Origin of the sequence: Corynebacterium ulceribovis DSM 45146 (assembly GCF_000372445.1) — a bacterium.
GTDB lineage: Bacteria > Actinomycetota > Actinomycetes > Mycobacteriales > Mycobacteriaceae > Corynebacterium > Corynebacterium ulceribovis.
Window position 1 is genome coordinate 460,174 of the sequence record NZ_AQUY01000002.1, and the last position, 57,671, is coordinate 517,844.

General features: G+C 59.5%; 45 protein-coding genes and 1 CRISPR repeat array (2 of these 46 only partly in view). Of the genes, 34 read left to right on the forward strand and 11 right to left on the reverse strand.

What is annotated here, in order from left to right; translation table 11 throughout:
* The 15 genes from A3EC_RS11800 to ileS all read left to right on the forward strand — a co-directional run.
* A protein-coding gene (locus A3EC_RS11800; protein WP_018024611.1) for a UDP-N-acetylmuramoyl-L-alanyl-D-glutamate--2,6-diaminopimelate ligase crosses the window boundary here: on the forward strand, positions 1 to 1,106 show its 3' portion. Its footprint begins 502 nt before the window's first position; 1,106 of the gene's 1,608 nt are visible here — the last part of the coding sequence; the start codon falls outside the window, past its left edge; it ends in the stop codon at positions 1,104 to 1,106.
* Complete coding sequence (locus A3EC_RS0107750; protein WP_018024612.1) at positions 1,103 to 2,599, forward strand: UDP-N-acetylmuramoyl-tripeptide--D-alanyl-D-alanine ligase; 1,497 nt, start codon at positions 1,103 to 1,105, stop codon at positions 2,597 to 2,599. Before A3EC_RS11800 ends, A3EC_RS0107750 begins: the two co-directional genes overlap by 4 nt.
* 2 nt (positions 2,600 to 2,601) lie before the next feature.
* Positions 2,602 to 3,708, forward strand: a complete 1,107-nt coding sequence (gene mraY, locus A3EC_RS0107755; protein ID WP_018024613.1) for a phospho-N-acetylmuramoyl-pentapeptide-transferase — start codon at positions 2,602 to 2,604, stop codon at positions 3,706 to 3,708.
* Positions 3,708 to 5,129: a UDP-N-acetylmuramoyl-L-alanine--D-glutamate ligase gene (gene murD / locus A3EC_RS0107760; RefSeq protein ID WP_018024614.1), complete on the forward strand. Its 1,422-nt coding sequence runs from the start codon at positions 3,708 to 3,710 to the stop codon at positions 5,127 to 5,129. The genes mraY and murD overlap by 1 nt, the downstream gene beginning before the upstream one ends.
* Before the next feature lie 2 nt (positions 5,130 to 5,131).
* Complete coding sequence (locus A3EC_RS11805; protein ID WP_018024615.1) at positions 5,132 to 6,679, forward strand: peptidoglycan glycosyltransferase FtsW; 1,548 nt, start codon at positions 5,132 to 5,134, stop codon at positions 6,677 to 6,679.
* Complete coding sequence (gene murG / locus A3EC_RS0107770) at positions 6,676 to 7,791, forward strand: undecaprenyldiphospho-muramoylpentapeptide beta-N-acetylglucosaminyltransferase (RefSeq protein ID WP_018024616.1); 1,116 nt, start codon at positions 6,676 to 6,678, stop codon at positions 7,789 to 7,791. The genes A3EC_RS11805 and murG overlap by 4 nt, the downstream gene beginning before the upstream one ends.
* Positions 7,788 to 9,242, forward strand: a complete 1,455-nt coding sequence (murC, locus tag A3EC_RS0107775) for a UDP-N-acetylmuramate--L-alanine ligase (protein WP_018024617.1) — start codon at positions 7,788 to 7,790, stop codon at positions 9,240 to 9,242. The genes murG and murC overlap by 4 nt, the downstream gene beginning before the upstream one ends.
* Positions 9,243 to 9,255: 13 nt before the next feature.
* On the forward strand, positions 9,256 to 9,912 hold the full coding sequence (locus A3EC_RS0107780; protein ID WP_018024618.1) for a cell division protein FtsQ/DivIB: 657 nt from the start codon (positions 9,256 to 9,258) through the stop codon (positions 9,910 to 9,912).
* 146 nt (positions 9,913 to 10,058) lie between these two features.
* Entirely contained in the window at positions 10,059 to 11,369 is a 1,311-nt protein-coding gene (gene ftsZ / locus A3EC_RS0107785) for a cell division protein FtsZ (RefSeq protein ID WP_018024619.1), read from the forward strand.
* A 20-nt stretch (positions 11,370 to 11,389) separates the two neighbouring features.
* Positions 11,390 to 12,091 (forward strand): peptidoglycan editing factor PgeF, encoded by a 702-nt coding sequence (pgeF, locus tag A3EC_RS0107790; RefSeq protein ID WP_018024620.1) that lies wholly within the window; start codon positions 11,390 to 11,392, stop codon positions 12,089 to 12,091.
* A 93-nt stretch (positions 12,092 to 12,184) separates the two neighbouring features.
* Complete coding sequence (locus A3EC_RS0107795) at positions 12,185 to 12,739, forward strand: cell division protein SepF (RefSeq protein WP_018024621.1); 555 nt, start codon at positions 12,185 to 12,187, stop codon at positions 12,737 to 12,739.
* 53 nt (positions 12,740 to 12,792) lie between these two features.
* A complete protein-coding gene (locus A3EC_RS0107800; protein ID WP_018024622.1) occupies positions 12,793 to 13,092 on the forward strand; it encodes a YggT family protein in 300 nt (99 codons plus the stop codon).
* A 478-nt stretch (positions 13,093 to 13,570) separates the two neighbouring features.
* On the forward strand, positions 13,571 to 14,581 hold the full coding sequence (locus A3EC_RS0107805) for a DivIVA domain-containing protein (protein ID WP_018024623.1): 1,011 nt from the start codon (positions 13,571 to 13,573) through the stop codon (positions 14,579 to 14,581).
* A 109-nt stretch (positions 14,582 to 14,690) separates the two neighbouring features.
* Entirely contained in the window at positions 14,691 to 14,846 is a 156-nt protein-coding gene (locus tag A3EC_RS13055; RefSeq protein ID WP_018024624.1) for a hypothetical protein, read from the forward strand.
* Positions 14,847 to 15,174: 328 nt separating this feature from the next.
* A complete protein-coding gene (ileS, locus tag A3EC_RS0107815; protein WP_018024625.1) occupies positions 15,175 to 18,372 on the forward strand; it encodes an isoleucine--tRNA ligase in 3,198 nt (1,065 codons plus the stop codon).
* A 143-nt stretch (positions 18,373 to 18,515) separates the two neighbouring features.
* On the opposite strand, the gene A3EC_RS0107820 is transcribed toward ileS, so the two are convergent.
* The 7 genes from A3EC_RS0107820 to A3EC_RS0107850 form a co-directional block, all read right to left on the reverse strand.
* Positions 18,516 to 20,207 carry an HNH endonuclease signature motif containing protein gene (locus A3EC_RS0107820; protein WP_026162314.1) on the reverse strand — a complete coding sequence of 564 codons (1,692 nt, stop codon included), beginning with the start codon at positions 20,205 to 20,207 and terminating at the stop codon, positions 18,516 to 18,518.
* 421 nt (positions 20,208 to 20,628) lie between these two features.
* Complete coding sequence (locus A3EC_RS0107825) at positions 20,629 to 22,269, reverse strand: NAD(P)(+) transhydrogenase (Re/Si-specific) subunit beta (RefSeq protein WP_018024627.1); 1,641 nt, start codon at positions 22,267 to 22,269, stop codon at positions 20,629 to 20,631.
* 3 nt (positions 22,270 to 22,272) lie between these two features.
* On the reverse strand, positions 22,273 to 23,889 hold the full coding sequence (locus tag A3EC_RS0107830; RefSeq protein WP_018024628.1) for a Re/Si-specific NAD(P)(+) transhydrogenase subunit alpha: 1,617 nt from the start codon (positions 23,887 to 23,889) through the stop codon (positions 22,273 to 22,275).
* Positions 23,890 to 24,151: 262 nt separating this feature from the next.
* Positions 24,152 to 25,351, reverse strand: coding sequence for an RtcB family protein (locus A3EC_RS0107835; RefSeq protein ID WP_051061050.1), 1,200 nt, complete (start codon positions 25,349 to 25,351; stop codon positions 24,152 to 24,154).
* Between the two features lie 160 nt (positions 25,352 to 25,511).
* Positions 25,512 to 25,676 carry a hypothetical protein gene (locus A3EC_RS12950; protein WP_018024630.1) on the reverse strand — a complete coding sequence of 55 codons (165 nt, stop codon included), beginning with the start codon at positions 25,674 to 25,676 and terminating at the stop codon, positions 25,512 to 25,514.
* A 100-nt stretch (positions 25,677 to 25,776) separates the two neighbouring features.
* Entirely contained in the window at positions 25,777 to 26,685 is a 909-nt protein-coding gene (locus A3EC_RS12955; RefSeq protein ID WP_018024631.1) for an excalibur calcium-binding domain-containing protein, read from the reverse strand.
* A 569-nt stretch (positions 26,686 to 27,254) separates the two neighbouring features.
* Positions 27,255 to 27,785, reverse strand: coding sequence for an SMI1/KNR4 family protein (locus A3EC_RS0107850; protein WP_018024632.1), 531 nt, complete (start codon positions 27,783 to 27,785; stop codon positions 27,255 to 27,257).
* A gap of 388 nt (positions 27,786 to 28,173) precedes the next feature.
* Here A3EC_RS0107850 and A3EC_RS0107860 point away from each other — a divergent pair, with 388 nt between their 5' ends.
* The 10 genes from A3EC_RS0107860 to A3EC_RS0107900 all read left to right on the forward strand — a co-directional run bounded on the left by A3EC_RS0107860 (position 28,174) and on the right by A3EC_RS0107900 (position 46,006).
* The gene (locus A3EC_RS0107860; protein WP_018024634.1) at positions 28,174 to 28,545 is read left to right on the forward strand and encodes a PH domain-containing protein; all 372 of its coding nucleotides are present in this window, start codon (positions 28,174 to 28,176) and stop codon (positions 28,543 to 28,545) included.
* A gap of 200 nt (positions 28,546 to 28,745) precedes the next feature.
* Positions 28,746 to 31,559: a CRISPR-associated helicase/endonuclease Cas3 gene (locus tag A3EC_RS0107865; RefSeq protein WP_026162316.1), complete on the forward strand. Its 2,814-nt coding sequence runs from the start codon at positions 28,746 to 28,748 to the stop codon at positions 31,557 to 31,559.
* A 232-nt stretch (positions 31,560 to 31,791) separates the two neighbouring features.
* Positions 31,792 to 33,492, forward strand: coding sequence for a type I-E CRISPR-associated protein Cse1/CasA (gene casA / locus A3EC_RS0107870; protein ID WP_026162317.1), 1,701 nt, complete (start codon positions 31,792 to 31,794; stop codon positions 33,490 to 33,492).
* Positions 33,489 to 34,169: a type I-E CRISPR-associated protein Cse2/CasB gene (gene casB, locus A3EC_RS0107875; RefSeq protein WP_018024637.1), complete on the forward strand. Its 681-nt coding sequence runs from the start codon at positions 33,489 to 33,491 to the stop codon at positions 34,167 to 34,169. Before casA ends, casB begins: the two co-directional genes overlap by 4 nt.
* A 14-nt stretch (positions 34,170 to 34,183) precedes the next feature.
* Positions 34,184 to 35,368, forward strand: a complete 1,185-nt coding sequence (gene cas7e, locus A3EC_RS0107880; RefSeq protein WP_018024638.1) for a type I-E CRISPR-associated protein Cas7/Cse4/CasC — start codon at positions 34,184 to 34,186, stop codon at positions 35,366 to 35,368.
* Positions 35,369 to 35,371: 3 nt separating this feature from the next.
* On the forward strand, positions 35,372 to 36,079 hold the full coding sequence (gene cas5e, locus A3EC_RS0107885; protein WP_018024639.1) for a type I-E CRISPR-associated protein Cas5/CasD: 708 nt from the start codon (positions 35,372 to 35,374) through the stop codon (positions 36,077 to 36,079).
* Complete coding sequence (cas6e, locus tag A3EC_RS0107890; RefSeq protein WP_026162319.1) at positions 36,076 to 36,744, forward strand: type I-E CRISPR-associated protein Cas6/Cse3/CasE; 669 nt, start codon at positions 36,076 to 36,078, stop codon at positions 36,742 to 36,744. The genes cas5e and cas6e overlap by 4 nt, the downstream gene beginning before the upstream one ends.
* Positions 36,745 to 36,797: 53 nt before the next feature.
* Positions 36,798 to 37,688: a type I-E CRISPR-associated endonuclease Cas1e gene (gene cas1e / locus A3EC_RS0107895; RefSeq protein WP_425386773.1), complete on the forward strand. Its 891-nt coding sequence runs from the start codon at positions 36,798 to 36,800 to the stop codon at positions 37,686 to 37,688.
* Complete coding sequence (cas2e, locus tag A3EC_RS12510) at positions 37,688 to 38,035, forward strand: type I-E CRISPR-associated endoribonuclease Cas2e (RefSeq protein WP_051061028.1); 348 nt, start codon at positions 37,688 to 37,690, stop codon at positions 38,033 to 38,035. Before cas1e ends, cas2e begins: the two co-directional genes overlap by 1 nt.
* A gap of 175 nt (positions 38,036 to 38,210) precedes the next feature.
* Positions 38,211 to 44,295: direct repeats of the CRISPR family, unit length 28 nt; unit sequence GTGTTCCCCGCGCAGGCGGGGATGAGCC.
* 286 nt (positions 44,296 to 44,581) lie between these two features.
* Positions 44,582 to 46,006: a DNA polymerase IV gene (locus tag A3EC_RS0107900; RefSeq protein ID WP_018024644.1), complete on the forward strand. Its 1,425-nt coding sequence runs from the start codon at positions 44,582 to 44,584 to the stop codon at positions 46,004 to 46,006.
* A 10-nt stretch (positions 46,007 to 46,016) separates the two neighbouring features.
* Here A3EC_RS0107900 and A3EC_RS0107905 read toward each other — a convergent pair whose 3' ends face one another.
* The gene (locus A3EC_RS0107905; protein ID WP_018024645.1) at positions 46,017 to 46,982 is read right to left on the reverse strand and encodes an asparaginase; all 966 of its coding nucleotides are present in this window, start codon (positions 46,980 to 46,982) and stop codon (positions 46,017 to 46,019) included.
* A gap of 78 nt (positions 46,983 to 47,060) precedes the next feature.
* Between A3EC_RS0107905 and A3EC_RS0107910 the strand changes: the two genes are divergently transcribed.
* Entirely contained in the window at positions 47,061 to 47,669 is a 609-nt protein-coding gene (locus A3EC_RS0107910) for a WKL family lipoprotein (RefSeq protein ID WP_018024646.1), read from the forward strand.
* Between the two features lie 16 nt (positions 47,670 to 47,685).
* On the opposite strand, the gene A3EC_RS12515 is transcribed toward A3EC_RS0107910, so the two are convergent.
* Entirely contained in the window at positions 47,686 to 48,579 is an 894-nt protein-coding gene (locus tag A3EC_RS12515; protein ID WP_018024647.1) for a DUF6263 family protein, read from the reverse strand.
* A gap of 63 nt (positions 48,580 to 48,642) precedes the next feature.
* Here A3EC_RS12515 and lspA point away from each other — a divergent pair, with 63 nt between their 5' ends.
* The 4 genes from lspA to rarD are packed head-to-tail and all read left to right on the forward strand — an operon-like array spanning position 48,643 to position 51,691.
* A complete protein-coding gene (gene lspA, locus A3EC_RS0107920) occupies positions 48,643 to 49,182 on the forward strand; it encodes a signal peptidase II (protein ID WP_040428277.1) in 540 nt (179 codons plus the stop codon).
* Positions 49,175 to 50,104 carry an RluA family pseudouridine synthase gene (locus A3EC_RS0107925; protein WP_026162322.1) on the forward strand — a complete coding sequence of 310 codons (930 nt, stop codon included), beginning with the start codon at positions 49,175 to 49,177 and terminating at the stop codon, positions 50,102 to 50,104. Before lspA ends, A3EC_RS0107925 begins: the two co-directional genes overlap by 8 nt.
* Positions 50,105 to 50,140: 36 nt before the next feature.
* Entirely contained in the window at positions 50,141 to 50,794 is a 654-nt protein-coding gene (locus A3EC_RS0107930; protein WP_018024650.1) for a hypothetical protein, read from the forward strand.
* Between the two features lie 18 nt (positions 50,795 to 50,812).
* On the forward strand, positions 50,813 to 51,691 hold the full coding sequence (gene rarD, locus A3EC_RS0107935) for an EamA family transporter RarD (protein WP_018024651.1): 879 nt from the start codon (positions 50,813 to 50,815) through the stop codon (positions 51,689 to 51,691).
* On the opposite strand, the gene A3EC_RS0107940 is transcribed toward rarD, so the two are convergent.
* Both A3EC_RS0107940 and A3EC_RS0107945 read right to left on the reverse strand, forming a co-directional pair.
* Positions 51,664 to 53,028 carry a D-arabinono-1,4-lactone oxidase gene (locus A3EC_RS0107940; protein ID WP_018024652.1) on the reverse strand — a complete coding sequence of 455 codons (1,365 nt, stop codon included), beginning with the start codon at positions 53,026 to 53,028 and terminating at the stop codon, positions 51,664 to 51,666. The genes rarD and A3EC_RS0107940 overlap by 28 nt on opposite strands.
* Positions 53,025 to 54,266 (reverse strand): alanine racemase, encoded by a 1,242-nt coding sequence (locus A3EC_RS0107945; protein WP_018024653.1) that lies wholly within the window; start codon positions 54,264 to 54,266, stop codon positions 53,025 to 53,027. The genes A3EC_RS0107940 and A3EC_RS0107945 overlap by 4 nt, the downstream gene beginning before the upstream one ends.
* A gap of 256 nt (positions 54,267 to 54,522) precedes the next feature.
* Here A3EC_RS0107945 and A3EC_RS0107950 point away from each other — a divergent pair, with 256 nt between their 5' ends.
* The 4 genes from A3EC_RS0107950 to A3EC_RS0107965 form a co-directional block, all read left to right on the forward strand.
* Entirely contained in the window at positions 54,523 to 55,596 is a 1,074-nt protein-coding gene (locus A3EC_RS0107950) for a TRAP transporter substrate-binding protein (RefSeq protein WP_018024654.1), read from the forward strand.
* The gene (locus A3EC_RS0107955; RefSeq protein ID WP_018024655.1) at positions 55,596 to 56,207 is read left to right on the forward strand and encodes a TRAP transporter small permease; all 612 of its coding nucleotides are present in this window, start codon (positions 55,596 to 55,598) and stop codon (positions 56,205 to 56,207) included. The genes A3EC_RS0107950 and A3EC_RS0107955 overlap by 1 nt, the downstream gene beginning before the upstream one ends.
* Positions 56,207 to 57,493 (forward strand): TRAP transporter large permease, encoded by a 1,287-nt coding sequence (locus tag A3EC_RS0107960; protein WP_018024656.1) that lies wholly within the window; start codon positions 56,207 to 56,209, stop codon positions 57,491 to 57,493. The genes A3EC_RS0107955 and A3EC_RS0107960 overlap by 1 nt, the downstream gene beginning before the upstream one ends.
* A gap of 64 nt (positions 57,494 to 57,557) precedes the next feature.
* Positions 57,558 to 57,671 carry the beginning of a crotonase/enoyl-CoA hydratase family protein gene (locus A3EC_RS0107965; RefSeq protein WP_018024657.1) on the forward strand. Its footprint extends 696 nt past the window's final position, so only the first 114 of its 810 coding nucleotides appear in the window; the start codon lies at positions 57,558 to 57,560; the stop codon falls past the right edge of the window.

The window sequence follows — 57,671 nt, forward strand, 5'->3', positions numbered from 1 at the left end:
CCCCAGACCTGCACCGACTGCTCGCCACGATGCGGGACCGCGGAGTCACCCATGTAGTGATGGAAGTGTCCTCACACGCGCTCGAGCTGCACCGCGTCGGAGGTGTTGCCTTCGACACCGCGGTCTTTTTGAACCTGTCGCAGGACCACCTGGATTTCCACCCGACAATGGAAGAGTACTTCCACGCGAAAACTAAACTTTTCCAGGCCATCAACGGCGCGGCCGCCCCAACTCCGGTGATTTGCATCAATGATGACTGGGGTCGCCGCTTGGCCGACATGCTCACCGTCGCTGGGCGCACCCCAGTCACCGTTGCCACCGAGGCCACTGCAGGTGCAGCGACGTGGGAGCTTATTGACGACAGTGTTGCCGACGATGGTGTGCAACATGCCACTGCGAAGGGACCAGACGGCAGCACCAGTTTCGATGTGGGCCTGCCAGGTCGCTACAACATTGCCAACGAATTAGTGGCCATTGCGGCGCTGCACACAGTCGGGGTGACCGGCACTGCGGTTCTCGAAGCGATGGCGAAAGTCCAGGTGCCGGGTCGCATGGAGCGGATCGACGGTGGTCAGGATTTCCTAGCCGTGGTCGACTACGCCCATAAACCAGCGGCGATTGGCGCAGCACTGACGACGCTACGGGCCCAAACCAACGGCCGCGTCGCCATTGTGATGGGCGCCGGCGGCGACCGAGACGCCACCAAACGCGCCCCAATGGGCGCCGAATCCGCGCAAGTCGCGGACCTCGTGGTGGTCACTGATGACAATCCCCGCTCGGAAGAGCCAGCGGCGATCCGTGAGCAAGTATTCGCGGGAGCAACCGAGGCCGCGAAGCAACGGGAACCGCAGCCAGAAGTGGTCAATATCGGCGACCGCGCGGAAGCCATTAACTACGCCATTGCATGGGCTCGCAATGGCGATACCGTTTTGGTTGCCGGGAAGGGGCACGAAACCGGTCAGCAAGTTGGTGACACGCTGCACCATTTCGATGACCGGGAAGAAGTTGCCCGCGCCATTTCCCAACGCTCAGCTCAGCGCTCAGCCCAGCGCAGCACCACTCACAATGACCACTCCGCCAGCCCCCAGGAAGGTTCCGCTCAATGATTACGATGACCGCAGGTGAGATAGCTGCGCTGGTAGGCGGCGAACTCCACCACATTGACCCCGACACTCCGATTGAAGGACCCGTCGAATTCGACTCCCGTAATGTCACCCGCGGCAGTATTTTTGCCGCATTGCCGGGCGCCCGAGTCGATGGCCATGATTTTGCTGCCGGTGCGGTGGCCGATGGCGCCGCACTCGTGCTCGCGGCGCGGGATATTGGGGTCCCTGCTGTCGTCATTAAGCCCCTTGGCAAACAGGACTCCAATGCTGAGGCCTTTGCCCACGACCCTGATGGGGCCGGTGCTGCGGTATTGGCTGCGATGGGGAAGTTGGCCCGCGCGACCGTTGATACTTTGGCGGAACGCACTGGGCTGCAGGTTGTTGGTGTGACCGGGTCGGCGGGTAAAACTTCGACGAAGGACCTGATTGCGTCGGTACTGCAGGGCGACGGGCCGACCGTTGCGCCGCCGGGCAGCTTCAACAATGAGCTTGGGCACCCGTACACCGCACTGCGGGTAGGGCAGGACACCAAATACTTGGTCGCAGAAATGTCGGCCCGCGGTATTGGCCATATTGCGCACCTCGCGGAGATCGCGCCACCGAAAATCGGTGTCGTGCTCAACGTTGGATCCGCGCACCTAGGCGAATTCGGATCGCGGGAGAATATTGCACAGGCGAAAGGCGAGCTGGTGGAAGCGCTACCAGCCGACGGCACCGCCATCCTCAATGCCGATGATGACTTGGTCTCCGCGATGGATAAGCGGACTGCGGCACCGGTACTGAAATATTCCACTGCCGCACATGCCGCCGCCAACCCGCAGGTGCAGATTTACGCCACCGACATTCAGCTTGATGAAGTCGCGCGTGCCTCGTTTACGTTGAACCTACCTGGGGCGACCCCGCAATCAGTGCGACTGCAGATTTTTGGCCTGCATCAAGTCTCCAATGCGCTGGCTGCCGCAGCTGTCGGCCATGCGGTCGGGTTGTCGGCGCAGCACATTGCGCAGGCGCTATCCGCTCACACAGCGGCGTCGGCGAATCGGATGGATGTGCGCACCCGCGCCGATGGGGTCACCATTATTAATGACTCCTACAACGCCAACCCGGAATCCATGCGGGCAGGCATCGCAGCGCTGGCGTACACCGTCTCCGCGCGACCAGATGCCAACTCGTGGGCAGTGCTAGGGCAGATGGGCGAACTCGGCGATGACGCGATTGGCGAACATGAAGCCCTCGCCGAGGTCCTAGACTCGCGCCACATCTCCCATCTGGTGGTTGTTGGCGACGGTCCAGCGCGGAGCGCCCTCGCGAAAGCTGCGCAGAAGCGCGGTATAAATACTGTGTCTGTAGCCGACACTGACGCCGCGATTTCCGTGGTGTCCCGCGGCGCCCGACCAGGCGATGTCGTGCTGGTCAAAGCGTCTTACGCGGACCGGCTGTGGCGCGTGGCCGAAGGATTGTTGGCAGGCAGTGAACTAAAGGAGAATAAGTAGCGATGACGCAGATCATCATCAGCGGTGTGGTGGCATTCCTGGTTTCGGTGTTTCTCACCCCAGTGCTGATTAAGAAATTCTCCGACGGCGGAATCGGCCAGGAGATCCGCGAAGATGGCCCTGCCAGCCACTTCGTCAAACGCGGCACCCCAACCATGGGCGGCATCGCAATCATCATTGGTTTGTTGGCCGGTTACATCGCCGCGACCGGCATCGGTTTTGCCACCACCGGCTACGGCCCATCGGCCTCCGGCCTGCTAGTTCTCGGCCTGACGCTGGCCATGGGTGCCATTGGCTTTGCCGACGACTCCATTAAAGTCTTCAAAAGCCGCAACTTGGGTCTGAACAAAACCCAGAAGCTGGTGCTGCAGTTCGTCGCCGCGATTGCCTTCGGCCTGCTGGCGCTGCTGTTTAAAGACGACATGGGGTACACCCCAGCGTCGACGCACCTGTCCTTCATCCGCGACCTGGACACCGTCAACATTGCGATTGGCCCAACCATCGTTGGTGTCGTCATCTTCTTGGCGTTCATCTACATTCTGGTCGCCGCTTGGACCAACGCGGTGAACCTCACCGACGGCCTTGATGGTTTGGCGGCCGGCACCATGTCGATTCTGCTGGGCGCCTACACGTTGATTACTTGGTGGCAGTTCCGCAATAGCTGCTCCTCGGACATCATCGGCGGCTGCTACGCCGTCCGCGACCCGTTCGACTTGGCGCTCATCACTGCCGCAGCCCTCGGCGGTTGCCTCGGTTTCCTGTGGTGGAATGCGCACCCAGCAAAGATTTTTATGGGCGATACCGGTTCGCTGGCACTCGGTGGCCTCGTCGCAGGTGTGTCGGTGATGTCCCGCACGGAGCTGCTCATGGTCATTATCGGTGGCATTTTCGTGGTGGAAGCCGCGTCCGTGGTCATTCAGGTGATTGTGTTTAAGTCCACCGGTAAGCGTTTCTTCAAGATGGCGCCAATCCACCACCACTTCGAACATTCCGGCTGGGCGGAAACCACCGTTGTTGTGCGTTTCTGCTTGATTGCCCTGGGCCTAGCCATGCTCGGCGTGTCCATTTTCTACGGTGAGTGGCTGTCCGTCACTGGGGAGGGGGTCTAATGTCCAGCCTCGAACTACTGCGTTCCGGCCCCGTTTTGATTGCGGGTGCCGGTGTATCCGGTGCCGGTTCCGCTGCGATGGTGCGCCAGCTTGGTGCCACCGACCTGTACATCGCGGATGATAACGCCGACCGCGGCCAAGCCGTTGCTGCGGCCAATAACGCCACGTGGTTGACCACCGAGCAGGCGATTGATTTTCTGCCGCAGATCAACTTGGTGGTGACCTCCCCGGGTTGGGCGCCGCACACACCATTGCTCGCGGCGGCCACCGAGGCTGGCATCAGCGTGATTGGTGATGTGCAGGTTGCTTGGGAAGGCGATCAAGCCGGCCGTTTCGGCGAGCCGCGCACCTGGGTCGTCATCACCGGCACAAACGGCAAAACCACCACGACCGCCATGACCACCGCGATGCTCCTTGCCGACGGTCAGGCCGCCCAGTCAGTTGGCAATATTGGTATCGCTTTGCAGGATGCATTGTCGGCACCGGAGCGTATTGACGTTTTGGTCGCCGAATTGTCGAGTTTTCAGCTGCACTGGGCGCCAGAGCTGCGGCCACAGGCCGGTGCGCTGCTGAATCTGGCGGAGGACCATCTGGACTGGCATGGTTCGATGGAAAACTATGCCGTAGATAAAGCTCGCGCATTGACCGGCGAAATCGCTGTTGTTGGTATCGACGATGCTGTCGTCAAAAAGCAATTGGCCCAGGTCTACCCACAACAATCCGCAGTACCGGCCCGCCTGGTCCCCTTTACGTTGGGGGAGCCGGAGGCCGGGGAGTTCGGTGTGCGCGATGGCATGCTGGTGGATAACTGCTTCGGTGACAATGTGGCGTTGGCACCGGCAACCGGGATTTCTCCGGCAGGTCCGGCTGGTGTGCTTGATGCCTTAGCGGCGGCGGCGCTGGCTCGGTCGCAGGGGGCCTCGGCGGAAGCGATTGCTACGGCGCTGCGGGAGTTTACGGTGCAGCCGCACCGCGGACAGGTCGTCCACGAGGCTGGTCAAGTCAAATGGGTTGACGATTCGAAGGCGACAAACCCGCACGCCGCTGATGCCGCCCTGCGCGGCCACGATTCAGTGGTGTGGGTTGCCGGTGGTCAGCTCAAAGGCGCTGCCGTCGATGAGCTAATTACGCAGCATAAGCATCGGATGCGTGCGGCGATTGTGCTTGGTGCGGACCGGCAGCTACTGGCGGATGCATTTGCACGCAGCGCACCAGACATTCCGCTGACCGTGCTGGATAACACCGACCCTGACACCGTGATGAGTGATGTAGCGGCCGCTGCAGTAGCGGTCGCACAGCCCGGCGACGTGGTGCTACTGGCACCAGCCGCCGCAAGTTTAGATATGTTCTCCGGGATGGCCGCGCGCGGAGACCGCTTCGCCGAAGCTGCCGTCGCCGCGACACCGGGCCAGAAAGGCTAACCATGACCACCGCCAAGACAGCGAAACCAACGTTCGGGCAGCGGCTCGGGGACGTCCTGTCGCGGCCACTGACTGACTACATTGGCATCCTGGCCGTCACCGGTGCGCTGACCGTCATCGGCATGCTGATGGTGCTGTCCAGCTCGATGGCAATGTCGGTGCAGGAAAACAACTCGGTGTGGGCGATTGCGCTGCGCCAATTCATGATGGTTTTCGCCGGGCTGGTCGCCATGTGGATTATGATGCGCATCCGGCCAGCACATCTGCGCCGCCTTGGCGTACCCATGATGGCCGTTGCCATTATTTTGCTGGTTTTGGTGCTGATTCCGGGTCTGGGTACGGGTCTGGAGCAGATGGGTTCGCAGTCCTGGCTGGTCCTGGGGCCGCTGACACTACAGCCGTCTGAGGTTGCGAAGTTCACGCTCGGTGTGTGGGGCTCAGCTTTCCTGGCAAAGCGCCTGCGAGAAGCGCGCGATGTGATCAGCCTCTTCGGTACTTTTATCATCGTTATTGCGCTGGTGCTGGTCTTGGTGCTGCTGGAGCGCGACCTCGGCATGATGGCATCGCTGGCGGTCGTTGTTGTGGCGCTGAGCTGGTTCGGCGGTATGCCACGCTGGATTGTCACCCTCGGCTCGGTCGTACTGGCGTTGGCACTGGTCGTTTTCACCGCGACCGTCGGTTTCCGTTCCACCCGTATTTCGGTGTATTTGGAAGGTCTGCGCGGCAACTTCTTGGACACCCAGGGTGCGGCGTACCAGTCGTACCAGGGGTACCTTTCGCTTGCTGACGGAGGCATCAATGGCGTCGGGTTAGGGCAGTCAAGGGCCAAGTGGTTCTACCTGCCGGAAGCGAAAAATGACTTCGTATTCGCCATCGTCGGCGAAGAGCTCGGCTTCATCGGCGCCATGATGGTGGTGCTGCTGTTCCTGATGCTCGGCTTTTTCGGTATGCGCATTGCAATGCGGTCGAAGGACCCGTTCCTGCGGCTACTCGCTGCGACTACCACCACCGGTATTGTCGTGCAGGCCTTTGTGAACATGGGCTATGTCGTTGGTTTGCTGCCGGTGACCGGTCTGCAGCTGCCACTGATTTCCGCCGGCGGTACTTCGGTGATTATTACCTTGGCATCGATGGGATTGCTGGCGAGCTGCGCCCGCCATGAACCAGAAGCAATCTCGGCAATGCAGGAAAATGGGCGGCCAGCATTCGACCGCTGGTTGATGCTGCCGGAGCCAACCAATGCGCTCAGTACGAGCGCGGAGCGGGCCGACAAGCCGAAGCGGGCATCAGGCCAGCAGCGCTTCGGGGAACCAGTTACTGCTCGGTCGAGTGCGCAGCGGCGTGCCCGCGGCGCAATGCCACCGGCGGCCGGTCGAGCGGGTGGCCGCAGCACCGGTGGCCACAGTACTGGCGGCCACGCTAGTAGTCGCAGCACAGGTGGGGCAGCCCGCCGCGGAACTGAGCGCAGCGCCTATCGTGGTGAACAGCGCTACTCGCCGTCGCCTCGCCGCGGCGAGTACAACCCATCTGAACGCAGGAGGAACCGATGACCGCAACGCCCGTCCAACCAATTTCCGTGGTGGTGGCCGGAGGCGGCACCGCCGGACACATTGAACCGGCGATGGCGGTGGCTGATGCCCTGCGCGCCAAAGACGACCGCAGCCGCATCACCGCGTTGGGAACCGCGCGAGGATTAGAATCTGACCTCATCCCCGCCCGCGGCTATGAACTGCAGCTGATTAACCCAGTGCCTGTGCCGCGAAAGCTGAATGCGGATCTGTTCAAACTGCCATTCCGGGTGCTCAAAGCGGTGCAGCAGACGAAGAAAGTTTTGGACGATTCCCAGGCTGATGTCCTCATCGGTTTCGGCGGCTATGTCTCCGCACCGGCATATATCGCTGCGAAACTAGCCAAGCGCAAGCCAAAAATTTTCGTGCATGAAGCTAATGCCCGCGCAGGCCTTGCGAACAAGCTAGGTACCTGGCTGGGAGGCACAGCCCTGGCGGCGGTGCCTGGCTCCGGCCTGAAAGCTGATGTGGTCGGTATCCCCGTGCGCCGAACCATCACGGAGATGTCCCGCTCGGAGCTGCGCGCGGAGGCCCGCGAGTATTTCGGTTTGCCAGCTGATGGACCAGTGCTGCTGGTCAGTGGTGGATCGCAGGGCGCGCAGTCGCTGAATAATGCGGTGTTGGGCGCGCAGGATGCGTTGTCGGATGCGGGCATTGCGGTGCTGCATGGCTATGGCAAGAAAAATGAAGTGACGGTCACTCAGCGGCCAGGCGGCGCGCCGTATGTGGCGCTGCCATATATTGACCGGATGGATTTGGCGTATGCCGCTGCGGACCTGATGGTGTGCCGCGCTGGCGCTATGACGGTGGCGGAGGTGTCGGCGACTGGGCTGCCGGCGGTGTATGTGCCGCTGCCGCATGGCAATGGGGAACAGGAACTAAATGCCCGCCCAGTGGTTGATGCCGGTGGCGGTATTATTGTGAAAGATTCCGATTTGACCCCAGAGCGGCTGGCCGAGGTGGTCATTCCGTTTGTCACCAACTCCGAAGCGCTTGCGGAGTCCTCTCGGGCTGCGGCGCTTGTTGGCCACCGCGGTGCCGCGGATCATATCGCTGAACTCATCTTTTCTGCTGCCGAAGGAGCTGCCCAATGACCGCTGCAAACGCACATCGCCCATTGGATCCGCGCCTAGAACGCGTCCACATGATTGGTATTGGCGGCTCCGGCATGTCCGGTGTTGCCCGCATTTTGCTCGACCGCGGCGCCGAAGTCACCGGCTCCGACGTCAAAGAATCCCGCGCCGTGATTGGGCTGCGGGCGGTTGGCGCGAAGATTAATGTCGGCCACGCCGGTGAGAACCTGGACCTTGGTTCGGCGGCACCGACCTGCGTCGTGGTGTCTTTCGCGGCGATTCCGCAGGACAACCCAGAGCTGATGCGCGCCCACGCCGAAGGCATTCCGGTGCTGCGCCGCTCTGATGTGCTGGCGTTGCTCATGGCGGGCTACCAGCAAGTCCTCGTTGCTGGCACCCACGGCAAAACCTCCACCACGTCGATGACGGTTGCAGCGATCCAATCCGCACGGTTGGACCCAAGCTTCGCGGTTGGCGGCTTGATCTCCAGAGCCGGTGTCAACGCGCACCACGGCAGCGGGAATGTGTTCATTGCCGAGGCCGATGAATCGGACGCGTCGCTGTTGGGTTACGCCCCCAACGTTGCCGTATTGACGAATGTCGAGCCCGATCACCTGGATTTCTTCGGCACCTCCGAGAAGTACTTCGCAGTATTCAACGAATTCGCTGACCTGCTGCCAGATGATGGTGTGCTGATTGTCTGCTTGGAAGATGCTGGGGCTGCGTCGGTTGGCCTCTACGCCCAGTCGAAGGGCACCACAGTGTGGGGCTACGGCGGGGCAGAGGCTGCCGCCAAGTTCCCGGAAATCCCGTTGGTAGGTGAGCTGCACCAGTGGCGGGCGAACAAAGTCGGCGCGGAAGTGGACGTCACGGTCAACGGCCAGTCGGCGCAGTTCCAGCTACAACAGCCTGGCCGCCACATGGCACTGAATGCACTCGCGGCAATTTTGGCGGGTGTGGCCGTTGACGCTGACTTAAACAAGCTCGCTGCTGGGCTGTCGGACTTTACCGGAGTGCGCCGCCGCTTCGAGTACTACGGCACCGTGGCCAACGGGAACTTTGCGGGGGTGCGGGTCTATGATGACTACGCCCACCACCCAACTGAAGTGCAGGCCGTGCTCAATGCAGCGAAGGAAAAAGTGGCGCAAGAAGGTACCGGTGACGTCATCGCGGTATTCCAGCCACACCTGTATTCGCGGACTAAAGCTTTTGCCAATGAGTTTGCGCAGGCCCTGTCGATTGCGGATTCGGTTGTCGTGTTGGACGTGTACGGTGCCCGAGAAGAACCAATGACTGGGGTCACGGGTGAGTTGATTGCCCAAAACGTCACTAAGCCCTGCCGTTATGAACCGGATTTCTTCCAGGTACCTGCCCGCGTTCGGGAGGTTGCCCACCCGCATGATGTTGTCCTGACAATTGGTGCCGGTACCGTCACTATGCTGGCGGGCGAAATCTTGGACGCGCTGAGTTAGCTGAGCGAGTCGGATGAAGAAACGCAACATCACCATCGCAGCGGGTATCGCCCTGCTGTTGGCGATTATCGCCGCAGCGGTGCTGTACTTTGTGCCCGTGCTGAAAGTGAAGACCATTGCTGTCGACGGCATGGGCTACACCCAGCAAGCTGAGGTTGACGCTGTGCTGGCCGACCTGAATGACACGAATTTGCTGCGCGTGGATACTGCGGCGGCAGCGAATAGACTCGTTGAACTGCCGTGGGTGGCGCGGGCGGCCGTGGACCGGGAACTGCCGAGCACCGTGGCGGTGACACTGGAAGAACACCAACCGCGAATGTTTTACCGGAACAAAGGCGAAAGCTATCTGGTGAACGAAGAGGGGGAAGTGTTCCTGGTTGGTCCGCCGCCAAAAGGTACCGCTGAGCTGGCTGCTAAAGACCCGAAGCCGGAGACGGTGAAAGCGGCGCTGGACGTTATCAATGCACTTAATGACCCACTGCGTAAACTGGTGAAGAAGGTGGAAGCGAAAGGGCCGCGGGAGATCGTGCTGCAGCTCAATGATGGGCGGAGTGTGAACTTTGGTTCCACCGACAACCTGCATGACAAAGTGCTGGCAATGGAAACGGTGCTCAAGCGCGAGGGGAAGCACTGGGATGTGTCGAACCCGTACTTGCCTGCGGTGAAATAGCTTCACAAGGGGGTAACACTGCACCTCAAGGGCAGCTTTAGGGTTGCGACACGCACCCGCCGCTTGCCCCTAAAACGCCGGAACATCTAAGACAATAGACCCATCTCCGAAGAAGAAACTTACTGCGAAAGGCGAGCAACAAACTCATGACCTCACCAAACAACTACCTCGCCGTCATCAAGGTCGTCGGTGTCGGCGGTGGCGGCGTTAACGCGGTCAACCGCATGATTGAAGAAGGCCTCAAAGGCGTCGAGTTCATTGCTGTGAACACCGACTCGCAGGCCCTGATGTTCTCCGAAGCAGACATCAAACTGGACATCGGCCGCGAAGCAACCCGTGGCCTTGGTGCCGGTGCCAACCCAGAAGTGGGCCGCACCTCCGCCGAAGAACACAAGGAAGAACTAGAAGAGACGCTCCGCGGCGCCGACATGGTCTTTGTTACCGCAGGTGAGGGCGGTGGCACCGGTACCGGCGCAGCTCCCGTGGTTGCAGCTATTGCCCGCAAACTCGGCGCACTGACCGTCGGCGTCGTCACCAAACCATTCTCCTTCGAAGGCCGCCGTCGCACCCGCCAAGCACAGGAAGGCATCGCGGAACTGCGCGAAGCCTGTGACACCTTGATCACCATTCCAAATGACCGTCTGCTGCAGATCGGTGAAATGGACACCTCCATGATCGACGCCTTCCGCATGGCCGACGAGGTGCTCTTCAACGGTGTGCAGGGTATTACCGACCTGATTACCACCCCAGGTGTGATTAACGTTGACTTCGCCGACGTTCGCTCGGTGATGGCTGGCGCCGGCTCCGCCATGATGGGTATTGGCTCCTCCCGCGGCGAAAACCGTGCAGTTAAGGCCGCCGAAGCAGCCGTGAACTCCCCACTGCTGGAATCGTCCATGCAGGGTGCGAAGGCAGTGCTGCTGTCCTTTGCCGGCGGCTCCGACATGACCCTGATGGAAGTCAACCAGGCAGCGTCGCTGGTGGCGGAACAGTCCGACGAAGACGCCAACATCATTTTCGGTAACATCGTCGACGACAACTTGGGCGACGAAATCCGCGTCACCGTCATTGCCACCGGCTTTGACGCTAACCAGCCGAACACCGGTGCTACGAAGCCAGCCGCACCAGCGGAACCATCCCTGCCAGGTGGCGACAACCTCGGCGCAGGCGCAGCTGCCGGTGCTGCAGGCGTTGGTGGGGCAGCGGAACCAGCCGCACGCCCAGCAACCGAAGCACCACGCACCTCCTTCCAGCAGCGCACCGCCGCAAACCCAACCCCAGAACCACGCACCGACCGTGGCATGGAACGCGGCATGGATCGTGGCGCTGGTCGACACCGCGTCGGCGGCCGCTCCGGTGGACTGTTCACTTCCGGTGAGCAGACCTTCGCCCCACGCCAGTCGCAGCAAACCCCACCAGAAGAGGACGACCTGGACATCCCAGACTTCCTCCGCTAACCCGCAACCCGAGGAACCTGATGCCTGCCCAGCACCTGTTCACGCAGCGGCACGGCGGACACTCCCTGAGCCCCTATGATTCGCTGAATCTAGGGGCTCATGTTGGTGATAACCCCGACGCCGTCACCGCGAACCGCCAAGAACTCGCGAGCCGAATCGGCCTGCCCCTTGACGACCTCATCTTCATGGAGCAAACCCACTCCGCCAACGTCGCCATCGTCGACCGCGCCACCGCCAGCCCAGTGCCAAACATCGACGCGTTGGTCACCGCCGACTTCGGTTGCGGATTAGTGGTTTTGGTTGCCGACTGCACGCCAATTGTGCTTATTGACGACACCCACCACGTGATCGCGGTGGCCCATGCCGGTCGCGTTGGCGCAGAAGCAGGCATCTTGCCAGCAACCGTCAGCGCAATGCAGCAACTCGGCGCGACAGCCCAAACCACGAGCATGCATTTGGGGCCAGCTGCGTCGGGGAGCCGATACGAATTACCCGAAGAAATGGCCCGCAACGTCAATAAGCAACTACCTGGAAGCCTCTGCCGAACCCTGCAGGGCACCTGGGGCATTGACGTGCGCGCCGGCCTAGTGCGACAAGCCGAAGCCCTGGGTATCCAGGACATTTCCGTTGACCCGCGGTGCACCATTGCGTCGGAGGACCTGTTCTCCTACCGGCGGGCGCAAGGGGCAACCGGACGGCAAGCCGGTGTGGTGTGGCAGTGACAAAAACTTCAAATAAGGCGTGTCGGAACCCCAGAAGCGGACGAAAAACCAGTACGTTTAAGTGAGTAACAACCCAGGGAAGGAACGCAAACCATGGCAGGTTTTCTAGAGCGCACGAAGGACTTCTTCGGACTGACGCCAATTGACGACTTCGAAGACGAGTACTTCGACGGTTACGACCGTGAATACGACCGCGGTGGCCGTGACCACGACGTTCGTGACGCGCGTGACATGCATGACGCCTACGAAACGCAGCACGCACCACGCCGCTACGCACGCCCAGCCGTCGACGAGCACGACGACTACTACGAGCGTCGCGACGAGCGCCGTGCCCCACGCCTAGTCGAACCAGCCGCACCATCGGTGCCAGCAGTTGCAGAACCGCTGTACATCCCAGAAGAAATTACCCTGGTAGCCACCGAATACGGTGACGCCGTGCAGATTGGTGACGCAGTTAAGCGCGGTGACGTGGTGCTATTCGACGTATCGAATATGTCGACCGCCGAAGCAAAGCGCATCATCGACTTTGCTGCGGGCTTGGCATACGCATTCGACGGCCACTTCAAGCGCCGCTCCGGACGCGTATTTGAAATCGCCAAGATGGAATCCTTCAAGACCTACACCGCTGGTCAGCGCCAGTCCGTCTAACTGCGGGCAGAGCGCTGGTAGGACCGGCGCGCCTGCTGCGCTAACCTTTAACCGTGGCTTCTTTTTTCGCTATCCTCTACTTCCTGGTCAGACTCTATGTGCTGCTGCTACTGGTGCGCATCGTCATGGAAATGATCCAGAGCTTCGGCCGCCGACCGCGGCCAGGCCGGATTTACTCCATCGTCGGGGAATTCGTATTCCGACTGACCGACCCGCCAGTACGCGCCCTGCGCAAACTGATTCCGCCGCTGCAACTAGGCGGGATTGCACTGGACCTATCGGTCATCGTGCTGTTCCTGATTCTGGCGGTGCTACAAATTGTGCTGCGACTGCAAGTTGCAGCGTTTAGCTAAACGACGCGCGCGGCAGACCTGATTCACACCAACCTTCCCGGTGTGGGTCAGGTCTTTTTGTATTTGGTGAGTCGCAGGAGGGGAAAGGGGGCAAAATGGCGGCAAAATGGCGGAGAAAATGCCAAAAAGTGCTGAAACACGCGGACTGACCACGGAATTCATGAGGGAGTCCGTGGTATCCTCGAGTTCGAGCTGAGCTTCAGACTTGCGTAAATGAGACGCAAATGGTGTTTGGCCGTTTGGCAATTGAACATAGATACAACAATTCGGACCGGTCGGTTTTGTGAATTTTGTGGACGAATGGTGCGTTTAAGTGGCATTCGTGACTAGAGTTACTAAACTGGCTTTGAGAGTAAACAATTTACAGTTCGAAACAATGTGGTTGACTGACCGAACTTTTGGTTCTGGATGTTCCAATTGAAGTTGGTGAGTTGATTGCAGGGCTCGCGCCCGCACTACTTATGAAGGGGAACCAACCATGCCGCTGACTCCTGCGGATGTGCACAACGTCGCTTTTGGCAAGCCGCCAATCGGCAAGCGTGGCTACAACGAGGACGAGGTCGACCAGTTCTTGGACCTCGTTGAGGACACCCTCGAGGACATGGTCCGCGAACGCGATGACCTAGTCGCCCAGCTCGAAGACAACGGTGGTGGCGCAGCTACCGGTGCCGGTGTCGACGAAGCTGCAGTACGTGCAGAAGTTGAACAGCAAGTTCGAGGCGAATACGAACAGCGCCTGGCAGACGCCGACGCGCGAGCACAGCAAGCAGAACAGAACGCCCAGGCAGCCCAGGGTGGCGCAACAGCTGAAAGCGAAGTTGTCTCCCAGCTGCAGCAGAAGCTGGCCGAAGCAGAGCGCCGCGCTCACGAAGCAGAACAGCGCGCGGCAGCAGCAGAACGTCAATTGGCAGAACGCCCAGCCGGCGAACAGACCCCAGTGGCAGCCGCAGCCGCACCATCGAACGCCGACGCTGCCACCCAGGCAGCACGCGTCCTGACCCTGGCACAGGAAACCGCTGACCGTCTGACCGCAGACGCACGCAGCGAATCCGAACAGATGATGAGCGAAGCACGCGCCGCCGCCGAAGAGCAGCTGCGTTCGGCAAACGAAGAATCCACCTCCACCGTGGAAAACGCACGCCGCGAAGCCGAAGCAACCATGAACAACGCCCGCAACCAGGCCGAGTCCATGCTCGCCGACGCCAAGCAGAAGTCCGAATCGATGCTGGCACAGGCAACCAACGAAGCCGAAGACAAGCGCAACCGGGCAAACGAAGAAGCAACTGCCATGAAGGCCAACGCCGAACAGCAGTACTCCGAAATCATGTCCAGCCTGCGCGACCAGTCCCAGGCCGGCGAAGCACGGATCGAAAAGCTCAAGACCTACGAGCGTGAATACCGCACCCGCCTGAAGACCTTCCTGGAATCCCAGCTGGACGAACTGTCCAACCGCGGTTCCGCAGCACCAGCAGAAACCGACGACCAGTAGTCGCATACTAGTCGCACACCTGCTGACAAGAACCCGCCAACCAGCACCGGTCGGTGGGTTTTTGCGTTAGTGTTTGCAGGCCACGACGATGTCGCATTAAATTGAACACATGCTTCTCTTCGCACTCATTTTGGCCCTGGTGGGGTTCTTCCTGCTCACCGTGGCCCTCTGGCTCGGCCAGATTCTCTGGGCCTGGGTCTGCATCGTTGTTGCGCTGATAGGCATCGTGCTGCTGATTATCGACGCGGTGCGGCGCCGCAAGTAGCGGTCGGCGGTAGCAGACGCCAGTAGCGGCCGTAAGAAGCAAGCACCCGAAAATAGAACCAGCGTCACACAAGCGCTATACTGCATACCCAGATGCACCGATCCGGCAATCACCGGGGAGCATCCCGGAAGAACAGAAGACTACCCACGTCGACTCAGTAGAACCGGGCGGAGAGAACACGACACGTTCCAACGAAGCGGGTTCAGCAATGTTCAGCAATGCCGAACCAAGCGGGGTGGTACCGCGCACCTTCAGCCCACGCTGAAGACTGCGTCCCTGTGGCCCAAAGTCCAAACGGATAGTCCACACGAAAGAGGAACCCCGGCAAATGGCTACCCCAGCAGGTGGCGCGTACCCACGCGTAGACATCACCGACGGCGTATACAAGACCAACAGCTTCCCGAAAATGGAAGAACAGGTCCTAGACTTCTGGAAGAAAGACGACACCTTCGCCGCCTCCGTTATCCAACGCGACGGCGCCGACGAATACGTCTTCTACGACGGCCCACCATTCGCCAACGGCCTCCCACACTACGGACACCTGCTCACCGGCTACGTCAAAGACATTGTCCCGCGCTACCAGACGATGAAGGGCAAGCAAGTTAGCCGCGTCTTCGGCTGGGACTGCCACGGCTTGCCGGCAGAACTCGAAGCTGAAAAGCAGCTGGGCATCAAGAACAAAGCCCAGATTGAAGGCATGGGTATCGCACAGTTCAACGACTACTGCGCTACCTCGGTGCTGGAATACACCCAGGAATGGGAAGACTACGTGACCCGTCAGGCACGTTGGGTCGACTTTAAAAATGGCTACAAGACCATGGACCAGCCATTCATGGAATCGGTCATTTGGGCGTTTAAGGAACTGTGGAACAAAGGCCTGGTCTACAAGGGTTTCCGCGTCCTGCCATACTCCTGGGCGGAGAACACGCCACTGTCTAACCAGGAAACTCACCTGGATGACGCCTACAAAATGCGTCAAGACCCAGCGCTGACCGTCACCTTCCCAATCGTAGACGTTGACGGTGCGGACGCCGCCGCCTGGGACCTGCTCGGCGCCAAACTCCTGGCATGGACCACCACACCATGGACCCTTCCATCTAACCTGGCGCTGGCCGTCCATCCAGAGGTCACCTACGTCGAGGTACGTGTGGGCGATAGCGGCGTGGAAGAATTCCGCGGTGAACGTGTGCTGTTGGCGAAGGACCTGATGGGTGCCTACGCCAAGGAGCTTGGTGACGATGCCTCCGTGCTCAACGAGTACCCAGGCTCTGCGCTCGTCGGTCTGAAGTACCAGCCAATTTTCGACTACTTCGCTGACCAGCCAAACGCTTTCCGTGTTCTGGCAGCTGACTACGTCACCGTTGAAGATGGCACCGGTATCGTCCACCAGGCACCTGCTTTCGGTGAAGACGACATGTGGGTCTGTAAGGAAAACGGTATCGAGCTGGTCATCCCAGTGGACATGGACGGCAAGTTCACCTCTGAGGTGCCGGACTACCAAGGCCAGCTGGTGTTTGATGCGAACAAGAACATCATCCGTGACCTGAAGGCAGCCGGCCGTGTGGTGCGCCACGAAACCATCGAGCACTCTTACCCACACTCCTGGCGCTCCGGCGAACCACTGATCTACATGGCACTGCCATCGTGGTTCGTGGAAGTGACGAAGTTCCGTGACCGGATGGTCGAACTGAACCACAACGAAGTGAAGTGGACTCCGGAGCACATCCGCGACGGCCAGTTCGGCAAGTGGCTCGAAAATGCCCGTGACTGGAACATCTCCCGTACCCGTTACTGGGGCTCACCAATCCCAGTGTGGGAGTCCGACGACCCTGCTTACCCACGCACCGATGTGTACGGCAGCCTGGACGAACTGGAACGTGACTTTGGTGTGCGGCCAGCCTCCTTGCACCGCCCAGACATTGATGAATTGGTTCGACCAAACCCAGATGACCCAACCGGCAAGTCCATGATGCGCCGCGTACCAGAAGTCTTTGACTGCTGGTTCGAATCCGGGTCGATGCAGTTCGCGCAGAAGCACTACCCATTCGAGAACAAGGAATGGTTCGACACCCACGCGCCTGCTGACTTCATCGTGGAATACTCCGGCCAGACCCGCGGCTGGTTCTACACCATGCACGTGCTGGCTACCGCACTGTTTGACCGCCCTGCGTACAAGGAAGTCGTTGCCCACGGCATTGTGCTGGGTGAGGACGGCCAGAAGATGTCGAAGTCGAAGCGGAACTACCCGAATGTCAATGAGGTGTTCGACCGCGACGGCTCCGACGCTATGCGCTGGTTCCTCATGGCATCGCCAATCCTGCGCGGCGGCAACCTGGCCGTCACTGAGCAGGGCATCCGCGACGGTGTCCGCCAGGCACTGCTGCCACTGTGGAACGCATGGTCTTTCATGCAGCTCTACGCCTCCCGGCCTGCGCAATGGTCGGTGGACTCGGACAACGTGCTCGACCGCTACATCCTGTCCGCACTGTCCCGCCTCGTCGATGACCTGACCGCCAAGCTGGACAACATGGACATCTCCGGCGCCTGCAACGACGTGCGCCTGTTCACCGACACGCTGACTAACTGGTACATCCGCCGGTCCCGTGACCGGTTCTGGGCCGGCGAAGACGAACACCCGGAAGCCTTCAACACGCTGTACACCGTGTTGGAAGTGCTGACCCGTCTGACTGCACCACTGCTGCCAATGGTTTCCGAAGTGATTTGGACTGGTCTGACCGGTGGCCGCTCTGTTCACCTCGCTGACTGGCCAAACTCTGCTGACCTGCCACACGACGACCACCTCGTCGACACAATGGACCTGGTGCGTGACGTGTGCTCGGCCTCCTCGCGGGTGCGTAAGTCTTCGCAGCTGCGTAACCGCCTCCCACTGCCAGCAGTGACCGTCGCCGTGCCGAACGCCACCGACCTGGCGGCCTTCTCGGACATCATCAAGGATGAAGTCAACGTGAAGGAAGTCGTCCTGACCGACGACGTTGACGCAGCTGGCACGTTCGAAGTTGTCGTTAACGCACGCGCAGCCGGCCCACGCCTGGGCAAGGACGTTCAGCGCGTCATTAAGGCTGTGAAGTCCGGAAACTATGAAGTCGTGGATGGGGCAGTGGTTGCCGATGGCATCACTTTGCAGGAAGGCGAATTCAGCCGCCGCCTCGTTGCCACCGACCCGGACTCCACCGCGGAAATCGACCACGTGGATGGCCTTGTGGTACTGGACCGCGAAGTGACCGATGAACTGGAATCTGAAGGTTGGGCCGCCGACATTATCCGTGGCCTGCAGGATGCCCGTAAGGCTTCTGGCTTTGAGGTGTCCGACCGCATTTCCGTGGAACTGGCAGTACCGGCCGACAAGCTGGAGTGGGCAGAACGCCACCAGGACTACATTGCTGGTGAAGTGTTGGCGACGTCCTTTGTGCTTATTGACGCTGCAGTTGCCGCTGAAGAACCACGCGACGAAGTCCGTGAAGTCGTTGCAGGTGTGACTGCCGCACTGGAAAAGGCTGAGGCGTAAGCAATAGCGAAGCGTCAGCGAAGGAGCGAAAGCGCCTTCCTGAAACGAGGCACGAATAGCAGGCACCCTGAACTGTGGGGTGCCTGCTTTTGTGTTTGGAAATGGGATGCAAGGCGTAAGGAACGGGAAGTGGCGCCGGTTAGTTAGTGGTCCGGCGGCTCGGGTGGGCCTGGTGGATCTGGCGGTTCGGGTGGGCCAGCGTCTGGGGATGGGACATACCCTGGGGCTTGCCTGCTCGTTGGCCCATCATTGAATCGTGGTGGTTGCGGGTTGCCATTTCCGTCAATACGCACACTTCCGGAACGGAAGTTGGTTTTTTCGGTGCGGTCGCACATGTGACTTCGGTTGCGGGCCTGCCTGGAGTCGTCGTTTTGGCGGTGGTGGGTTCGGCAGAGGGGAACGAGGTTCGCCAGGTCGGTGGTTCCACCGTCGTGGTAGGGCTCGATGTGGTGGATTTCGCAGTTCGCAATCGGCTCGGAACAACCCGGATGTTGGCAGCCGCCGTCGAGAATCTGGAGCGCGATGCGTTGCGCCCACCCGGCGATGCGGTGCCCGGAAAACAGTGACATATCGATCGGGGCGAGGCCGTCGCGTGTATCGATCAGGCTGAGCAGCAGATTGTCAGTCAAACCAAGGCTGACCAGCTGCGCCATATTGAGGGTCGTGCCGACGTTGGTGTGAAACTTGCGCTGCCACGATGCCTGCTTCCGCGCTTCCGTGTCCGCGAAATCGGACGCGTTAGCGACAATAACCAGGCTTGCGAGTCCGCCGCGGCTGTTGTTTCCGGATTGGGCGTGGGCGGCCGCGTTTTTGAGGATTTCCCGCAGCGCGTCCGCGTTTCGCTGTTCAAAGGTGCGTTTATCTGCTTCGACCCCGCCGACCACACCATGGCCAAGTTTGCTGTACTGACCAAACAGCTGCAGCGCCAGTGTCGCTGACACACCGTCAAGCGTGCCGCGGATGTTCACGCAGCCATCGGCGTCAGGTTTGCTGAGAAACAGCTTTCGGCGGCGCTGGTCTGCGTGCCGGTCCTTCGGTTTGCGCACGGTGTCATTGGAACGGGCCACCAGCTCGCGCACCAGCAGTTTGATTTCATGCGCGCTGAGGTTGTCCAGTTCAGCGTAGACCTTCTCCTTGATATCTTCAGCGGTCATGGTGCCGCCGGGCAGAAGCTTCCGCAGCTCCGCCATAATGTCGGCGCGGATCGGGATGGTGAGGTCGCCATTTGCGGTCGCCGACTGGGCTGCCCGGGCATTCTGGGCGCGTTTGCGTTGCTGTTCGGCGCGGTGAGCTGCTTCGGCGGCGCGCTCTTCCTCTGTCAGCGGGGCAGTGGCGGCTTCTTCCGCGGCGCTGTCTGGGCTCAGCGATTCGGCGGAACCATCCGGTTCAATGTCCCCATCGAGTTCCGCAGCACGAACCCGGTCAGTGGCTTCCCGCCGAGAAATCCCCAGGTGGTCCATAAGGAAACTAATGGTGTTGCGCGTACCCGCAGCCTCAATTCCGCGCGGGGTCAGCAGCGTACCAGTGACATGCAGGTCGATGAGGCCACGCTGAGCGGCAATAGTCTCGAACTGTTGTGCTATCTCAATAAGTTGCCAAAATGGTAGCTCCTGCTGTTGCGATCCCTCACTGCTGGTGTCGGTGAGTGAAGATATCAGCCCATCGAATGCAACGGACAGTGCTTCTAGGTGCGCAAAAGCAGGATGCCTGAAACATGCCTGGTTGCTAGCGTTATCCCCACTCTCGACAACGCTAAGCTGAGAAGGGTTATGCGCAGGCTGCGCGCTGACATTATCCGTCATGGCGTCGCCAATCCGTGGCCGTGGCATCGACATGTTTCCTCCCCTCAGCTAACTTCCCCCGTTTTCGCTTGCGTGTTTGACTGTAGTGCATCGACCGGACGGCTGTTGGGGTAGATGGCACGCCTGTTCGAATGTGTTGGCTATAGGGTGTTTGTGGGAGGGTAAACCCGCAGGTAGAGAGTGGGTATAGAAAATTGTGTTGGTAACTGTTAGAACATTGCTTGTTGATGGATAGGGCCGTACTTCTGGTTAGAAGTGCTCCGAATTCCGGATTCACTAACAAAAGCAAGCAGCGAGGCGCGTTCGCTAAAACGCAACCTCGCTGCAAACTTGCTTGGATAGTTCGGAAAATGATGCGCGGGAAGTGGCAAACACGCGGGGAAGTGCCGCTTCGGCGGCGTCGACTTTCGCCGACCCAGCCGCCGCCAGCAGCTCGCCATGAGCGAGCCCACCGTTAGCGCAGTTCTGCCGGTTCTTTCACACGCGGACCTCCGGTCTTCGACTTCGAAGCGGCACCGGCACCGGCACCCGCCCCCGAAGCACCAGCGCCACCGCCGGACCGCGCCGCGCCCGAAGCCCCAGCCCCAGCCGTCCCAGCGCCAGCCCCAGCCGTCCCAGCGCCAGCACCTACGCCAGCAGCTTTCAGGTCAGCTGTAATGGCTTCGACGGAGGTCTTTGCGTCGCCAAGCAGCATGTCGGTGTTGTCGTTGAAGAACAGTGGGTTTTGCACCCCGGCGTAACCGGAGCCCATCGACCGCTTGAACACGACCACGCGCTCAGCTTCCCACACCTTCAGTACCGGCATACCCGCAATCGGCGAGCCCGGCTGCTGCGCAATCGGGTTCACAGTGTCATTCGCGCCAATCACCAGCACCACATCAATGTCAGCGAAATCATCGTTGACTTCATCCATCTCCAGCACCAAGTCATACGGCACCTTCGCCTCAGCCAGCAGCACGTTCATATGCCCTGGAAGACGCCCCGCCACAGGGTGGATGCCGAAGGTGACTTCCTTGCCGGCCGCCCGCAGCGCCCGGGTCAGTTCGGCGACTGGGTACTGTGCCTGCGACACGGCCATGCCGTAGCCTGGTGTGATCATCACGGTGCGGGCCTGTTTTAGCAGTTCAGCGGTCTCCGACGCGGTAACTTCAGTGTGGGTGCCCACTTCACCGTCAGCTGCGACCACGCCGCCGTCGGTACCAAAACCACCGAGTAGCACGTTGAGGAAGCTGCGGTTCATGGACACGCACATGATGTACGACAGGTACGCGCCCGAAGAGCCAACCAGCGCGCCGGTAATAATCAGTAGCTGGTTGCCCAGCATCAGACCAGTGAACGCCGCGGCCCAACCGGAGTAGGAGTTCATAATGGACACGACAACCGGCATGTCACCGCCACCGATGGCAATAACGAGGTGCCAGCCAAGGAAGAGGGATAGCGCCGTCATCACGCCCAGCGCAGTCCACGCCAGGGAGCCTTGACCTGCCACAATGAACGCGACCATCAGTCCCAGGGACACCAGCAGCACACCCAGGTTCAGCACGTTGCGGCCCGGCAGCAGCACCGGAGCGCCCTTAATTTTCGCGGCCAGCTTCAGACCAGCAACCACCGAACCGGTGAAGGTGACACCACCGATGAACACGCCCAAGAACACTTCACCCAGGTGGAACATTTCGGCGGCGCGGCCCAGCTCCGGCTTATCGAGGAAGGAATTGAAGCCAATGAACACTGCGGCCAGACCAACGAAGCCGTTGAAGTAGGCGATGAGCTGCGGCAGACCAGTCATTTCAACGGACTTGGCGCGCCACACGCCGATGCCTGCACCCAGCGCCATCGCCAGTCCGATCAGCAGCAGCGTCACCAGCGGGTTGAGGTGGTCGCCGGTGGAGTCCACCGCGGCGGTCACCATGGCCTGCGCAACGGCGACCATGATGGCGATGGCCATGCCAGTAATGCCAAGGGCGTTACCGCGCCGGGCGGTTTCCGGTTTCGACAGGCCCGACAGCGCGAGGATGAAGAGCAGCGCCGCTCCGATGTAGCCGACGGTTGCTAGTTGGTTTGTCCAGGTCAGGAGGATTTCAGTTGAGGTAGTCATGGCTTAGGCTGCTTTCTTCAGTGCCGGGCTGTCCTTGACGAACATGCCGAGCATCCGGTCGGTGATAGCGAAGCCACCGAAAATGTTGATGGAGGACAGGACAATCGCGAGGAACGCCAGCGAACTAATAACAATGTTTGTCGAGCTCACGACCAGAATCGCGCCGATGAGCACAATGCCGGAAATCGCATTCGTCTCCGACATCAGTGGCGTATGCAGCCTCGGCGTGACCGCGGAAATGACGTAAAACCCAAGGACAATCGCGAGCGTGAGCACCATGTAGTTTGTGCTTATTGACGACGGGGAGAGCAGCATTAACGTGACCCCGACGGCAATCGTGACACCGAGGGCGACCCCGGCGCGTTTGCCACCCATGAACGCCACTTTCTCTGGTTCCTCAGCAGCGGCTTGCGCGGCGAGCTGTTCCTGCTTCGCGGCCGCCGGAGTCGCGGACACTTTCACCGGCGGTGGTGGCCACAGGATCGCAGCCTTGCCGGTGGCGGCGCCCGCCGCTGCGCCTGCTGCGGCGCCGGTATCGGCCTGGGTGACGGTGATGCCACGGATGATTTCGTCTTCCAGGTCCAGGGTTGGCTGGCCATCCTTGTTCGGCGTCATCAGCTTGAACAGGTTGACAATGTTCTGTCCGTACAGCTGTGATGCTTGGCCTGGCAGGCGTCCAGCTAGGTCCGTGTAGCCGATAATGGTGACGCCACCAGGCGTGACGGTCACTTCACCAGGGACGGTGAGCTCACAGTTACCGCCGTTCGCGGCTGCCATATCGACAATGACGCTACCTGGCTTCATCCGTTCCACATCAGCTGCAGTCAGCAGCAGCGGGGACTTCCGGCCTGGGATATTCGCGGTGGTAATCACAATGTCGGCGACAGCGGCCTGCTCCGAGTAGAGCTGCGCAGCGGCTTCGGCCTGCGACTGCGACATTTCTTTGGCGTAGCCGTCATCAGACTTTTCCGCCGCAACTGGGATCGGAATGAATTCCGCACCCATCGACTCGACCTGTTCACCGGCTTCCGGACGCAGGTCCGTGGCACGCACAATGGCGCCCATCGAGCCGGCGGTACCGATAGCGGCTAGGCCACCGACACCAGCACCGATGACGTACACATTGGTGGGCGGGACTTTACCGGCGGCGGTGACCTGTCCGGTGAACAGGCGACCGAAGGCGTTAGCTGCCTCAACAACAGCGCGGTAGCCAGCGATGTTTGCCATCGAAGACAGCACGTCCATGGATTGTGCGCGGCTCAGGCGCGGGACGGCGTCCATGGCGAGGGCGGTGAGGTTTGCGTCGGCAAGCTCTTGGATGAGTTCTGGGTTGCGGGCCGGTGCCATCCGGGCGATGAGGGTGGCGCCGGGGCGCATCCGACTGCGGGCGGCAGCCGATGGGGTGTCGAGGGTGGCGATGATGTCGGACTGCCAGACGTCGTCGCCTGCGATGCGCGCACCTGCGGCGAGATACAGCTCGTCTGGGTAGGCGGACTGGGTGCCGGCGCCGGATTCTACGGATACGTCGTAGCCCAGTTTGATGAGCTTTTCGACGGTATCGGGGGTGGCGGCGACGAGTGGTTGGCGGGGGTCCGTTTGACGGGGAATTCCGATTCGCACGATGGACTCCTGAGTGTCTGGCGAGTTTGGGTGCAGGGGTTACCCAAATTGGGGGAGGGTGGTGTTTCGATGTGTGTCCAGCGTGGGTGGTGGGTGCTGGTTGTCCGACTCGGTGTGTTCATTAAATGTGCAAAAAATCTGTAAAGGAAGAGTTTGACAAAAGTGGCGCGTGCGAAAACGCCATTGCTAGTGGTAGAGGGCATTAAAATAACCCCGCATTTAATACGGGGTTTGTGAGCTGCACCACAGGAAAGTGTGGAAACTATGTGCCCTTCACATTCAATACTTGGCGCAGTTTGTGCTTCACCGTGACCAGTCGCGCGGCATCAGCCATCACTTGGTCAATGTCCTTGTAGGCATCCGGAATCTCATCGACCCATGCCTCACCCGGCCGGTACACAATGCCCTCCATCCGCGCATCAAGGTCCGCGACGTCGAAAAGTTCACGCGCCTTCGTGCGGGAGTAGCGTCGACCAGCCCCGTGTGGCGCCGACCGTAGCGCAGGCGCATAACCCAACCCCTCCACCACGTAGGAAGCCGTGCCCATGGAACCCGGAATCAACGCCGGGGTGCCTTCATCAGCGCGAACCGCACCCTTGCGCGTCAGCCATACATCCTGCCCATAGTGCTTTTCGACGACGGTGTAGTTGTGGTGGCAGTTAATCCGCTGTGCCTCTTCGACTTCGGTGCCCATGAATTCGGTGACGCAGCGCGCGAAGCGGTCGAGCATCTCTTCGCGGTTCAGCCAGGCGAACCGCTGCGCCCATTTGAGGTCGGCGAGGTAAGAATCGAACTCGTCGGTGCCTTCGGTCAGGTACGCCAGGTCCTTGTGTGGCAGGCGAACCCAGTGCTTCGCACACTGTTCCCGAGCTGCAAAGATGTGCTTCTGCGCAATCTTATTGCCGACACCACGCGACCCGGAGTGCAGGAACAGCCAGACGCGGTCGGCTTCATCCAAACACAGTTCGATGAAGTGGTTGCCGCCGCCGAGGGAACCGAGCTGCTGCCGCCATTTCGGCGAGTGGTCGAGGTCCACGCCGGTGTCCTCGGCCAACTGTGCAAGCTCGCGGGTGCGGGCGTCGGCGGTGCCTTCCATGACCCACTGGTTGTAGTTGCCAGGGGAGAGCGGAATGGTGGCCTCCACCAGGTCACGCAGCTTGGTCAGGTCGCGTTCGGCGAGGTCAGCGGTGGTGAATTGGGTCTGTAGTGCAATCATGCCGCAGCCAATATCCACGCCGACAGCCGCGGGGATGACGGCGCCGACGGTGCCGAAGACGGTGCCGACGGAGGAGCCCATGCCGATGTGTGCGTCCGGCATGAGTGCAACGTGCGGGTGCACGAAAGGCATGGCGGCGAGGGTGCCGGCTTGGTCGAGGACGCCCTGTTCAATTTCGGAGGCGAACACTTCGATTTTTGGGGTGTCGTTGAACTTGCGGCGCGTGTAGTTTGGCCGCAGATTCATGGCCGCTTTTCGGCGGCGCGAGGCAGACATGATGAGTCCTTTCTTGGATTGGGCCCGGGTGGGCGGTGTCCAGTGCCCGGGCATGAAAAAACCGGCGCGACTGCCACCATTATCGGTGACGGTTCGCGCCGGTTAAAGCGTTACTTGGTTTGGCCTGTGCTTAAGCCTGTTCGCCCTTGCGTGGGCGTGGGTAGGCGGCAGTGCGCACCGAAAAGTGGGAAGCCGGAAATTGCAGGTCAGCTTGCTTATCTCGCAGATTTGCAACGCGCTGATACTTCGACATGGCTTCTCCCTTCGTGGATTCGGTGGCGTTGTTGTAGGCCATGCATCAGATAAGCACACTTGCTGCTACCTGGCAACCATGACTTCTGGTGACGTTTAGCTGTCTGGCTCCTTTTGTGCCGAGGCATTGCTTTTTGACGCAGCTATTTCTCGCAAGCGACGCCGTCGCCGTCACGGTCAAGCTTGCGACTGTAGCCCGGTTGGCCAGCGTAGAGTGGCGCTGCGCCAGCAGCCCGAACCGCATCGCAATTTGCGTAGTAAGTTGACTGCGGCGCTGGCGCTGGCTGTGGTGCTGGCGCTGGCTGTGGTGCTGGGGCCGGCGCTGATTCCTGTACTCGGGTTGTTGGCTTGTTTTGGTTCCCGACTAGTCCTTGCGGCTGGGTGTCCGCTTCTTTTACTGGGGTGGAAGTGCGGGTTGTTGATGGTTTCGGTGGCTTGTTGGCTGCTGTCGTTGAGGTGCTGGTAGTGCTGCTTGTGGACGTAGTTGAGGTAGTAGTTTTTTCACTGTCGCAGGCGACACCGTCACCGTCACGATCCAGCTTCGGGTTGTACCCTTTTTCGCCACGCTTCAGTGGCGTCTTGCCAGCGTCCTCCGCTTCTTGGCAGTTCTGGAACATCGCCGCCGCAGGTGCGTCAGAGGAGTGTTCCTTCTCTGATTTTTCACTCGAAGCGGTCTTGTCTGTTTCCTGCTTTTGGGAAGTGGAATTCTCCGTGTTCGCTGCCGGAGTAGGGGCTGTTGAAGTTTCTGGCGTTGGCAGGGTTCCAGCACCAACAAGGAAGCTGGCTACAGTCGCGGCGACAATGCGTCCCCACCGGCGTTTTACTGGGGGCTGGGATGTCGTGACGCTTCGTCGGTCAGCGCGCTCGTAGTACAGCCAAAACCCAGATGGCAAGGCAAACGCTGCAGCGAGCAGTAGGCTGCCGAGAAGCTCTTTGGGGCTGCCGATGCTCCCCAAAGCTTCAATGGCCAAGCCAGCCGCAATGACCAAGCCAATAATCGACAAAATCAGTTTGCCGATGCGCGGCATACCGAAACTCAGGTTGTTCAACATAGTGCTCTCCTATTTACAAGCCGCGACTCTATGCACAAGTCGCATCAAAGCCGTGTTGCCGACGTTGGTGGCGGCTCCCGCGTGGTCGACTTGGGATTCATTTAGGCCGTTGGGCGCGTGTCATTTTCTAATCCGACGGTTGGATTGATGCTTGCAGTCGCAGTGGTGAAGCTCGTCGAATCGGTAGATAGCGTTGAGCCAGCGGAAAAGGATTTAGCGCTGGCTTTTGAATGCAGCAGACGCCACCATTGGGTTTGTCTACCTCTCTAGTGACGGTGACTGCTGAAGTGGCTGCGACTACGGTGGGTCTCAAAGCAGTGCTGCCGTCACCGCCTGAATAGCTGACCATCCAGGCAACTGAAGCGAATCTGGCGGCCGCTGAGCTAGAGCCTTGCGAGTGCCAACCGATGAAGTTTTCATGTAAAGCCTTTGAACTCAAGGACACTGTTCCGTGGTATCAACGGCATCATTGTGTCACTTGCACCCCAGTAGCACCATTGCAGGCTTAAGATGGTGTAGCCCCGCCTACCCCCAAAAGCAACTGTTTGACCAGTGGTTAGGTGGAATTCTCACGTGATCTCTAGGTAGTCACCCGTCCACTTGGCATCGATGAGAAGCTCATACTGTGCCTGTAACCAGTCACCATAACTGCGGTAAAGATACGACGGCCCAACTTCATGGTCCATGTCCAGTACTTGTCCGGTGGTGCCTTCGTCCCCCGGTGTCATGTCGACGGCGCTGCTATTTCCTGCTCCGTCGCGGCTAATGCAAATCCAGCCGTCGGCCCAGTAATGGGGTAGCAGCTGTGGGTCGCCGAGATGGTCATTGTTGAAATCTCCCGCAGCGACATTTGAGCGCAACTGACTCGTATTAGCGAGAATCTGGTCAACGCTTAACAGCTCACCTTCGGGCCAGGCATCATCCGCGCTGCCGTTGTGACGTAGCAGAGAAACCCGTAGGTCTTCTGAAATCTGCACGCCCAGCTCACTTTCCAGACGGGCGATATCCGCTTCCGTCGCGCCGGGCCATAGCACTTCGGCCGCACCTTGCTTGTCGTACCACGTTTCAATTGCCTGCCAGATGGTGTTGATATAGCTCATGGCATTGAAAGTACGGCACAGATGAGGGGGCGTCAGATTCTGGTCACTGTGAATCTGAACGTTTGGACGGTGCTCGGCTTAGACGACTTGAGCTGGAAGCCGGTGACGAGGCTCAGCATTTTTGATCGGAAAGATCCGCAGGGAGTGTTCTTGCTAATGGTGCCCGCGAATGACGGACCATCCCGCAATGTCTTCTAATGCTTTCTGAACAACGACCAGCGTAGAGCGGCAGCCGTGTAATAGAGGACAAAGTGGTGTTGTGAAACGTTGTGGGTACTTCGTGCGACCGAGCTCCTTTGGATTATTCTCCGGCACGGACAGATAACAATACGTCCGCCTGAACTGACGTAAACTTGAAGCACTTATTGTTTAGCAGTGAAAGGCCACCATGGAACTCGCACCGATTGCAGCTTGGACATTCCTGCAGGAAGTACCCATCCCGAATGATGTGGTCGAATTGATGGTGCCGGGGGAGCAGCCGTTTGCGGCGTACAAGACGTTCCGGGATTCCGCCGTGTTCACGAATAAGCGGCTAATTGTGCGCGATGCGCAGGGTCTGAGCGGCAAGAAGGTGGAGGTCTATTCGCTGCCGTATTCGTCCATCACCATGTGGTCGTCTGAGAATGCCGGTAAATTCCTGGACTTCAATGCCGAGCTGGAACTGTGGACCAAGGCGGGGCATGTGAAGATTTCTGTGGGCAAGCAGATTGATATCCGCCGCCTAGACATGCTGATTGCGAACTGTGTGCTGAGTGAGTAAATAACCCAGCTAGTGCCTTGTGGCGAGCCCACATAGCCGCCATGGGAAAATATGCGTGTTTCAGCGAATTCGATCATGTGTTCATTAGCTGACTTAAGCTGTCTGAAGTGCGTAGTATCCATAAAGATGCCCAAGTAATTGGGTCTCTGATGGCGGTTACCTGTGGGCCATCCTGAGCTGAGGTCAGGAAGGGAAGTCGTATGCTTATCGTGGATAACGCTGATGACTGGATGCGGAATCGAAGTGTGCAGTCGCTTTCACTGTGGGCGAAATCTGGTAATGAAGATGGCTACCTCTGTTTGCCACAACATTTAATCGATACTGCATGTGTAGCTGAATGGCTATGGGCGAACTGGGTATCGGATTCCCTCAAAACCTCATTGAGTAGCAGCTGGGATTTAAGCGCAGAACAAGTACGTACGTTGTTCTGCTTCCTTGCCGGCACTCACGATGTTGGGAAAGCGACGGTTACCTTCCAACGCCTGGTGGAGCGCCGACCTGATGCAAGACGATTGCTTGGCCCAATCGAGGATGCCGGATTGAGTCTGGAATGGCCGCAAGGGGAAGGACCGGATAGGCAGTTTTCGCACGGCATGGCGTCAGCGCTACTACTGCGGAATTGGCTGGCGGACCATGGTGTGAACGCTAGACGTCGAGTGGCACTGTCGGCAGTGGTCGATGCGCACCATGGGTTTACGTCCAATGCAGTAGTTTTGCGAAACTTCAGTGACGCGATTTCTGGGCGACTTAACCCATTCGATGATCTTGTCACCGAGCTTATCGATGCCATGGCGGAGCTCACCAACATCGAGCCAGTGTTAGACGCGATCGGTGATGCGGACGTTCCAGTTGCAGATGCGCTTCAGCTCATGACTGGGCTAGTCATTATGGCCGACTGGATTGCGTCAAATGAAAACGCGTTCCCTTACACGCCACTAATTCCTCAGCGCGCTCGTTTGGCGCAGGCAATTGCATATATCGGTCTGCCGCGACCATGGTCTCCAGTAGAGATTCCATCAGATGACGAGGAACTCTTTCAGCGTACTTTTGGCTGGCCATCAGAATACCAACTGCGCCCGGTGCAGCGGACTGCGGTAGAGCTATCGCGTAAATCGGTAGGCCCAACTTTGATGATCATTGAAGCTCCCACTGGTGAGGGGAAAACTGAAGCTGGTCTAGCCGCAGCGCATGTGTTGAGTCAGAAAAGTGGTGCGCAGGGAGTGTTTTTTGCAGCACCGACAATGTCCACCGCCAATGGGTTATTTGACCGGACTGCTAACTGGGCGAGCAAAAGTTCGGAAGCTGGGGAAGTGGTCTCCATGTTTTTGGCGCATTCGAAAAACCGGTTGTCAAAGCCGTTCCAGAAAATGCGGTTTCAGGGAATTGGCGAAGACTTGCCGGAGGAAAACAGCGGCGACGATTCACCGCGGCAAAACAGTGGATCTGTGATCGCTGCGTCCTGGCTGTCTGGACGGAAAACTGGTGTGCTTTCGGACTTTGTTGTCGGCACGGTTGACCAAGTCCTAATGATGGCTCTGCAAGCTAGACATTCAATGCTTCGGCACGTCGGTTTGGCAGGCAAAGTTGTCATTATCGATGAAGTGCATGCTTATGACGCCTACATGTCGCAATATCTTTACTGCACCCTTGAATGGCTCGCACGGTATGGCGTCAACGTGATTTTGATGTCAGCGACATTGCCACCAGCACAAAGAAAGCGGCTGGCACAAGCATATGCTTGCCAGCTGATTGACGACGCCGAAACCGCTGTTGAAGCTCTCGATTCCACCTCCTACCCGCTGGTCAGCATTGTAGATACTGACGGAGTGCGGCCTGTTGAAGTGCAACAGCGCCCAGTAAACCAACAGGTCGCTGTGACGATAATTGACGACTCATTGGCGGAGCTGGCAACAACACTGAAAGCGAAACTGACAGACGGCGGAGTTGCGCTGGTTATTTGCAATACCATTGCACGCTCCCAAGAAGCTTTTCATGATTTGAAGTGCCATTTCCCAGAAGAGGTGGAGCTGCACCATTCGGCGTTTATCGCTGCGCATCGCAGTGAAAAGGAGGATCTCCTTCGGGAAGAGCTAGGGCCGAAAGCTCGCCGAGGCCACGACCGGCCATGGAGACGTATTGTGGTTGCAACTCAAGTTGCTGAGCAAAGTCTGGATATTGACGCTGATTTGCTGGTCACAGATCTAGCGCCCATCGATTTGATTATTCAACGTGCCGGACGTGTGCACCGGCATGACCGGCCGGAGTCAGACCGGCCGACGCAACTGAACCATCCGCAGATTCTGCTGCGTGCGATTAAAGCTATCGGTACTGTGCCGGAATTCGATGGCGGTGCTGCAGCCATCTACGGGGAGAAGCTTCTGCTGTCGACGATGGCGCATCTGCCGCAGAGTTTTTGTCGGCCAAAAGACGTCGCTGATTTGGTGCGGAAGGTTTATACAGCAGAACCTGATATTCCTACTGAATGGCGGGATGCGTGGGAGACTGCGTGCAGCGAAGATTTCGCGAAACGCTCAAGCGCCGAATTGCGGGCACAAAGTTATCGGATGCCGAGCCCGACTCACGCCGAGCACTTGAGTAGCTTGTTTGCGCAGCTGCATGAAAATTCCGAAACTATCGGTGGGGAAGAACAGGGTAACGCGCAGGTTCGTGATGCAGAGTTTTCCGTTGAAGTAATCGCGCTGCAAAACACCGACTACGGCTACATCCCACTAGGTGGCGGCTTGGAGATTCTCAATGGAAGTGAAGTCTCGAAGCAAGCAGAACACCAGCTAGCCGCGAACACTCTGCGGTTGCCAACTCGCCTGACCCGCCGAGAATCTGATTTTGACACAGTAATCGACGAGCTTGAACAACAAACTCCTGAGGAATGGACGAAGTCCGGAATGCTGCGGGGCCAAGTTGCGCTGCGATTCGACGACGATGCTAGAGCCCAGCTAGGCCGGTTCGCGCTGAGCTACGACGCAGAAAGTGGGTTGCGCGTTGAAGCTAAATAAAAACCCCGCCAGCGCGGGGAAGGTGGTAGCTCCAACAAATAGGAAGGCTCATCCCAGCCATCGCAGGGATGAGTTCAGCCTAAATTCAATGAGTGCTCTGAGCAAAACCACAGGCATTGGCTCAATCATTGTCGAAAGAGAACCTAGACAACCGTGAGCTAACTCCTAATTGTTTGAGGAAGCGGGGTGGTAAGGTTGTGTTAGCTACAAAACAAAACGGTAGGAGGAGCGATTGTTTTCGCTAGTAGACGATCCTTGGATACTGGTGGTTGATACCGACGGGCACCAACGATTGGTGGGGATTCGACAGCTCTTTTCTGGCGACGTGAGCGCCATGGCAATCCAAGGTGATTCCCCAGCACAGAACTACGCAATCCTGCGTCTATTGCTGGCAATCTTCTGGCGAGCGCATGCGCCAGAGAGCAAGGTTCGTGCCGGTAGGACGTTTAGTTTCAGTGACTGGTTTGAGCGGACACGGAAGCGGCTTCAAACGACTGGGCGCGACGAAGCTGTCCTTCAATACCTTGCGGAGTACGAGGATCGCTTCGAGCTTATCGATTCCCCGACGCCATTCATGCAGGTGCCGGGATTGCACGTGAAGTCCGGGGAAGTTAAACACATCACAACAATTGTCCCGGAGGCACAAGAGGATTACTTCTCCATGCGTGCCGGTCAGCCGCGGGATACGCTTGAGTTTGCAGAAGCAGCGCGCTGGCTCATCTACGCCCAAGCGTTCGACTATTCCGGTATTAAAAGTGGGCTCGTTGGCGACTCTAGGGTCAAAGGTGGAAAAGGTTACCCAATTGGCACTGGGTGGACAGGGATGACCGGTGGAACCGTGGTTGTAGGCGATACCCTACTGGATACCCTCGTCCTTAACACCACTATCGACGCCCTGATTAATCCGGGCGACCGACCTGTGTGGGAACGAACTCCAGATGGGTCTGATTCGCGCGCAGCTGTTGGTGAACCACCAGGCCCACAAGGGCCGGCCGACCTGGCAACTTGGCAATCACGCAGGATTCGACTCCATGTAAATGAAGGTCGGGTAACCGGCGTTGTGCTGGGAAATGGAGACAAAATTCCGGAGGCTGGCGCCAACGTTTTGGATGATCCCATGACTCCGTACCGCTACTCAGCCAATAAATCGAAGAAGGGGCGCACTGTTTATTACCCGCGACCGTACGATACTCAGCGGACAATGTGGAAGGCTCTGGAACCGCTCATTGTTGCGGAGACCGATGGTGGCTTTAGCGGGAAAGAGAAGGCGCCAAAGCGTCCCATGAACTTAGATAACTTGGCTAATCTTTCCGACGAAGTCGACGGCATTCCTCAAGTGCTGAACATCGACCTCGTTTCGGTGGAGTACGGAAACCAGGCATCCTCAGTGGCGACGACTTTCGCTGCGCAGATGAATATGCCCACTATTTTGCTGATGAGGCAGTCAGCGCCGCTTCGTGCTGTGGTTCGGGATGCTGCTGCTCAAACGACAAAAGGTGCAGTGTCGCTGGGGCAGTTTGCTGGCAACCTGCTGGTTGCTGCGGGAGATGATTACCTATTTCGGCCGGAGCCTACCGACCGTGCACTGGCAGAGCTAGAACCACAATTCAATACGTGGCTCGAATCATTAGCGGCGCTGCCGGTGAGTGCTGCTAGAGCGGAACATGAATTAACAAAACCGTTCATTGAGCAATGGCAACAAACCGCCCGGCAACTCATTGATGAACATGCCCGAATTCTCCTACGCGGGGCTGGGCCAAAGTCCTTCGTTGGCAGGACCCTTGAGTCAGGTGGGGAAAACTCCAATAGCCAATTCGTATCTGCCGCAAGCTATTACCAGCTGCTGCAGCGTTCGTTGGACAAAGTGCTTCCTTTGACCGCAAAACAACGAGATAAGGCCAATGAAGGTGAAAGGAAAGAAGGGAAAGAATGATTGATGCAGCTAGTGATGCCGAACATGGTGTCAATGACAAACGGCATTTCACTCCAGACCTATTGAGAAATGCGGTAGGTGCGACTTGCCACCGACTACAAAATAACTACTTTTGCGACCCCAATTCTCGCGAACACCATTCCGCGCGCGCCGCGCTCGCGGAACTGCGGCGCCATGCCAGCTTAGACATCACTGGCGACGCACTCGCCTTGGCGAACGCGTTGTTCGTTATGGATGGGGAGTTTGCGAACAAACTAGCCGGAAAAGGCGATGATCCGACTGACTCAGAATATGCTGCATTCGTAGCGCTAACGCTATTTGGCATCCATATGCAGTCGGCGACATCACCCCAGCACATTCCCGGAACCAGCTTTGCTGCAGCTTGCGGGAAGCTCCATTCGCTGGAAATTTCTGACTCAATCAAACCACGTATTGACGCAATGCTGCTGGCCGGTAATGAAAAATCTCGGCTCGTTCATATTCGGTCACTCATCACTTTGTTACGCGGGCAAGATATTGGTCTTGACTACGGACTCCTAGCTCAAGACCTCCGTGCCCTTGCGGATCCAAGAAAGCGATCTGGCGTGCAGTTGAGGTGGGGGCGAGACTTCGCCAACGGCTACTTCATGGGCCGCACCACAAACAATAGTGCTACGTCAACACCTGAAAGCAACTAAGAAAGGTCACAACCATGTCCCTCGTCGTAGATATCCACGCACTGCACACCGTCCCACCTAGCCTGATTAATCGGGATGACACTGGATCGCCAAAAACTGCGATTTTCGGTGGTGTTCCACGTCAACGTGTTTCTTCCCAATCATGGAAGCGAGCAATCCGACAGTACTTCGAAACACAGGTCGGTGAAGACACCGTCGGTTTCCGATCACGGCGGCTTCCGGAAGCAATCATCAAGAAAACTCTCGAAATTGCGCCAGAAATCGACGAGGCAGGAGCAATTGAAATTCTCAGGCAATTGTTCAAAGTCACTGGTGCCAAAGATGGCATCAACTTGGCACCTCCAGAGAAACCAAAAAAGGGCCAGGAGGCTCAAAGCGAAGACGCAGATGAAAGCTCCAAGTATCCCACAACCGGAGCGTTGCTCTTCCTAAGCCCACACCAGATCGAACGTGCTGCACGAGGTATCGCCGAAAAGGCCGCTCTGAAGGCCGCTGGCGATGACAAAGGAAGCAAGTTCACTAAAGCGCAGGCCAAAGAAATACTAGATACCGAACATGCGATTGACATGGCAATGTTTGGCCGAATGCTTGCGGACGTTCCTGCCTACAACATTGATGCTTCGGTTCAAGTTGCACACGCTATTGGCGTTCATGAATCGCAGCCTGAATTCGACTATTACACCGCCGTAGACGATGTTGTAGAGGACAATGATGAAACTGGGGCCGCCATGATTGGCACTACTCAGATGATGTCTTCGACTCTGTACCGCTTTGCAACTGTCAACGTCGAAGCACTAGCGGAAAATCTTGGCAACAGGGAACTTGCATATGAATCGACAGCTAATTTCCTCTCTGCGTTCATCGAATCGATGCCGACTGGTAAGCAAAACACTTTCGCGAATAACACCCTGCCGGAACTGGTGTATATTGCAGTGCGAGACACCCGCTCGGTGTCACTAGTCAATGCCTTCGAAGAGGCGATTGAAGTGGAATCTGGAAGCCGCCGACGTGCAGCAGCAGAGGCTCTAGCTCGAGAAGAACGCGATGTGGAAGAAGTCTATGGAATGAAACCATTGGCGGGATTCATCATGGCGACCGGTGGGCTTGGCGAAAAGTTCCAGGGTTTGGCTGAAGCCGTCAATAAGCTGGAATTATCCGCCAAGCTCATCGCGGCATTGACCATGAAGGAATCGGAGTAGCTCATGGCTCATTCACTTCTACTGCTGCTCAAAGGGCCATTGCAGTCGTGGGGTGACGAATCGCGCTACACCACTCGGGCAACTGGCAACACACCAAGTAAATCAGGTGTCATTGGGATGCTTGCCGCCGCCCAAGGACGTCAACGCACCGATCCTATTGAAGACCTGGTGCAACTTGATTTCGCGGTTCGTGTCGACCAATCTGGTTCTCTTTTGAGCGACTACCAAACAGCGCAGCCATGGCAGAAGAACCCAAATGCCGCAGCACATCTAGTGACTCGGAATTTTCTGTCCGATGCAGCTTTTGTTGCGGCAATCGGTTCCGAAGACCGCGGATTGCTTGAAGGACTACAAGAACAACTGAAACATCCCGCATATCCGCTGTTTCTGGGGCGGCGTTCTTGCCCTGTGCCACCAAACCTGGACTTAGGGATTATTGATAAACCAGTAGTCGAGGCACTCCGCGAACACGATATATGGCATGCGACACTGACACACAAAAAGGAACGGTCCCGTCACGTTGAGCTGCCAATTTATCGGGACGGCAAACCGGGTGAGGTTGGTGTTCCCCGGCAAGATGTGCCGTTGTCTTTTGCCCAAGAACACCGCAAATACGGTTGGCGAACTGTAGTGAACGCTGGATCGAAAACTATACAAAATGATCTCGGCACTAACCGGGACCCGTTTTTTGAAACGGTGATATCTTCATGACGACATTCACCAAAATACTTATCAACCCGGCGCGTCGGCAGGGGCGGAAATATCTGACCAACCCACATGCACTTCATGCGGCAGTTCGGTATTCTTTCCCAGATGACATTGACCAAACCGGCCAAAGAATCTTATGGCGGTTGGACAAACGGGAACATGACCACATCCTGTACATTGTTGGCCCTGAAAAGCCGACTGCGACACATATCGTTGACGAAGCAGGGTGGGAAGTGCGTCCACAACAGACTGCAGACTACAATCGGTTTCTTTCGCAATTGCGAAAAGGCCAGAAATGGAATTTTGCTCTTACCGCAAACCCAACAAAAACGCTTAACCGGGGACGCGAACAGCGTGGCAAAGTTGTTGCGCATCTCAGCGCGGCAGAACAAATTAAATGGCTGCACAGAAAAGCTGAAGCAATGGGGGTGAGCTTTCAGGAAATCGAAAACAGTACTGCTCAAGTTGTCGAACGAAAGACCCTCGAATTCAGCAAATATCGGCCGGACGGGACTAAGGGGGCACGAGTTCACCTTGTTACCGTTCGATACGAGGGAACCCTTGAAGTGGTTAACGTGGACGAGCTGCGAACGACGCTAACCGGAGGGGTCGGCAGGGCAAAAGGATATGGCTGCGGCCTTTTGACACTAGCTCGTGGTGAGCAATAGCTATGGCGGACAAACCAAGTGCAACGCCACTCGATCGGCTGCTTCTATCGAGGATGGAAGACCGACTGTCGTTCCTCTATATTGAACGAGCCGTGGTGAATCGTGATGGAAACGCACTAACTATTCATGATTCTCGGGGCGTTGCACACGTGCCAGCCACCCAGTTGGCAGTGATCCTCCTTGGGCCCGGAACAAAAGTCACCTACGCGGCTATGGCGTTGTTGGGTGATGCTGGAACCTCCGCCGTTTGGGTCGGTGAAAAAGGCGTGCGTTATTACGCACATGGGCGTCCCGCAGCAAAAACTTCGCGCTTTGCCGAAGCGCATGCTCGGATTTGGGGGAATCAACGATCTCGACTGCGCTGTGCGCGGGCGATGTACAGTATGCGGTTTCCTGGGGAAGAAGTTTCCCAACTCACAATGGCCCAGCTTCGGGGACGGGAAGGAGCACGAATGAAGCGGCTTTACGCTGCGGAAGCCGAACGTACTGGAGTCGAATGGAACCGACGTTCCTATGACCCGAATGACTTTGATTCGGGAGATCCTATTAACAGGGCATTAACCGAGGCATCTGCCGCACTTTACGGAATTGCTCATGCAGTGATTGTGGGCTTGGGCTTTATCCCAGCATTAGGCATCGTGCACACAGGCACTGACCGAGCCTTCGTTTACGACATTGCAGACCTGTATAAAGCAGAGATCTCGGTTCCAGCAGCGTTTGAAGCGGTAGCTGCAGTCTCCCCAGATGACGAACTGAACGTGAGGAAAAGAGTGCGGGACAAAGTCGTTACTGCTCGCCTCATGCAACGTATGGTCCATGATCTTCAAGCATTGATGGAGATTCCAACAGAAGACTCTTATTCAGATGTTGAACTCTATCTTTGGAACGAACTTGAAGTAATTGCCGCTGGAGTGAACTGGGACACGAAAGACAGTGTGTTTTGATGATTGTCTTGAACGTGACCGCAGTACCCGAAGGGTTGCGGGGTGATTTGACCAAGTGGCTGATGGAAATTGCTCCGGGTGTTTTTGTCGGAAACCCCAGTGCTCGAATCCGAGACTTGCTGTGGGAAAGAACCATCGAGCTTTGCAAAGACGGGCGGGCGCTACTAGTCTACTCGGCTGCCAATGAGCAAGGGATGGAATTTCGAACGCATCGCCATAGCTGGGAACCGGCGGATTTTGATGGACTGTCACTAATCATTCGACCTGTTCGCGCTAGCAGCGGCCGGGCGTACCCCCGCAGAACTGGATGGTCGACTGCAAGACATTTGCGTCGGAACCGGAAATGATGGGGCGGATGCCTCAACGAGACTGATATCAAGTGGGAGATTTCCGCTCATTCACGTGATGCTAGATCCCTGAAGTCTCATTCGACCCCGCGCCCTCTTGGGACTTGAAATTGACTGTTCACCCAAGTTAAATGATCTAGTGGAGCTCGGCATACAAACTTGCACTTCAGCAAGTGTGTTCCCCGCGCAGGCGGGGATGAGCCCAAGCATGATAGGCACTTGCATTAGGCACCTGCGTGTTCCCCGCGCAGGCGGGGATGAGCCGGAACAGAGGGAGATGAGGGAAGCATTGCCGAAGTGTTCCCCGCGCAGGCGGGGATGAGCCGAAGCCCGCAAACATGGGTTCAACAACTACATCGTGTTCCCCGCGCAGGCGGGGATGAGCCCTATCCAGGATGGAGAGCTCATCGGTCCAGTGGGTGTTCCCCGCGCAGGCGGGGATGAGCCTAGAGAGTTGAACGCTTACCTGTTTCGGTCCAAGTGTTCCCCGCGCAGGCGGGGATGAGCCCGCTCCCACCCGTTTGATGCCGGTCTAGATTGCGTGTTCCCCGCGCAGGCGGGGATGAGCCCACGTCGCGCGCCTGCGAGCCGCCGAACTGTGTGTGTTCCCCGCGCAGGCGGGGATGAGCCGCTGCCGGCATTGAAGAGCTGACCGTCGACGCCGTGTTCCCCGCGCAGGCGGGGATGAGCCGGCGGGCTGCGGCGCGACTGCATTCGAAAGATAGTGTTCCCCGCGCAGGCGGGGATGAGCCCTTGACCGGCTCCGGCGGCTCTTATGCGCTGGCGTGTTCCCCGCGCAGGCGGGGATGAGCCCTGACTATCAATGACATGTGGCACCGTGAGCAAGTGTTCCCCGCGCAGGCGGGGATGAGCCCGATTCCGCAGCAGATGCTGTATGCCAAGGCTGGTGTTCCCCGCGCAGGCGGGGATGAGCCCGGCCTGTGTGGCCTTTTTTGATTTGCGGTTATCGCGGTCGAGTGTTCCCCGCGCAGGCGGGGATGAGCCCCTTGAGATGATGCGCCGCATTGAGCAGACCCTGTGTTCCCCGCGCAGGCGGGGATGAGCCCTCGGCCATCACGTCGCGCCGGTAGTGCGCCTCGTGTTCCCCGCGCAGGCGGGGATGAGCCCACAGTTCTCGACGCACGCTTCGACATGGCGGGGTGTTCCCCGCGCAGGCGGGGATGAGCCGAAATCGAAGAACGCGTCCGCGCCAATCTCCACGTGTTCCCCGCGCAGGCGGGGATGAGCCGGGCGTGGGCAAGGACGGCGCGGTCATCGGCGTGTGTTCCCCGCGCAGGCGGGGATGAGCCCTGCAGCTCGAACGGATTAAGGCGACCGCGACAGTGTTCCCCGCGCAGGCGGGGATGAGCCCGCGGCAAACGTGGCAAACGCAAGCCCTTGCCGGTGTTCCCCGCGCAGGCGGGGATGAGCCGGGCGAACGCCTCAGATTGTGGTGGTATCAGCCGTGTTCCCCGCGCAGGCGGGGATGAGCCGGCGATTACCAGAACGGTGGCAGTCAAAAATAAGTGTTCCCCGCGCAGGCGGGGATGAGCCCCTAGCGACACTCGACCGGCGTGCACTGAATCGGTGTTCCCCGCGCAGGCGGGGATGAGCCAGCCCTGCAGAACCTGCAGATGCAGGCCAACGCCGTGTTCCCCGCGCAGGCGGGGATGAGCCCTAATCGAGCCGACAGAATTTCGGATTTTGCCCGTGTTCCCCGCGCAGGCGGGGATGAGCCGCGCGACCGGATTCGCTGGACGTTCAGACTGTAGTGTTCCCCGCGCAGGCGGGGATGAGCCGCGGCTCGAAGAGATTCTTGCCGACGTGAGGGCGTGTTCCCCGCGCAGGCGGGGATGAGCCGTCTGACGTGGCTAAAGCGAAGGTCAGTTCTGTGTGTTCCCCGCGCAGGCGGGGATGAGCCGTTCATAGCTTGCCGTGTGGAAGATACGGGGGTGTGTTCCCCGCGCAGGCGGGGATGAGCCGAAACCTGCCGCGCAGCCGGCAGCACCGACTCCGTGTTCCCCGCGCAGGCGGGGATGAGCCCAATGACCTACTTCCGAATCCAGCCAGCAGACCGTGTTCCCCGCGCAGGCGGGGATGAGCCCCAGAGGGCAAGCCGACATTGGTGCCAGAGTCCGGTGTTCCCCGCGCAGGCGGGGATGAGCCGCGGCGTCGGCCATAGACACACTGGTGCCCGTAAGTGTTCCCCGCGCAGGCGGGGATGAGCCCCCACCGGCGACTACTGGGCAGACGGAGACAGCGTGTTCCCCGCGCAGGCGGGGATGAGCCCGCCTGCTAGACACGGGTGAGATGTGGCAGCTAGTGTTCCCCGCGCAGGCGGGGATGAGCCCGCGCCTTCCGGCGTACCACGTTTCGACTTTGAGTGTTCCCCGCGCAGGCGGGGATGAGCCGCCACTGGCCGTGTAATTCCGCTGCTGTATGGGGTGTTCCCCGCGCAGGCGGGGATGAGCCCGTGTCGAAGAAGCGGGAAAACGTCGACAGGTCGTGTTCCCCGCGCAGGCGGGGATGAGCCGAATTGGAATGACCCGAAGATGGGTGGACTTGGGTGTTCCCCGCGCAGGCGGGGATGAGCCGTGGTTCGCCACCGCGTTAGTGATGGCCACCGAGTGTTCCCCGCGCAGGCGGGGATGAGCCCAATCAGCAAATAGTCGTCATCATCGGCGACATGTGTTCCCCGCGCAGGCGGGGATGAGCCGGCCACGTCCCTCTGATTTCTTTCCTCGATGTTGTGTTCCCCGCGCAGGCGGGGATGAGCCGCCCGAGTCTGCCCACCAGACGTGGCGCACGTCGTGTTCCCCGCGCAGGCGGGGATGAGCCCCAGGTTGTGGAGCCACTTGGCGGCAAGCTTGTGTGTTCCCCGCGCAGGCGGGGATGAGCCCTGCACGGCTTCCAGGTGGGTGTTGGTGTTCAGGTGTTCCCCGCGCAGGCGGGGATGAGCCGCTACCTGATGTGACAGAGCGGGCAGTGATGGCGTGTTCCCCGCGCAGGCGGGGATGAGCCCAAGCCACGCATTGTGGTCAACGGCGCATTTTTGTGTTCCCCGCGCAGGCGGGGATGAGCCCATCATTGCCATTGCTGCCGCTGCCACGGCACTGTGTTCCCCGCGCAGGCGGGGATGAGCCGGTCAGAACCTGTCACTAGTCGACGGCGTGGCAGTGTTCCCCGCGCAGGCGGGGATGAGCCCCAGATTGGCGCGGCGAGCTCCTCGGGGCTTGGGTGTTCCCCGCGCAGGCGGGGATGAGCCCTACTCCCGCTCGCTGGGGCCGCAGTCGGTCGGGTGTTCCCCGCGCAGGCGGGGATGAGCCCAGCAGCTGCTCGGTAATCCAGGATGCGACGAAGTGTTCCCCGCGCAGGCGGGGATGAGCCCCAGATTGGCGCGGCGAGCTCTTCGGGGCTCGGGTGTTCCCCGCGCAGGCGGGGATGAGCCCAGCAGCTGCTCGGTAATCCAGGATGCGACGAAGTGTTCCCCGCGCAGGCGGGGATGAGCCCCAGATTGGCGCGGCGAGCTCTTCGGGGCTCGGGTGTTCCCCGCGCAGGCGGGGATGAGCCCACGGCGCGTGCTTTAAACAGTGCGTGTTCTGCGTGTTCCCCGCGCAGGCGGGGATGAGCCGTGCACCCCACACAGAAACCAGTCCCACTACTGGTGTTCCCCGCGCAGGCGGGGATGAGCCGTGGGCTCGCGAAGTGGTGGAGCCTGCAGCGCAGTGTTCCCCGCGCAGGCGGGGATGAGCCGGAGTGCCAGGCGGTCAGCGGAGCGGATGCGGGGGTGTTCCCCGCGCAGGCGGGGATGAGCCCCAATTCCCGTTGCCCGAGGGAGCAAGAATTTTGTGTTCCCCGCGCAGGCGGGGATGAGCCCTCGTACCTAGAGCCGCTAACCCTCACGATTTCGTGTTCCCCGCGCAGGCGGGGATGAGCCGGCGCAGCGGCAGGTGACATCGGAACCATCCGCGTGTTCCCCGCGCAGGCGGGGATGAGCCCGGACTATTTGACTGGCTCTACCTTGTCTCAAGGTGTTCCCCGCGCAGGCGGGGATGAGCCGTCCACAAAATCACCAGTCAGAGTGTCTGTGCGGTGTTCCCCGCGCAGGCGGGGATGAGCCCTGCGATTTATCCGCCTTCCCCTCCATCGAGGAGTGTTCCCCGCGCAGGCGGGGATGAGCCCGCCGCGTACCATTTGCCGTCGTCGGCTTTGAGGTGTTCCCCGCGCAGGCGGGGATGAGCCTTGTGGGCGACGCAGCAGTCTGTGAACCGGCACGTGTTCCCCGCGCAGGCGGGGATGAGCCGCAGTGGGCAGAATACCCATTCCGTGAAACCTTGTGTTCCCCGCGCAGGCGGGGATGAGCCCAAACCGGACAACAGGTCGTAGATTGTGGCATCGTGTTCCCCGCGCAGGCGGGGATGAGCCCTGCTCGGCATCATCACCCATCTAGGGGCTCGTGTGTTCCCCGCGCAGGCGGGGATGAGCCGTGGTGGCGCAGGGAGTGAAAGTTGACATGGTCGTGTTCCCCGCGCAGGCGGGGATGAGCCGGAGCAAAAATGCTAGATGTCATTTTATTTTTGGTGTTCCCCGCGCAGGCGGGGATGAGCCGGAAGATGAGGACTAAGGAATGCCAAACAAGGCAGTGTTCCCCGCGCAGGCGGGGATGAGCCGCCGACGGCAGCAAGCCCGAAGCTCATGGAGCCGTGTTCCCCGCGCAGGCGGGGATGAGCCGCTGTAGTGTATGCGTGTGACGAAGGTCATACTGTGTTCCCCGCGCAGGCGGGGATGAGCCCCTTCGCGCCCTGCGCGCCCGCTGTATGCGGCTGTGTTCCCCGCGCAGGCGGGGATGAGCCTCATGAAAATGCCTCCTCGGCGGTCTGGAAGGTGTGTTCCCCGCGCAGGCGGGGATGAGCCCCGGCTGCATTGAGCTGAGTTTGCATTACTTTTGTGTTCCCCGCGCAGGCGGGGATGAGCCCGTTCTCACCGACAAGCACCGCCTGCGACACCAGTGTTCCCCGCGCAGGCGGGGATGAGCCCCCCATCATGGACACCAGCTACAGAAGCCGCCTGGTGTTCCCCGCGCAGGCGGGGATGAGCCTTCCGTCGAATCTCGCTGCCCATGTCTTGATGAGTGTTCCCCGCGCAGGCGGGGATGAGCCCCTCCGGAATATGCTTGCGGTCGCGCACCTCGCGTGTTCCCCGCGCAGGCGGGGATGAGCCGCGCTAGGGGAATTGGGGCCGGTGTATGTGTCTGTGTTCCCCGCGCAGGCGGGGATGAGCCCTGACATGAACCCCGAACCGGAAGGAACCCCCGGTGTTCCCCGCGCAGGCGGGGATGAGCCCGCCGCCATGGCGTCGATGACTCCAGACCAGATGTGTTCCCCGCGCAGGCGGGGATGAGCCCGGTCTGTGGAACGGCATGAAGGGCGCTTTTGAGTGTTCCCCGCGCAGGCGGGGATGAGCCCGTCATCACCGTCAGATCCATCTTCGTCTGCTGGTGTTCCCCGCGCAGGCGGGGATGAGCCGGGCGACGATAGCGCCGCCCAGAATGTTTTCCAGTGTTCCCCGCGCAGGCGGGGATGAGCCCCGTCCAGCACAAGCTGCGACAGTAATTGCCCAGTGTTCCCCGCGCAGGCGGGGATGAGCCCGGTCATATGGTCGCTGGTGATGATGACCTTGCGTGTTCCCCGCGCAGGCGGGGATGAGCCCAATGCTTGCTGCCAACGCTGCTCTTCACGGCCGTGTTCCCCGCGCAGGCGGGGATGAGCCGCTGCGCCATAATCTGCGCCGCATCAACCTGGTGTGTTCCCCGCGCAGGCGGGGATGAGCCCCGTTTTAGTCACCCCGCGCCACACATCATCTGGTGTTCCCCGCGCAGGCGGGGATGAGCCGACATGCGGGAAGTCGAGTTTGTCCGTCTACGGGTGTTCCCCGCGCAGGCGGGGATGAGCCAGCATCCGAAGGGCGAGGAGCTTTCGCGCGTGCGAGTGTTCCCCGCGCAGGCGGGGATGAGCCCTCGAACCCGAACAGCTAGACAAGATGATTGCCGTGTTCCCCGCGCAGGCGGGGATGAGCCGGCACCACATGTTCAGCGTCATCGAACTGCCCCGTGTTCCCCGCGCAGGCGGGGATGAGCCCTTGGCGAAGTTCCTGGGCGTTTCCGAGGGTGAGTGTTCCCCGCGCAGGCGGGGACGAGCCCCACCGGCAACCCGAACACTCACCCTTGAAAGGAGTGTTCCCCGCGTAGGCGGGGATGAGCCCGATGTCCCATTGCTCCAAGGTTGCCCGCCCACTATTCTTTTGCGATCCCGAGAATCCGTCGTTTTGCGGCCTCGATTTGATTCTCAATATGCAGCTACGTAGGGGTGGTAGCTGCACTATTCACGCCCATTCGGTTCAGCGCTTCGCCTAGGTCTAGGAAGCACGAGATCGCCTGCGCGCAGCTAAGAAAATTACCGTCAATTTGCTCGCCACACACCCAACAGCCAAAGCTTCACCTCAGCTGCAAAATAAGCATTTTCGAACACACCTGCTAAACTCGCACCTATGCAGCGCTGGGTTCTTCATATCGACATGGACGCCTTCTTCGCGTCCGTCGAACAGCTCACCCGGCCCACCCTCCGCGGTCGCCCCGTCCTCGTCGGCGGCACCACCGGCCGCGGCGTCGTTGCCGGCGCCTCCTATGAAGCCCGCGTCTTCGGCTGCCATTCCGCTCAACCAATGTCGCAGGCCAAAGCGCTGCTGCCATGGAACGGGGTCGTAGTCGCCGGACGTCACCGCGTCTACCGCGCCGCCTCCCGTCGCGTCTTCGCGCACATCCGCGCCCGCGTCCCCGTCATCGAACAGCTCTCCATCGACGAAGCGTTCATGGAACCGGAAGAACTCCGCGGCGCCACCCCCGATGACGTCACCGCCTGGGCGAACACTCTCCGCGCCGAAATCCGCGACCAATTCGGCCTACCATCATCCATCGGCGCCGGCAGCGGTAAACAATTCGCCAAAATCGCCTCCGGCCTGGCCAAACCCGACGGCACCCACGTCATCCCGCACGAAGACCAACAAGCCATGCTCGGCCCGCTGCCGGTCCGCGAACTGTGGGGCATCGGCCCGGTCTCCGGCACCCGCCTGAAAGCGATGGGCGTCGACACCATCGCCGATTTCGCCGCCATGGACCCGCGCGATGTGGAAGTCGCCCTCGGCCGCACCATCGGCCCGACCCTGCAAGCCCTCGCCCAGGGCCACGACGACCGCCCGGTGCACGAGCGCGCCGAACGCAAACAAATCAGCGCCGAACACACCTACCCCGAAGACCTCACCGACTCCGCGCAGGTCACCGCCGCAGTTCGCCGCGCCGCCGCCGAGGCGCACCGCCGATTGCTTAGCGACGGAAGGGCCGCCCGCACCACCACCGTCAAAGTGAAAATGGCGGACTTCCGGCAAATCACACGCTCGGCAACCCTGTCCTACGCCACCGACGATTTTGATGTCCTGCTGGCCACGGCGCGCCGCGTCACACCTAGCTATCGCGACACTGGCCCCGTCCGCCTTATCGGAGTCGGATTCTCTGGGCTGGAAGAAGCCCGCCAAGGCGCCATGTTCCCCGACTTGGAATTAGCCAGCTTGCACATTAATTCCGCTGCTACCGAGCTGGATGAAGATATTGAAACTGGGGTGCTCAACGCTCCCGTCACTAAGCCCGGCGATGCTGCGCCGGACACCGCTGACGCCCTGCCGACGGCGCGTAAACGCCGCGGGGCGGGGGAGTGGCGCCAAACCCAAGACGTTGTCCATCCGGAATTCGGGCACGGCTGGATCCAGGGCGCTGGACACGGCGTGGTGTCGGTGCGGTTTGAGACCCGCAGCACCGGGCCAGGCCGCACCCGCACTTTTGATGTTGACGACCCGCAGCTTCAGCCCGGTGACCCACTCGACAGCCTCGACTGGGACCTCACTGACGAAGAACGCGGCTAAACCAGCTCAGCTAGAACAGCTCCGTCAGCGGTGTGCCGGTCGCAATCGACGCGGCCAACACCATTCGTGCCTGTGGGGCGCGCAGATCCTGCGACAACACCGCCCCCTTGCGCAGCAAAATACCGCCGCCACCAGCACCACCATAAGCGCTGCTCGTTGGGCCAAATGGCACCCGGGTCGACACGACAATCGGCACACCAGCATCCAGCGCCCGCTCCACCGCGTCGGCCATGGCGATGCCAACGTTGCCGGAGCCCATTGCCTCAATCACCACGCCCTGCGCGCCCGCAGCAATCGCCGCATCCAGCGCGCCGCCATCAGCGCCCGGGTAGGCAGTAATAATGTCCACCCGCGTGCCCGCCAAGGACGCACCCGCGAGCGGCCGCACCGCTGACCGCCGCGGCGCAGCCACCGTCGACCCGAAGGCCTTCTCCGCCTCCGTATGGGTTTTCACCACCCCGCGCGCCGGCAGCACCTCGTGGCCAAAGACCACCAGCGGCCCAGCGCCGCGCGCCGACTCATCCATCGCCACCAGCAGCGCTTCGAAAATATTCTCCGGACCATCGGCCTGCGGGTGGTCAGAGGCATGAATCGCGCCGGTCAGAATCACTGGCCGCTCATCATCGACCGCCAAGTCCAGCGCCATTGCGGTTTCCTCCAGCGCGTCGGTGCCGTGGGTGATCAGCACTCCGTCGACCTTCGGGTCGGCCAATGCGTCATGAAGCGCCGATAAAATGAGGTCAATATCACTAAAGGTCAATGAGGAACTATCCAGCAGCGCAATATCGCGCACATCGACGGACAGTGAACCGGGTGCGAAGCGGGAAACAACCGGGTCAACCAACATGCGTCCGGTGAGGTTAGGCACCAAATGACCATCCGCGTCGGTGGTGCAGGCGATGGTGCCGCCGGTGGTCAAAACCACAAAATGTGCTGCCGAAGTAGCCGGTGGGGAAGCGCTCTCAGATGCGAACATGGCTACCAGCGTAATTCAAGCCACCATGGAAACCGTGTAGCATTTATCAGGTAGAAATCCATGCGAGGGAGAAGATTAGTGAAGCTCACCCGGACCATCGCTGCTGGCGCATTTGCTGCCGCACTGACCATGACCCTGACTGCCTGCGGCAGCGACGACGCCGACACCACCGGCGGCCAGAGCAGCAGTAGCTCCACCACCAGCACGTCCCAGGCAGCACAACTGCCGACCGCCGCTGACCTGAACGCCATCCTGGCAACCGCCGTCGACCCAGCGGCCTCCAAGGAAGAAAAGGTCAAAACCGTTGAAGGTGGGGAACAAGCCCCAGAGCTTTTTGACGTTTTGGCTAAGTCGAAAGCAGAATCCGGCGCGGAATTTGAGGTCGTCAACCCAGTTCTGCCTGGCTACGAGCCAGATTCTGTTCTAGCGACCGTCAAGTTCAACCTGCCAGACGGCACTGAGCAGCTCTTCGACGACGTGAAGTTCGTTAACGAAGGTGGCGACTGGAAACTGTCCCAGCTCTTCGCCTGCACCTTGGTCAGCAATGTGGCACCAGCGGAACTGCCAAAGTCCTGTGAAGCAGTGGGCGTGACCCCAGCTCCAGCACCGGGCGGCGAAGCGCCAGCACCAGCACCGGCTCCGGGCGGCGCTGAAGCACCAGCTCCAGCCCCAGCACCGGCTGGCTAAACCCAGCTAGCTCCGGCTAGCCCCACCGAATGGCGCGGTGAGTGTGCTGCTCAACAGCAGTATCACTCTTATCCGCGCCATATTTGATCGTCGTCACATAATCCAACGCGCCGCTCGTCGGCAGCGGCTGCGACAAATCCACTGACAACGTACCCAGCTGCACCTGCGTCTTAGTCGACTGCACCTTCAACTGGCCCGGAGTAGCCGCACCTTCATCGGCACCAAAATCCAATGCCTGCTGTGACGGGGTCTGCTCAACCGCCACATCCAAATCCAGCTTGTCGCCATCTCGGCCAGCCAAGGTGTACGTCAACTTCTGCAGGACTGGGGTGCCACCATCAACACGGTTTTCCACCGTCCACTTCGCCCCGACACCAACCGGTTCATCTGGGAAAATCACCGGGGTCTGCAACACCAACAACAGTGCCCGCTCCACCGACGCGCGTGCCGTTTCCGACGCTATTGTTGGCGCCGCGAAATCGGTTTCCACCGCTCGGCCCTGGCTATCGGCAGGCACCGTCACCAGGAAACCTTCCGCCGTTTCAATATCGGACTGCAACTCCGACACCGAACCAGAAGGCTTACCCAACTCGTAATGGCGCTGCTCATCGTCAATGGTGGCGGTCAGCGGCAACGTCATCGTGTTATCTTCCGGCGCGCTGTCTTGCCCCGGCGCGGTCTGCGCGAAACCCTGCGTCACCGTCAACGTGGCAGCCTGCTGGATGTCGTCGCTGAGGGAATATCGCAGTTCCTGCCGGTCACCAGTGCCTGGATCCACTACTCGAACCGCTGGGCCTTCCAAGGACACAGTCGCAGGTTCTTCCACACTGGCGCCGCCTACGGAGCAACCAGTCAGGGCCAAAGATGCCGCGAACACAGCTGCGGCAAGGGAACGAAGTTGACGAATCATCACGCCTTTAGGCTACCTGGCTGGAAACCGCAGGCCACGATCGACAATGATGGACATGTGACTATGCCCCCAACCGCAACCCCCAACCGCCGGAAATCGAAGGCCGGCCTTCTGGCGCTGATTGCCATCGCCACCATTGTCATTGACCAAATCAGCAAAATCACTGCCATCAATGCACTCGACTCCGGACGAGTCATCGACGTCCTCGGCAGCTGGCTGACCTTCCGACTGGTGCGCAACCCGGGCGCCGCTTTCTCCATGGGCGTGGACGTCACCTGGTTGTTCACCACCATCCAACTGGTGTTTGTGCTCGGTGTTGTGGCGTACACCTTCTGGGCGCGCAAAGTGACTGACACCGTCACCGCAGTGTCCCTTGGATTGCTGGCCGGGGGAGCAGCCGGCAACCTCACCGACCGCCTGCTGCGCGAGCCAGGTTTCTACCATGGCCATGTCATTGACTTCATTGCGGTGGATGGTTTCGCCATTTTCAATCTCGCGGACTGCGCCATCAGCGTTGGTGTGGCCATTTTGGCGGCATGGATTATCTTCGGCCCACAGGAAGCCCCACAGTCCACTCCGCAGGAGGTCGATGCTGATGCGTGAGTCTCGCGTGTTGCACGTTCCCCCAGGACTGGTAGGCATGCGAGTGGACGCTGGCGTCGCTAAGCTCACTGGCTTGTCCCGCACCATCGTCGCGGACCTTGCCGCCGCCGGGGACATCACTATTGACGGGCGGACTGTCGGCAAATCCGAACGCCTCACCGATGGCGCATGGCTGGAAGTGCTGCTGCCAGAACCGGACCGGCCGCTGGAGCCAGTGGTCGAAGAGGTCGAAGGCATGGACATTTTGTACTCCGACCAGGACATCATTGTGGTGAATAAACCGGTGGGTGTCGCCGCGCACCCAACTGTGGGGTGGGAAGGGCCGTCGGTGGTAGGCGGATTGGCTGCCGCAGGTTTCCGCATTTCGACTTCCGGGCCGCCGGAACGCAAAGGGATTGTGCAGCGCCTGGATGTCGGAACTTCCGGGGCGATGGTGGTGGCAGCTTCCGAACGTGCCTACACCATTTTGAAGCAGGCTTTCCGCGACCGGGAAGTGGAGAAAACCTACCACGCGCTGGTGCAAGGCCACCCGGATCCGCTGCAGGGGACGATTGAAGCGCCGATTGGTCGGCACCCGTCGGCTGGGTGGCGGTTCGCGGTGACGTCCGACGGTAAACCCGCCGTCACTCACTATGAAACGCTGGAGGCTTTCGCCCCCGCCACGCTGATTAAAGTGCGCCTGGAAACCGGCCGCACGCACCAGATTCGCGTGCACTTCAGTTCGCTGAACCATCCGTGCGTTGGCGACCCGATGTACGGTTCGGACCCAGAGTTAGGCAAGCGCCTGGGGCTGAATCGGCAGTGGCTGCATGCGGTTGGCGTGGGTTTTACGCACCCAGCTGATGGCCGCTGGTTCACTATTGAAAGTCCGTACCCGAAGGACCTGCAGCACGCGTTGGACGTGCTGCGCGCACACCACTAGTTACCCTCCCCGAGCAGATAGGCACCCTGGCACACCATGAGCTCTAAACGCGTCGAACGTTCCCGCAGCTCCCGGCACCGCGCCGCCGACACCACCCGCCGCGACGGCATCCACCCAGGTTTCGCCATCGCCTCGCTGCTGTGCGTAGTCGCGCTCATCGCTGTGGTGTTTGCGCTGTCTGGCTCCGACCGGATGGCCAAACCCATGGCCATCAATGGGGATCAGTTAGGTCCAGATTTCGACGAAAACCTCGGTGCGTACGCCCTGCGCGCAAAAGAAACGCTTGATGACGCACAGGTCAACCATCCTGAGCAGCAACGCTGGGCGCTCGTCAGTTTCACCCCACCCGCCAGCATTGATACCGCTGCCGCCGCCGTCAGCGACATTGACGGGCTCCGCGTCGCGCAAGTATTGATGGGCCCAGCTGCCGCAGTTGGCGTGCCCGAACCTACCGGTTCGGAAAGCCGCGCGGATGTCTTCACACGGGTTCGTGAACTCACCGGACCGATGGCCGGGTTCGAACCGAACTCGCCAGAACTCGACTTCACCGGACTGGTGGTCTACGGCAATGCGGACCAGCTGGTGCAGATTGCCGAGCGCAAAGAAATCTTCGCCGTCGAAGCCCTGCCTACCGATGCGCGCGCCGGGCATTTCGGGGTGCAGCCGCTGGTTGACCCAGAAGAGCGGTAACAGCGTTAGGGTAGAGCAGTGATTTACGCGATCCTCGCTTACCTGCTCTGGGGCGCATTCCCGGCATTTTTCCCGCTGCTTGAACCTGCAGCACCGCTGGAAATTTTGGCGCACCGTTTCGTCTGGACGCTCGGCTTTATGGTGCTGGTCCTCACCGTCACCCGCCATTGGCGACCCCTGCGCGAAGCATCACTGCGCACTTGGGGTTGGGTCGCTCTCGCCGGGTTTTTCATCTCCGGTAACTGGGGCATCTACGTCTACACCGTCAACACCGGCCACGTCGCCGAAGCGGCACTCGGTTACTTCATTAACCCCATCGTCTCGGTCGCATTAGGTGTGCTCTTCCTGAAAGAGCGACTCAGCCCACTGCAGACCCTGTCCGTTGGGATCGCTTTCCTCGGTGTCCTGGTCCTCACCATTACCTTGGGCACACCGCCACTGTTGGCCCTCGGGTTGGCTTTCTCCTTCGGGTTCTACGGACTGATTAAAAAGCGCGTCCCACTCACATCCACGGAATCGCTCACCGCCGAAACAATCGTCATCTTCCCAATCGCCGCCGCCTACCTGCTATTTCTATCCAGCCAAGGCGAATCCACCTTCACCGAGTTCGGGTGGCAGCACACAGCCTTGCTCATGACCGCCGGTGTCGTCACCGCCACACCATTGCTCTTTTTCGGCAAAGGTGTCAAAGAAGTGCCGCTCGCTGCCATCGGCATGTTGCAGTACATGACCCCAACCATGCAGATGCTCTGGGCAGTGTTCGTCACCAAAGAAGACATCAGTACGGCGCGCTGGGTCGGATTCATCATCATTTGGGTATCCGTCGCCATCTTCATGACCGACATTGCCCTGCGCGCTCGGCACCGCGCTCACATCAAGAAAAGCCGCCGCGTGTAGTCGTTGAGGAACATGCCCGCCGGATCGGCCAGCTCGCGCGCTGCCACGTAATCGTCAAAAAGCGGGTAGGCCTGCTGCAAATCCGCAAACCTTAACGTATGCAGCTTGCCCCAATGCGGCCGACCACCGGCAGCCCGCAGAATCGGCTCCAGCAGCGCAAAGTACTCCCGGAAACTGCTGCCGTACCACTGGTGCACCGCAATGTAGGCACTATCGCGGTCGTAGGCAGTGGACAGCGGCACATCGTCAGCCTTGGCGGAGCGAATCTCCAGCGGGAAGGAAATCTGCAGGCCAGAAGCATCAATTGCCCGGCGAATCTCCGCGAGCACCGTCGGCAACTGCGCCAGCGGCACCGCATACTCCATCTCATTGAAACGCACCCGCCGCGGCGACACGAACACCTTATGCGGGTAGTCCACGTAGGTGCGCTCGGCGACGAACTTATTCGCCAACCGGTTGATATGCGGAATCGCCGCCGGAATGCGTCGGCCCAGTCGGCACACCAGCCCATGCACGCCATTATTAATCAGCTCTTCATCAATGAAGTTCTGCATCGGACCAATGGGCTGACGCAACACATCAGCGCTAGCGGCCTGGTCCAACGGCAGGCGAGTATTGTGCTTGACCAGCGCCACATCGGTGTGCGGGAACCAGTAAAACTCCAGATGGTCAGCGGTTTGGCAGCGCTCCGGGAACGTGTCCGCAATCTCCGCGAAAGGCACCGGCCGCTCATCAGCCACCAGCAAATACGCCGGGACCGTCGCCAAGGTAATCTCGGTCAGCACGCCAAAGGTGCCGAGCGATAGCCGCGCCAAATGAAACGTTTCCGCATTTTCGGTTGGTGAATACGTGCGAGCCACCCCATCGGCCCCCACCATCCGGAAACTCCGCAGCATGCCACAAAAACCAGTGAAACCCAGCCCCGTGCCATGCGTGCCCGTCGACACCGCACCAGCCACCGCCTGCGGATCAACATCACCCTGATTCGCCAACGCCACGCCATGCGGCCGCAGCAACGCCGGGATGTCCCGCAGCCGCGTCCCCGCCTTCAGCGTCACCTCACCTTTGAGCTTATTGACGTTCACCAGCCCGGCGTGATGGTCCAAATTCAGCTGGATACCGTCGGTCACAGCAGCTGGAGTGAAGGAATGTCCCGCCCCGACCACCCGCAGCGCAGTATTCGTGTCGGCGGCGCGAGTGACAGCAGCGCTGATAGCAGCCTCGGAATCCGGCTGCAGAAACTCCGACGGGGTGGCAGTGTACTGCCGGGACCAGGTGGACCAGGAATGTGGGGCAGTGGCAGCGCGCTTGGTGCGAGTGCGGGTGCGCAGAGTCATGACAATTCAATCCCTTCGCCGCGGTAGGTCGGCCATTGGTCGATGAGGGTGCCGCCGGAAAAGACGTGCACCTGGTTAGTGAATTCGAAACCTTCACCAGCTTTGGTGTGCCGGAACCACACGTGATCGCCGATCGAAAGGTCATTTGCGGCGGCGCCAAGCAGCGGGGTTTGTACCTCGCCGGGGCCTTCATCGCGGGCGAACTTCAACCCAGCCGGGAACACCGGTGTTGGAAGCCGGTCTGGATTGGCAGGTCCGGAAGCAATCCGGCCGCCGCCATAGACGGTGGCTACATCCCGCGCTGGGATCCGCAGCACTGGCAGCACAAACCACTGCGCTGGGCGGGCCTGAAAACTGGTGTAGGTATCAAATAGCGGCGCCGACAAAATACCGGAACCGGCAGCAATTTCCGTGACAGCATCTTCGGCAGCGGTGGACTCAATGGAACCAGTGCCGCCGCCGTTGACGAAGCGCAGCGGCGGTTTCTCATGTGCCCGCAGCAATGCTTCGACACCAGTGACGAGCGCGGCGCGGCGCTCGGCAACATCTTTGCGGGATGCCTTTTGCATGGTGCGGATCACTGCGGCGCGGGCGGAAGCACCAGCATCGCCAACACCGGCGATCTGCGATTCATAACCCATCACGCCGACAAGCTGCAGATACGGTCGGCGCACTAAGGCACTGACTAGCCGGGCGACATCGGACATGGTGCGCACTGGGGAACGCAGCGCTCCGAAGCGGGCGCCAGAAAAGCTGTAGGCGCAGTCAATATCGAGGCAAACCTGCACCGATGGCAACGGTTCGCCGGAGCTTTCCGAATACGCCGCCGTGACCTGCTCGCCAATGAGATCGAGGTGCGCCACGCTGTCGACCATCACGGTAATCGCGGCGCGCGCTGCGGCATTGCTCACCAGTTTCTGCAGCGCAGAACGGGTGACCGTGGGGTAGGCGACAACAATATCGTCGGAGACGCCTTCGGCGTGCAACCAGAGCGCTTCATCCAAAGTGGCGGCCATCAGCCCGGTGACGGAGTCGTGGCCCAATACGTCAATAAGCAGGTTCTTTAGCCGTACTGATTTCGTGGCGATGCGCAGTGGTTTGCCGGCGGCGCGGTCGATGAGGTCGTGGAGGTTGGCGCGGGCACGGTCGAGGTCAATGACGTTGAACGGCGCGTCGAGGTGCGCGGTCGCGGCACGCAGTTCGGCGGAAGGCGCAGGGTTAACAACAGCAGAGTTCACAATGATCCTCGTGACGAAAAGGGCGATTTTTTGTCACGATAGTGCGCAATGGTTCTGAATTAGTTAGTTTTCCGAAAACATTTCGGTGTGGGGCGGGGAAATGGCGTGAAAACCGCTTGACTGTTTTGTCGAGTGAAGTAAGCTACATCACAATTACGTCAATCGGTAGTGAATTATGTAATGGCGTAACCAGTTAGGGGAGGAGAAACCGTGACCACAACAGACGCATCTATGCAGTCCGAAGGAGGTGGAGGTCATGCTTGATGGCCGACGACGCACTCTCATTGCAACACTTGTTGCAGCAGCAGCTTTTATGACCACCGGCTGTAGCGCCGGGTTCGGCAGCCGTGACGAGGATGTCCTCGTAATGTCGGACAACTATTCGCTGACCCACCCAATGGGCAAGGGCGGGACCAAGGCTTTCAAGGAAACCCTGGTGAAAGAAGGCCCGGATCACGGCTTCAAACTTGACTATTACGCCAGTGGTCAGCTCGGCAAACAGTGGGACATCCCCACCATGATTCGTACCGGAGCAGTAGACATGGGCGTAATCTCTCCGTCGTATGTCTCCTCAGAAATGCCACTATCCACCGTGGCGGATCTGCCTGGGCTGGTGGAAGACTCCTGCATCGCTGGGTATGCACTCAAAGAATTAGTCTCTGAAGGCGGCATCCTCTACGAAGAGGAGTTCAAGCCGCTCAATATTCGACCGATGTGGATTGGCATCATTCCGAAATATGAAGCCATGGCCGGCGACCGGCCAGTACGCACACCGAAAGACTTGAATGGGACCGTCTTGCGTTCTACCGGTGGCGCCCAGGACCGTATCGTCGACGCAGTACATGCAGCAGGCGTCGGTATGCCGATTGCTGATCTCTACGAAGCCATGACGCGCGGAACCGTAGAAGGAACCGTCGCAAGTCCGGTCAGTATTACGCCATACGGTTTGGAAGAAGTCATCGGGTATTCCACCTCTGGCGCCAACCTTGGCTCCTTTACAGCAATCTATGTTGTGAACGAAGACACCTGGCAAGGCCTTAGCAAAGAGCAGCAAGGCTTTATTCAAGCTCAAGCTGACATTGCCCAAGCGAATGTCTGTAAACAGCTAAACAAGTCGGTAGCGGAATCGTCCAAGAAGATGGCGGAATCCGGTGTGGAATTCATCGATGTAGAACCCCACAAGAAAGAATGGGACAACCTGCTCGAACCAACCCGGCAGGGCTGGGTCGATGACATTGAATCAACTGGTCGGCCAGCTGGCAAAGTGCTCGCAGAATTCGAGCGGGCCTTAAAAGCCAATGCTCACCACGCAGATAGTGAGGTCCAATAATGGGTAGCATTATTGTCCACCCAGGCCGACACGGCACCGGTGAGCGCACGACTTTCGGATTCATCACTGATGATTACCCGCTGCTGCATAAGCTCCAAAACGGGATCTCCGGAGTGTGTGCTGTTATTGCAGCGGTCGCAGTTGCGCTCAGCGGTATCCTCACCCTCATCGAAGTGGTGATGCGATCTTTCTTCAAAAGCCCCTTGGGCTGGAATATCGGTTTTGCCGAACGCTATTTGATGATCGCGATTGCCTTCTTCGGCGTAGTGACGGCCTACCGGACCGGCGCTCACATTGCCGTGGCTACGCTATTCGGAAAGTTTCCGCCGGTGGCACAGAAACTGCTCATTCTCATGGCCGAAGCCATTTGTGCAGTGACCTTCGCCCTGTTGATGTGGGCCGGTATTCAATCCACCAGCTTTTCCATTTCTATCAATGAACAAATCCCACCGGGGATGGCAGAGCTGGCCTGGCCAAGCTGGACTTGGCGCGTCATGGTTCCCATTGCCAGCGGGCTTGGTCTGATCGTGGTGCTCATCGACCTCTTCCGAGAGCTGACCACTTCGTGGACTGCTGCCCACACAGATTACGAACCAGGAGAGGAAAGCTGATGTTACTCGCACTGATTATTGTGCTGCTGGTCATCTTGATCATGCTTCGCGTACCGGTATCCTTCGCCATCTTTATCTCCGGCATCCTCGGTCTGCTCATCATCGGCGGAACCGAACTACTGATGCCAGTGCTGGCGACCGCGCCTGTTACAGCGGTTCGGTCTACTGCGCTGACCGCAATCCCGTTGTTCATGCTGATGGCGCAGTTCATGTTGATGTCCGGGCTGCTAGATTCACTTTTCGACGCCGCTCGCGGGATGGTGGGTCGAGTGCCAGGCGGCACTGCTGTAGCATCCGTCGGCGCTGGTACTGCTTTTGCTGCTGTGTCTGGTTCGTCCACCGCTGCTGCAGCTACCTTGGCGCAAACCTCGACAACGCGCATGATTAAAGAGGGGTACCGCAAAGATGTAGCCTCGGGTTTGGTTGCTTCCGTCGGTACCCTCGCCGCGATGATTCCACCAAGTATTATCTTGGTGTTCTACGCCATTACCGCAGAAGCCCCTGTCGGTGACGTATTGGTTGCCGGGTTCTTCCCTGGAGTCCTCATTGCTCTCGCGATGATTGTCACGATGTATTTGGGCATGCTGCGGGACCGCCAATCGATTCCAATGGGCGTGAAAACATCCGCTAAAGAAAAGTTTGCCTATCTGTGGCAAGCCTCGCCACTGATTTTAGTTTTCGCGGCAGTAGTTGGCTCCATCTTCTTCGGGGTAGCAACCCCAACTGAAGCTGCCGCACTCGGAGCTTTCGCTGCACTACTACTAGTGGTTTTCCGTGGTCGTTTCACTATTCAGGGGATGGCAGTCTGCCTGACTGAAACGGTGAAGTCCACCGCAATGATCCTTGCGATCATCATGTCGGCGCATGTGCTTGGCCATTTCCTCACCGAAACCCGCGCAGCGCCGAAACTGGTGACCGCGATTGAAGAAAGTGCAATGCCAGCGCTACTAGTGATGGCCTTGATTGCAGTGTTCTATGTCATCCTCGGCTTCTTCATGGACCAGATTGCTGTCATCGCGCTGACAGTGCCAATCGTTCTGCCGGTAGTCGAACAGCTCGGCTATGACCCAGTGTGGTTTGGCATTTTTATGGTGCTGCTCGCGGAAGTAGGAATGGTTACCCCACCAATGGGCATCAATGTATTCGTCGTATCGAAGTCCGCAAAACTTCCACCAATGACAGTATTTAAGGGCGCATTCCCTTATGTGGTGGTAATGCTGGCAATGGCTGTGCTCTTCCTGCTGTTCCCGCAAATCATCTTGTGGGTCCCAGCCTTAATGCAATAGCTCGCACCTCGCCTCAACTCCAGAACTGAATCCGCATTTCACTTCATGCCAAAGGAGCTTTTCTATGTCCACTGAAAACAACAGCCTGCTTGTCGAGCGAGACGGCAATATCGAAATCTGGACCCTAAACCTGCCCGAAATCCGCAACCCGATTTCCTCCCCAGACATTATTGACGCA

Excerpts from the sequence above, each read along its gene's own strand:
- A3EC_RS12955 (WP_018024631.1), bottom strand. The coding sequence starts at position 26,685 with ATGTTGAACAACCTGAGTTTCGGTATGCCGCGCATCGGCAAACTGATT.
- lspA (WP_040428277.1), top strand. The coding sequence starts at position 48,643 with ATGCCCCCAACCGCAACCCCCAACCGCCGGAAATCGAAGGCCGGCCTT.
- cas7e (WP_018024638.1), top strand. The coding sequence starts at position 34,184 with ATGTCCCTCGTCGTAGATATCCACGCACTGCACACCGTCCCACCTAGC.
- A3EC_RS0107905 (WP_018024645.1), bottom strand. The coding sequence starts at position 46,982 with ATGTTCGCATCTGAGAGCGCTTCCCCACCGGCTACTTCGGCAGCACAT.
- A3EC_RS0107750 (WP_018024612.1), top strand. The coding sequence starts at position 1,103 with ATGATTACGATGACCGCAGGTGAGATAGCTGCGCTGGTAGGCGGCGAA.
- A3EC_RS0107955 (WP_018024655.1), top strand. The coding sequence starts at position 55,596 with ATGGGTAGCATTATTGTCCACCCAGGCCGACACGGCACCGGTGAGCGC.
- A3EC_RS0107950 (WP_018024654.1), top strand. The coding sequence starts at position 54,523 with ATGCTTGATGGCCGACGACGCACTCTCATTGCAACACTTGTTGCAGCA.
- A3EC_RS0107820 (WP_026162314.1), bottom strand. The coding sequence starts at position 20,207 with ATGTCGATGCCACGGCCACGGATTGGCGACGCCATGACGGATAATGTC.
- pgeF (WP_018024620.1), top strand. The coding sequence starts at position 11,390 with ATGCCTGCCCAGCACCTGTTCACGCAGCGGCACGGCGGACACTCCCTG.
- cas5e (WP_018024639.1), top strand. The coding sequence starts at position 35,372 with ATGGCTCATTCACTTCTACTGCTGCTCAAAGGGCCATTGCAGTCGTGG.
- cas1e (WP_425386773.1), top strand. The coding sequence starts at position 36,798 with ATGGAAGACCGACTGTCGTTCCTCTATATTGAACGAGCCGTGGTGAAT.
- cas6e (WP_026162319.1), top strand. The coding sequence starts at position 36,076 with ATGACGACATTCACCAAAATACTTATCAACCCGGCGCGTCGGCAGGGG.
- A3EC_RS0107860 (WP_018024634.1), top strand. The coding sequence starts at position 28,174 with ATGGAACTCGCACCGATTGCAGCTTGGACATTCCTGCAGGAAGTACCC.
- A3EC_RS0107825 (WP_018024627.1), bottom strand. The coding sequence starts at position 22,269 with ATGACTACCTCAACTGAAATCCTCCTGACCTGGACAAACCAACTAGCA.
- A3EC_RS0107960 (WP_018024656.1), top strand. The coding sequence starts at position 56,207 with ATGTTACTCGCACTGATTATTGTGCTGCTGGTCATCTTGATCATGCTT.
- A3EC_RS0107925 (WP_026162322.1), top strand. The coding sequence starts at position 49,175 with ATGCGTGAGTCTCGCGTGTTGCACGTTCCCCCAGGACTGGTAGGCATG.
- murC (WP_018024617.1), top strand. The coding sequence starts at position 7,788 with ATGACCGCTGCAAACGCACATCGCCCATTGGATCCGCGCCTAGAACGC.
- A3EC_RS0107900 (WP_018024644.1), top strand. The coding sequence starts at position 44,582 with ATGCAGCGCTGGGTTCTTCATATCGACATGGACGCCTTCTTCGCGTCC.
- A3EC_RS0107930 (WP_018024650.1), top strand. The coding sequence starts at position 50,141 with ATGAGCTCTAAACGCGTCGAACGTTCCCGCAGCTCCCGGCACCGCGCC.
- A3EC_RS12515 (WP_018024647.1), bottom strand. The coding sequence starts at position 48,579 with ATGATTCGTCAACTTCGTTCCCTTGCCGCAGCTGTGTTCGCGGCATCT.
- A3EC_RS0107865 (WP_026162316.1), top strand. The coding sequence starts at position 28,746 with ATGCTTATCGTGGATAACGCTGATGACTGGATGCGGAATCGAAGTGTG.
- A3EC_RS11805 (WP_018024615.1), top strand. The coding sequence starts at position 5,132 with ATGACCACCGCCAAGACAGCGAAACCAACGTTCGGGCAGCGGCTCGGG.
- A3EC_RS0107835 (WP_051061050.1), bottom strand. The coding sequence starts at position 25,351 with ATGAATCTGCGGCCAAACTACACGCGCCGCAAGTTCAACGACACCCCA.
- A3EC_RS0107795 (WP_018024621.1), top strand. The coding sequence starts at position 12,185 with ATGGCAGGTTTTCTAGAGCGCACGAAGGACTTCTTCGGACTGACGCCA.
- ileS (WP_018024625.1), top strand. The coding sequence starts at position 15,175 with ATGGCTACCCCAGCAGGTGGCGCGTACCCACGCGTAGACATCACCGAC.
- A3EC_RS12950 (WP_018024630.1), bottom strand. The coding sequence starts at position 25,676 with ATGGCCTACAACAACGCCACCGAATCCACGAAGGGAGAAGCCATGTCG.
- A3EC_RS0107850 (WP_018024632.1), bottom strand. The coding sequence starts at position 27,785 with ATGAGCTATATCAACACCATCTGGCAGGCAATTGAAACGTGGTACGAC.
- cas2e (WP_051061028.1), top strand. The coding sequence starts at position 37,688 with ATGATTGTCTTGAACGTGACCGCAGTACCCGAAGGGTTGCGGGGTGAT.
- murD (WP_018024614.1), top strand. The coding sequence starts at position 3,708 with ATGTCCAGCCTCGAACTACTGCGTTCCGGCCCCGTTTTGATTGCGGGT.
- murG (WP_018024616.1), top strand. The coding sequence starts at position 6,676 with ATGACCGCAACGCCCGTCCAACCAATTTCCGTGGTGGTGGCCGGAGGC.
- A3EC_RS13055 (WP_018024624.1), top strand. The coding sequence starts at position 14,691 with ATGCTTCTCTTCGCACTCATTTTGGCCCTGGTGGGGTTCTTCCTGCTC.
- A3EC_RS0107780 (WP_018024618.1), top strand. The coding sequence starts at position 9,256 with ATGAAGAAACGCAACATCACCATCGCAGCGGGTATCGCCCTGCTGTTG.
- mraY (WP_018024613.1), top strand. The coding sequence starts at position 2,602 with ATGACGCAGATCATCATCAGCGGTGTGGTGGCATTCCTGGTTTCGGTG.
- ftsZ (WP_018024619.1), top strand. The coding sequence starts at position 10,059 with ATGACCTCACCAAACAACTACCTCGCCGTCATCAAGGTCGTCGGTGTC.
- casB (WP_018024637.1), top strand. The coding sequence starts at position 33,489 with ATGATTGATGCAGCTAGTGATGCCGAACATGGTGTCAATGACAAACGG.
- A3EC_RS0107940 (WP_018024652.1), bottom strand. The coding sequence starts at position 53,028 with ATGACTCTGCGCACCCGCACTCGCACCAAGCGCGCTGCCACTGCCCCA.
- A3EC_RS0107805 (WP_018024623.1), top strand. The coding sequence starts at position 13,571 with ATGCCGCTGACTCCTGCGGATGTGCACAACGTCGCTTTTGGCAAGCCG.